Origin of the sequence: Peribacillus butanolivorans (assembly GCF_001273755.1) — a bacterium.
Lineage (GTDB): Bacteria > Bacillota > Bacilli > Bacillales > DSM-1321 > Peribacillus > Peribacillus butanolivorans.
In genome coordinates, this window is the sequence record NZ_LGYA01000001.1 from 3,179,177 (window position 1) to 3,236,847 (window position 57,671).

The following is a 57,671-nucleotide window of genomic DNA, read 5'->3' on the forward strand; positions in this document are numbered from 1 at the left end:
CGTTCCGTTCGAATTTTTACAACCCCTCAAAAAAACTGTAGACAAACTCGATTTTCATCGAGTTTGTCTACAGTCTGAAATCTTGGCAGATTTGCCAAGGTTTTTTTATTTGAAGATTTTATTTAATTTTATAAACTTCCTTATACTTACTTTCAAGATAATCTATTAAATACTGCACGTTTAAGCCTTCCCCTGTTGTTTCTTTCAAAATCTCAAGCGGCTTTTTAGTTTTTCCGTATTGATGTATCTTTTCATTAAGCCATGATCTAATTGGAGCAATATCACCGGATGCCAACAAATCATCAAAGTCCGGCAAATCTTTAAGCATAGCCTGCTTGATTTGGGCCGCATACATATACCCTAATGCATAGGATGGGAAGTAACCAAAGCTGCCGTCTGACCAATGTACATCTTGTAGAACGCCCATGGCATCATCTTCAGGTACAATCCCTAAGTATTCCTTGTATTTTTTATTCCAAACCTCCGGTAAATCCTTCACTTCAAGTTCTCCATTAAAAAGTGCTTTCTCCAGTTCATAACGAATCATAATATGTAAAGGATATGTCAGTTCATCAGCTTCAATACGGATGAAGGACGGTTTTGATTCGTTAATGCCACGGTAAAAGTCATCAAGTTTCACATCAGCAAATTGATCTGGTGCATACTCTTTTAAAAGAGGGTATTTATTTTTCCAGAAACTATAGTTCCGTCCAATAAAATTTTCAAAAAACAATGATTGAGATTCGTGGATTCCCATTGACGTCCCATCATCTAGCAGTGTCCCCGTTAACTCTTCAGCGATATTCTGTTCATAAATAGCGTGTCCACATTCATGAATCGTACCAAAAATTGCACCCCTAAAATCATATTCATCATAGCGGGTCGTCACCCTTACATCACCTCTGTTGATTCCAGTCGCAAATGGGTGGACAGTTTCATCAAGCCTACCAGCCTTGAAATCGTATCCAAGCTGTTTTAAAACTCGAAGATTGAGTTGATGCTGTTGTTCTTTCGGGAATTCTTTATAAAGGAAAGCTGTTTCAGGTTGATGTTTACTCTCGGCTATTTGTTTTACAAGAGGAACTATACTTTCCCGCAGTTGATTAAATACCTTATCAAGAATGTCCACGGTCATACCTGGTTCATACATATCTAAAAGGGTATTATATTTCTGACCCTCATATCCCCAATATTCAACGAATTTACGGGTATATGCGACAATCTGTTCCAGATAAGGTTGAAATATCGAAAAATCGGCCTTTTCTCTTGCCTCTTCCCATGCACTTTCAGACCGGGATTGTAAAATAACGAATTTTTTAAATTCGTCTGCTGGGATTTTCTTATTCCTTTCAAACTCTTTTTTACATTCTTGAACCATTTTATTCGTCGTTTCACTAAGAGAAGCTTCCTCTGTTGTAAGGTCGTCGATGAAGCATTCCATCTCTTTACTTGTAATCATATTGAAAACTTCAGAGGAAAGTACCCCAATAACTTCAGAACGCTGCTCTACTCCCTTTTTTGGTGCACCTGTACGTAAATCCCAATTAATTAATGCGAGGGCTTCATTATAGGCTGAAATTTTCTTTACATATTCTTGAAATTCTTTTTCTATCAGATTAATACCCTTTTTCATATTCAATGCCCCTTCCATCTACACTTTACCATATTATACAAAAAGTTTTCATATCAGAACTACCAGCAGCTTAAAAATAAAATAAGAGCCAAGGTCGGCTTTGCCCCTTGACTCTCAAAAAAGAATAATTATAGCGTTACTGGAAGAACAGAAATAATTTTATCTTTCACCTGTTCCGAAAGATCCTTCTCAATCAAAATCTGTACGGACCCCGAGTCATTGCTGGTACGGATTAAACGTCCGATTCCCTGACGCAAGCGAAGAAGCATATATGGAAGATCCACTTCTTCAAAAGCATTAGTAACTGAGTTGCGTTTGGCCTCGAATACAGGATCATGTGGCGGGAATGGAAGCGAGTGTATCACTACATTTTGTAATGAAGCCCCCGGAACATCGAGTCCTTCCCATAAATGATAGGAGAACAGAACAGACTGCTCATCTTCTTGAAACTTTTTAACAAGATCGCTAATCTCCGCTTCACCTTCAAAATAAAAGGGATATGCTGTTTTCTGGCTGTTTTCCTTGAACCATAGCAATTCTTCTTTTGATTGGAATAATACTAGAGTTCTACCTTCATTTTCCTCAATCGTCTTCATTGTATAATTAAGTTTAGCCAATTTGTCTCCATTTTCAAAGACTGGCATATTCATTTTCATGACTTCATCATAATCAAAAGGCGATTCAACAGAGAAGCTATCATACTTATCTATCCCTAAGCTATCTGCAATGTATTGGAACGATTTATTATCAGATAATGTTGCCGAAGAAAAAATGTAAGGGATTTTTTTAGAAAAAACTTGTTCAGACAAAATATCTTGTACAAGCCTTGGCATAATGACCAATGTTTTTGTCATTTCATTTTCTTCAAACCATGATACCGCCTGTTCATCCTTCACAAATAGAGAAAGTGAGTATCCTAGCTGTTCTAAGTATTCTTCTGTCACCTTTAAATCATAGTCATTAATCGTGTACATTTCCGCTTCAAAAACAAGGTTTTCTTCTAACTCTTCAACCTTTTTATGAAGCTTTTGTGCAAAGTTTGTAATTTCTTTGGACATCGGAATTTCATACCGATTAGAACCACTAACATGAATGGCCTTTTCATCAAGCAAATCGAAAAACTCTTCATTAATGTCAATTAAGTCTTCAATGATGTAAAGCGTTTCTTCACGCACCTGGTTGGCTGTTAGCAATTCTAAAACCGAAGCAAGAGTTTGTTCACCAACTTTATACGTTAGTGCCTTTTGAGCAGAAAACTCCAATAAATGGCCTTCATCAAAGACTACACAGCTATGTTCTGGCAATAACGGTAACTGTCCTTCACGCTTACGTTTTTCTTTTGTCCAAACATGCTCCATAAAGAAGTCATGTGAACAAATGATCAAATCACTTGATTTTCGGTAGTGGTCTCGTGAAAGGGTTTGTCCACAACGATGGCGTTTATCACACGTAAAACAGTTTTGAAGCTGATCCCAGCCTACTTTTGACCAGTCTTCATCATTCAAATATGGATATTGTTTACGGTCCCCGTAAGCAGTATAAGCATTCATGGATGAATTATCATGGACAAACTTGGGAAGTTCATCATAGAGCTGATCTATTCCCTCTGAATCTTCATGATTCACTGCATACTCCAATTTCTTAAGGCATACATATTGATCATGATATTTGGCAAGACGAACATCCACTTCAATACCTAATGCGTTCTTAATTTTTTGAATGTCGCCTTCTTCTTTGACAAGCTGTTCAATCAATGTTTCGTCTGCACAAGAAATAATTGCCGGTTTATTAGTATATCGGGCATAACAAATGGCATATAGTAAATAGACCAATGTCTTACCAGTCCCTACACCAGCTTCCGCAAAACTTACATTCTTTTCTTTAAAGGCTTTTTCTAATTGAAAAGCCATGAAGATTTGTTCGTCACGCAGCTCAAATCCTTTTTCGGGAAGAATATCGTAAAAAACATCACCGATCCATTCTGAAAGCTTATCGTAAAAAGAATCTTCCTTTGTAACCGAAAAAGGCAGTGTTTTAAGCATCATGGTCTCCCCTTTTATCTATCATCAGTATATAAAATTTCGTATAATAACTTATCTAGGCAAAAGTATATTATCCTTTATTCTACATTGATAGTCAAGTTATTTACCTTTCTACAAGAAATGAATTTTCCCGTATATACTGCATCTTCTATGTATGTAAGCAAGCGCTCCCAACTCGTAAAATAAAAGACAGGCTCTTCATGAGAGCCTGTCTGTAAGTACTATTTAGTTGAATTAAGCTTTGTTTACGTTTGATGCTTGTGGTCCACGTTGACCTTGTTCTACATCAAATGTAACATCTTGGCCTTCTTCAAGTGTTTTGAAACCTTCGCCTTGGATAGCTGAGAAATGTACGAATACATCGTCTCCACCTTCACGTTCGATGAATCCAAAACCTTTTTCTGCGTTAAACCATTTTACTTTACCTTGTTCCATTTTTGTTGCCTCCTAGTGTGTTCGCCACACATTATATTACTATCCTTGCTCATTGAATATTAAGGTATTCCTTAAATCTGAACAAAAATAATTCATTATTAGAATAACAGAAAAGGAAATGATAAGCAAGACTGGAACCTATTATGAATAAAACGTCCTGACTATTCTAAATTTTCCATTATATTATACCTATTTAATCATTTCTCGGTTGTTTTGGCGGCCGTTTTCCCCAATACTGATAAAGGTCCGCTCGGATGAATCCATTGAACAACTTCCTTTTTTTAGTTGCAGGCTTACCATAAAACTGTTCAAAGTCAGGGTTCGAGGTAATCATGTACACTGACCAAGTATCAAGCTTCTTGAAGGCCTGCCCCATTTCTTTATACATCTGTTCAACAGCTTTTTTCTCCCCTAGACGTTCACCATAGGGTGGGTTCCCCACAATAACACCATATTCTTTCCTGGTCGAGATATCTCTCACTTGCATTTGTTTGAACTCAACAAGATCTCCAAGTCCTGCTTCAAAACTATTGGCTTTTGAAATTTCAACCATGCGATGATCAATATCACAACCTGTTATGTCTAAATACTGATCATAATTCGCTAAATCTTCAGCTTCAATTCTCGCTTCATCCCAAACCTTACTGTCCATCCAAGCCCAGCTTTCAGAAACAAATTCCCGGTTAAAACCAGGAGCGATGTTCTGCCCAATCAATGCAGCTTCAATAGGAATAGTTCCAGATCCACAAAATGGGTCAATGAAAGGTTTATCCGGTTTCCAATTAGTCAGCATGATCAATGCAGCCGCCAAAGTTTCTTTAAGGGGCGCTTCCCCCTGCCCTGTGCGATATCCGCGCTTATGAAGTCCTGCACCTGATGTGTCCATGGTAAGTGTCACTACATCTTTTAAGATAGAAACTTCAATTTTAAACAAAGGACCTGTTTCTTCAAACCAAGATACTTGTTTATATTTACTTTTCAATCTATCAACAATCGCCTTTTTAACGATAGCCTGACAATCAGGGACACTGTAAAGCTGCGATTTAACTGATTTACCACTTACAGGGAACTCAACGTCTGCAGATAAGTAATCTTCCCAGTTCAAGGCTTTTGTTTTTTCAAACAGCTCATCAAAAGAATAAGCTTTAAATTCAGCGACTTTAATTTTCACACGGTCTGCACTGCGCAGCCACAAATTAGAGCGAGCAATGGCTGATTGGTCCCCTTTGTACATAATTTTCCCGTTTTCCACTTGACAATCGTAGCCAAGATCCCGAACTTCCTTGGCAACAATTGATTCCAATCCCATTGCTGATGTTGCAATAATATCGAATTGTTTCATTTCTTCATGCACCTACTTTCCATTAATCAAAATCGGTTCCCGCATTTCCAAATTTTTTTAATTCAGTAACAGGTAGCGGTTTTGACAAGTAAAACTCTTGAATGATATCACACTTTTGCTTTTTCAAAAAGTCTACATGCTTTTTATGTTCAACGACTTCAGCAATGATTTCCAGATTAAGTGTCTTCGACATCGTGATGGTATCTTTTACAATGAGCAAGTCACCTTTATAATTGATCAACTTTTCAGTAAAACTTTGATAAATTTTCATTGTATCAATCGGAAACCATTTAATATAACTTAAGGAAGAATAACCAGTACCAAGATCATTGATAGACAAAGTGATCCCCTGTTTTTTAAGAATAACCAATTATTCAACAGAACCCTTTTGCATTTGCCATAATTCTGCTCTCCATCAGTTTCAATCCTTGCGCAATTGGGAAATGTTCTTATTTTCAATAAGGACAATACCTTTTTCTAACATTATTCCTGTTAAAATACAAACTAGAAATGTTGATGCAAACCTTGTAATTAGGATACCCAGAAATATGGAATTACTTAACATACTCACAAGTTCATTTTATAACCAACTGGCTGATTTAGGTTAACAAGGCCTGTCTCTTTTGGAAAAGAAATGAACTCTCCAAGCTGATATGTATTCCAACCCAATTACATCTCCTGTTTCCAAGTGAACTTGCGGAAGATAATGTACCTGCAACTCATTTCTTTCAATTGCAGTCAAGATCCAAGTTTAACACAGAACGGTATTGATTATACCTTTTGAAAGTTATTATTATTATACTCATGATTTAGAGTTAACATTGCCGTACCCATCAATATGTCTTACTGACCACTTTTGAAACTGATCTTTTTTTCGATCGGTAATGTCCAAAAATAGAGCAACGTCATACACATCCCGATTCGACTCTTCGGAAATGTGGGAACCTTAACCATAAGGTAAAGAACTCTCCCTTTATGGAAAATCACTGGTGAATCACTATACATATCATATTGCTGTATAAAAGTATTAGTAAATTAAAAAAACTCTAGAGTACTGACCTGTTCATTTATGTCACTCACATAATCTTCGAATACCTTCACAAAGTCAATTTAACTTCTATGATAAGGTATTTTGCACCTCTAGTGTTAAGATATTGAGGGAAATTTTAAAATGGACAATTTTTCCACAAACAAAAACTCTCCTTTTAAAAAGGAGAGTTGTGCTTTAAGTGTTATATGGTAACGTTCTGTAAGCCATGTTTTGTTCCTCAGTACTGCAAGCGACTCACGTCTCGTACTTCGGCGGTAATCATCTATCTACAGAAGCATAGCTTCTGTCCTTCTCCTCGTTCAATTCCAAGGAAGAAAGCGCCCCTACCATTAATTTGGGTTTCTCGCTCGTGGGGTTTACCTCGTTCCACCCTTTACATTTCTGTAAAGGCTCCGTCACTGTGGCACTTTTATAGGTATTCATGCCATATCCAAAAGGACTTAGGCATTTTCCCAGCCGTCAGCAATCCAAGACTGCTGCCCAAGCTTATTTTTTCGCCAGGCACGAACACTACGGACATCTCAGTCCGTGCGAGCATGGACTTTCCTCTACTGCAAAAAAATGCAGCAGCAATTACCCAAACGTTAACATAACATTATTGATTATAATACATTATTCAAGAAAACACAATACAAATTATTCTACCTTTTAAAAACATTAATCAAAAAGCTTGTTTCCAAATACGTGCTTTTCCAAGTTGGATAACCGTTTAAGGATATCAAAGTTAGTGGTACCCGGAGTGGCACCAGGTGCAGGTTGGCTCGGACGTTTTGTACTCTCTTCGGCCTGTTTTTTTAATTTAAGATTTTCTTGTTTAAGATCATCAATTTCCTGATGAAACACTTCATAATCTTTAATGATTAGATCCAGAAATTGATCCACATCCTCAGGTTTATAACCCTTTATGGCTGTTTTAAAATCTTTTTCAAGAATATCTTTAGCCGTTAATTTTATCTTATCGGATAGCATAAGACTTCACCTCAATACTTTCGCCAATACAATCGACTTTTTATTATTTTTTCAAATCTACTTGGGTTTGTCAACGAAACACTTTTTTTATACGTCATACTTTTTTTAGTGCCCGATATGTACTCCCATAAATCTGTATCTAATTTTCATCATAATATGAATATGCTTTTGAAACAACTTTTAGTCCATAATTATTTTTACTGTGCTAATCTTCGGACCAACTGTCTTCTTCTGCAGCCAGTTGCAGATCATCAAAGCTTATCTGTAAAATAGGGTATAGTTGAGTTTCCGCTTTTTTCATTGCTTCGTAATAAGGATATTGGGCGGATCCTTCTTTTTCGGGATCAAAAATGATTAGCATGGCATCACTTTTATGGACCATATAACGATTTTTAGTTTTCAGCTGTTGTGGTCCTTCATACGGTTTTTTGAAGATGGATTCTATAAAATCAGCGCGTGCTAAAATGGAACGGTAATAGTCTTGATTCGTCTCGTTCCATGACTCTTCCTGTTTCAGGAAGGGAGTAAGTACCCCTAATTTAAGCTGGGTATATTCTTCCTGTATCTCGAATACTACTTCTGCACTCCATAGTTCCGTTCCTAACTGGCCTGAAATAATTACCCATTCTAACCCCTCTTCCACCAATGGTAAAAGACGTTGCTTAATTGCTTTTTTTATATATTTTACTGCTTCATGATCATTTTTAAATATTCCCAATTCAAAAGCTTTGTAGCCAGTTATATACAAAACCTTCATTACTTGGCTAATCTCCCTTTTCACATGATTATGTAAGAAGATAAGGGCTTAAAATAAGCCCTTAAATTTCAATATCCGAAATGCCCAGGTGGGCAGCAATGATGGTGATGGTGTTGCGGCCTTCCACAAATAAAGTTTTGAGTGTAACACTCATTCACTACAGATTGAGTATGTGGAAAGTAATGTTTATACGTGTTTACATGTTTATTAACGGTTGTAGTATGTGATGGGTGAACGACAGGTATCACTGTGTTCGAAACGTTTGTATTAACATATTGCTGCGTTGGAGATACCTGTGCTGGGGCTACTTGAGATGGAAGTGCTTGTGTTGGACCATATTGCGCTGGAGATACCGCAGTCGGATAACCGCCAGCCATCGGACCATATTGCGCTGGAGATACCGCAGTCGGATAACCGCCAGCCATCGGACTAGTATAAGCTCCCATTACATGGGAAGGTTTTTTTCCAGTTGAAGCACCCATTACATTTGATGCTCCCATAACATTCGATGCACCCATTACATTGGATGTTCCCATAACATTGGATTTGTGTCCTCCACAATTACGAAAATTCATTTATATTACGTCCCCTTTCGTCATGATAATTTTGGTCTTACCATTATAGACTATGAAAAAAAGGGGCTACGTGTACTGATGAAAAGACCTATTTATACGTAATAAGTATAAAACTCTATGCGACAACCTAAAGTACACATCGTTATATATGATAGCCCTACAAAAGTGCTTGCAGAGTGAATTTCTTATAATAAGGAGTAGAAACTTTCTTTTAATGATGTAAATAAAACAATCGTTAAACAAAGGACAACAAAAAATAGAAATAAAGTCGTTTTATACATTTCTCCGCTCCGCTTTCACCTTGAATTTAAATGATGTAAGGCATGAAATGAATGTTTCAGAATTTCACCCTCAACCATTACCATTTTACACATAATGACTGAATGCTACAATATTTGTAACCATTTTTTTTAATTTCATAATCACCTATTTATTGACTATGTAGATTCCAATTTAAGACTATCTATATTATACAAGTCTACCCTTAGAACCTTTTTTCCTCTCGAGTCTTTGAATCCTTTTTTCCAGATCCAAGATTTTTTTTCCTAGATGGCTGCCATTCTCTGTCCTCATCATCTCTTGATGCGCATTTCTACTACAATTTATTGCTGAAGCGATGTCCTTAAATTGATGTTCGAATAATTTTGCACATTCAATCTGAGCCTGTATCCTTAAATGAAAATCCCCTTTTAAAGCAACTTCCTTCCAAATCTCCAACGCTTCATTGAATTGCTTTTGCTTCTTTTTCTGAAAGGCTAAAGCATGGCCAGCTATAATCCGATCTTCCTCACTTCCTACTTCCAATATTCTTTGATAGGTCTCAACCGATTCCTCTTTTTTTCCTAGATAATCGAGCCAGCGTGCAATTTCCATCGACTCTTCCGTATATCCATCTATTTGAAGAATTTTCCGGGACAAGTGAATATACAGAGTGATTAGTGATAAAATATCCACTTCATTATGCTTCATGATTCCAAACAAAATTTCCGGGTTCTTTCTTTCAACGAAATCAAAGTAAATCATCGGCGCCAAATATCCAGGAATATCATCCTCTCTATGTACACCTAAAATGTCTGTTTCGACAACGGATAATTTTACACGTTCTAATTTGTTTTTCCAAAGGCGTCTTGAAGCATGATACAAATCAAAATGTCCGAATTCAGGCAGTTTTGGAACATGTTCCTTTATCAAGGTATGTCTGGTTTTTAACTGCGGCCAATCAAATGATTTACCATTATATGTGACAAGGGTTTCATAATTGATGTTTTCCAGAAAGCTTTGGTAAAGCGGTATTTCACTACCAGGCTGTGGCAAGATATGCTGTTTTACGACCACTTCTTCACCTTCTAAATAGGCATAACCTAGTAAAAAAATTGTATTTCCGGCACCACCGCCAAGCCCTGTTGTTTCGGTATCGAAGAAAAAGAGTTCTTCGCTTTTTACACCTTTAGCGGAAAGGGGATGCGCTAATGAAGTTTGATTCCATTCTTTCACAATCTTTTTCAACTCAGAAAATGAATACAACCCATGCTTATGATTAAGGGGATAGCGGACTTCACGGATGAAACAATAGTCATCATCGAAATGAAAGGAAACGGTACCGTTCTCCAGCCACTTATCATAAAAAGGAATATCTGTATTTACTGTCGGGCTATCTTCCTCTATAGGAGAAGGATTGTTCACTGGTTCTAAGTTCATATGTGTTTTCATACGATTCAATTTATTTTTTAATGACAAAATACTGCACCTCTATTCACATACCCCTGCATTTGATGCATGGTTTTCCTTACAAAACAGATCCAATAACCGCTTAGCATCACTTTTGGCTGTCTTCGAAGCAGATTCCGTTCCGATACAGGAAGGACAGCCGTTTTCACAAGAACAATTTTCGATCATTGATTTTGTTTCCAACAAAATGACCGCAGCATTTTCAAACACTTTATCACTTAGTCCTATTCCACCTGGATAACTGTCATAAATAAAAATGGTGGGTTTTTCATTATGTGCTGCTTTAACTTGTGGATACACATGAATATCATGGGGATCGCACATTACATAAAGCGGAATCATGTAATTCAGCGCATGTGAGGCACCTATCATTCCTTGCTCGATTCGATTTTCATCCCATTCAAAAATATCAGGTTCCATGGAAAGCATGGCAGAACTCGTATGAAGTTCCAATTCTGGGAGGCTGATTGGCCCTGATCCAATATTTTCATGAGTCTCAAATTTAATTTTTTTGAATATTGTAGGCATCGCCCGGATAGAGACATCTCCAAAAGCTGCTGTAGTTGAAGAGAATGTTTGCTGTTTATCCACTTCCAAGACAGATAACTGAACAGCAAGGTTAGCATCCGTGTAATAGTCCACATTGACTTCACGTACATACGCTTTCTTTTCTTCCCAATCTAATTCTTCCACTTGGAATTGTATTCCTTGATGCAAATAAATTGCTTCATCGTGAAGAAGGGTCATCGCACTGAACGTATCCATTTCTCCGATGACCCTATTGTCTGGGGCATTCGTTTGATCGACGATGACGACATTTTCCTGTGCTGCAGAACGAAGACTGATATTGCTCGCCGGAAATGCGTCATTCATCCAATGCCATTTATCGCCATTTTGGTGTAAAACTCTTTCTTCTGTCAGAAATTCAAGAACGTCCATAATCTCCGCCTTGCCAAAGGCGTCTCCTTTTTTAAAAGGAAGCTCATATGCTGCACATTTGATATGATCAACCAAGATTACGAGATTATCTGGATTAATTCTTGCGGTTTCCGGATTTCTCGTAAAGAAATAGTCAGGATGCTTCACGATATACTGATCAAGAGCACTAGAGCTGCCGACCATGATGATTAAAGCTTCCCCATGCCTTCTACCTGCACGTCCTGCCTGCTGCCAGGCGCTCGATATTGATCCAGGGTAGCCAGTCATGATGCAAACCTGAAGCTGACCTATATCAACCCCTAACTCAAGAGCATTCGTAGAGATCACACCATAAATTGAACCATCCCGCAGCCCCTTTTCAATTTCTCTACGCTGTGTTGGCAAATAACCTCCGCGATAACCTCGGATCGATTTTGGGCCCAACTGTTTGGACACTAGTTCCTGTAAATAGGTAAGTAAAATCTCCACACGGACCCTGCTTCGAGCGAAAACAATTGTTTGAATCTTATTTTTCAAAAACTCATTTGCGAGTTTCCTGACTTCCAACACCGCACTTCTTCGAATATTAAGCGGTTTATTAATTACTGGCGGATTATAAAACACAAAATGTTTTTTTCCGCTCGGTGCTCCATTGTTATTGACAAGAACCATCTCTTTTTCCGTAAGTTCCTCAGCCAACTCTTTTGGATTATTGATTGTCGCAGATGTACAGATGAATACAGGATCACTTCCATAAAACTGGCAGATTCGTTTTAGTCTTCTAATGACGTTTGCCGTATGACTTCCAAAAACGCCTCGGTATATATGAAGTTCATCGATGATCACATACCTTAAATTCTCAAATAAAGAAACCCATTTCGTGTGATGCGGCAGGATTCCCGAATGGAGCATATCAGGGTTGGTAATCACAATATGCCCTGCCTGACGTATTTTTTGCCTTATATTGGATGGTGTGTCTCCATCGTACGTATAACTATTTATATCAGCTTCCATCTCATTAATCATTTCGTTCAATTCACTTTTTTGATCATAACTCAATGCTTTTGTCGGAAAAATATAAAGTGCTCTTGTTTTTTCATCTTCAAGTACTTTTTGAAGAACTGGCAAATTATAGCATAACGTTTTACCAGAAGCTGTCGGTGTGACAGCCACAAGGCTTTTACCACTCACAGCAGTCTCAAAAGCAGTCGCCTGATGGGTATACAACCCATTTATCCCTCGTTTATTAAGAGCCTGCTTGATTTTATCATCTATTTGATCTGGGAAAGAGACGATTTTTGCCTCTTTCTCGTCAATAACTTGCCAGTGAACAATATTATCTTTAAATTCCTCATTTGTTTTTAAACCAGTGATAACTTCTTGTAAATTTTTTCGCAGTTTCATATAACCCACCTCATACTCCTATTCTACCGAATGAACGTTCTGTACAAAAGGGAAACTATTTCCTTTTACAAAAAAAAAGCAGGAAACGGTAAAGTCCCGTGTTCCTACTTGTTATTTCTTCACTTATTTTCCTTCGACAAAACGTATAATTTCTTCGGCAAGTTTGCCTGGAGCTTCCAACATCCCCATATGCCCGCTTCCTTTGAGGATAACTTCTTTAATATGATCCCCTTTTACAGTAAAGGTTTTATTAGCAGGAATAACCTTATCTTGTTCACCTGCAACCAAAAGGACCGGTAGCTTTGTATCTTTCAGTACATGATTTCGGTCTCTCCTTTTCCTCATAGCATGCAAAGAACCGATTGCTCCACTTTCACTTGTTTTATAACCTATTTCTTTTGCATTTTCAATGTTAGGATCATCAGATTTAGCAAAAAGCTTCGGTACAAGTCCATCAATAAAGGCAGGGATCCCGTCAATTTCAATTTTTTCAACAGATTTTAACCGCCCTTCCTTCCCAGCCTCATCGTCAGGCAATGCGGTGGAATGAATGAGGGAGAAACCACTCAATTTTTCAGCAAACTGCTCAGCAAATGACAATGTGATATAACCTCCGAGCGAATGACCGAACATGTAAACCTGATTGATTTGCTGTTCATCTAAAAATGCAGCAATATTCACTGCCATATCTTCAATCGTGAAAGATGCCCCTAGTGACTCACTTGCACCATGACCTGGTAAATCAATGGCAATAACTCGATATTTATCTTTTAAACCACTAATGATGTCCCGCCAATACCCATGACTTCCGCAAAATCCATGGATAAATAGCAACGTGTTTTTACCTTCCCCGCTATCTATGTAAGAAAGCTTGTTACTTTTATTCATCTCTATCCCTCTTTTCTAAAAATAATCATTTAGTAACGTTATTCCCTTCCTCCCTATATCTAAACCTTTCTTTGATTCACACATATTAAGTCTCTACATAGCCTATATGCAAAGGAATTTTTAGAAAGGAGCACCGTGATGACCTCTTCTGAAAAAAATAATAACCACAAGGGCAGAAATGAGCCTTTTACCCATTTTATTCAAAAGATGGATCGATTGTTTTCCGAGAGACCCAAAGGCATGCTGCAATCACTTGATGATTTCTTTGGTTCAGCAAAAGAACGAAGCTTTCCGGTCGACCTTCATGAGACGAATTCCGAATATATCCTCACTGCTAGCTTGCCCGGAATTGCACGCAGCCAAATTTCCATTGATTTGTTGACCCAGGCGGTAACCATCTCGGCAAATCATGTAGATAGCCTTGCTACGCAACATAAACCTCAAGGATTGTTTCAGAAAGATCTGTCAGCAAGCCGATTATCTAGAACCATTTCCTTTCCAAAACCAATTAATGAGAGAAAAGTAACAGCAAGACATCGCGATGGCATTCTCACTCTACATTTACCCAAGGTTAAGGGAAATCGAATTGAAATCAATGATTAATCTTTTTAAGCAATTAAAAAGCAGACTTAATTAAGTGGCTGGGTCACTTGTAAGTCTGCTTTTACTTTATTCAACATCTAAACTTTGAAGAAGCCCCCTACTCCTTTGACCATTGAAGAAACTTGAGAGACTGTATTCATCATTTGTCCAGCTGTGTTCATCATTTTCGTTATATCCATGGATCCATCTTGTGTTTTGAATTGATTCATAACCGACTTGATACCCGATGGCTGCTGTTTTTGCATGAATTGCTGCTTTGGATATGGATTGTGAGCCTGCTGCTGATTATGTGGGGGACGTTTAGCCGGCTGGAGCGGGTTATCAAACGGACTAAAAGCTTGAGGCTGATGTTGCTGCTGATAGGGCTGCAGTTGCATTGGCTGCATCGACTGCATTGGCTGCATTGGCTGCATCGACTGCATTGGCGGCTGCATTGGCTGCATTACACTGTTGCCTGGAAACGCTCCCACAGGCATCACCTGTTGCTGCATTTGTTGAAACGGATGATAGGCCGCCTGTTGATATGGGTCATGATTTGTCGGCATATAGCCCCCTTTTTCCTGGGGTGGATAAGGATACATATATGGTTCTTGATTACTGGGCTGAGGATACAGCATAGGCTGCTGGTATCCTCCCCAGTATTCTGATATTGATTGAGGATAATGTTCTTGACTAGGGGAGACTTGGTTATAACCGGATCTCATCATTTTCAATGAGCCCTCCTCATTATTCATGGCATGGTTCCAATAATATATGAAAAAAGAGGAAATATAGTGTAGGTGTTTTTATGATAATATCCGATCGATTTCTGATTTTACATTATTAAGAATAAACACTACCGATTGGACATGACTTTTAAATCGCTTGTAACTGGTTTTTGGAAAAAATGCCTGAACGGCTACATCAGAAAGGTTATGTGCTGTTTGTTCAATTTGCTCGGGGAAAAGATGTTTAAACTCCGTTTCTTTCATCCACTCCTTCATTCCGCTTTCCCAATCCATACAAACGGTTCTGACTTGATCTGCAAACGGCTTAACCTCAGAAAAGAAATCCTTTTCTTTTCCTTCCCTACGTACATTTTCATATATATCATCTGCTTTAACCGCATAATTCAATAATTGTTCAGTTAATCTTTGAAGATTTTCTTTTTGCACAATAAATTCCTCCGCACATTTGTTTCCAATAGTATAATCTAGTTCCTTATAAAATGAAATCCTGTTGGCTTAAAACTGCACTTCAGCTAAAATCTTGTGCGTCCTTTTGGATTTATCTAGTGTAATGGAATAAGAATGGTTTTCTTTTTCAGTATTAATCCAATAATCTTCTGCTTTCTCAATGGCCTCCTGGGCTTCATTTACTAATGTATACTGCTCTGCCCATAGTTTACACCTTACTGTATTAACAGTTTCTCCATATGAATTTTCCAAACAGTCCAGACTGGTACTGATCTCAGCTATCATCCTTAGTATTTCCTCTGTTGCGACACTATTATTGACCATGCTGACCCCTCCCATTCATTACCTGTACTATTCTTTTTTTTATTAGAAAGCCCTTCAACGTTGACAAAACTAGAAGGGAATCGGCAAAGAAAGTGCTATTCACTTAATTTATTGGGACCTTCGACAACAATGGCAGAATGAAGAATGGAGTTTTAAACAAAAATACAGACAGGAGGTGAATTTTATGCAGTCGAATGAAAGCAGACAGAAAGAAAACGAAAAACGACAAAAGCCGCCCACCAACAAGGCAGGAACGGGAAATCCGAAACTTAGTGGAGAAAACCGGCCCTCTACCTAAGGCTGTAACACTTGCATCACCATTAACAGGGAAGGCTTAATCAATGCCTTCCCTGTTTGTCATTTTATTAAAAAACCAATTTTTGACCATGACGGCTGTGTGTAGCTGTTTTTGTTTATGGTCATACCAGTCGGTCAACATAGGGTCTTCCTCCCATTCAGGTTTTATAAACCACTCCTTTTTAATTTTTTTATTTGAATCCCACTGTTCAATCTTTTCTGCCTTATGATGGATGATTGGATAAACTCCCCGCAGCATCGGTGTCTCGTGGTACCTAGGCCTTTTTCGATATTGTTCATAATCGAAGCGGGCTCCGGTTGGCTCAGTGCGGCAGGAAAATTCATGAAATTGTGGAAACAACTCCTTAGAAAATAAAAGATTAGCCAATTTTTTCCCCAAATTAATTCTTTCATCGATATTTCTAAAATGCGAAACGGACGAACCATACAATTTCCCATTGCAAGTAGGAAATAATACAGTACTAAAATGCATCCAGTCCTGCAGCAAAAATAATAATGAATGAAATACGAAAGATTGCTTTTTAATAACCGGTTTTTCAATGATATTTTGTTCATTTATTATTAGAGCAGTGACTAATTTTTCGCGATTTCTATGTTTCCAAAAAGATTTCCATTGTTTTGTCATAAATTTGGTAATAAAAAAATAATGACATAAGTGAAACAAAGGACGCCCATACTTCGTCGAATAATGATAGAGCAGTAATTGTGGATAAGCATCCTGGAAAATACGCCAATTCGCTTCTTCATATGTAAGGAATAATTGAAGTCTGTATTTAGAACTAAGTAAATGAGAAAACCAAATCCCTTCAAGATCACACATATTCCAGCCTGCATTTCGGGAAACCATACCTGCCAAAAAGGACCATTGGATTTCTGGATGAACATTAAAAAATTGTTCATATGCTTTAGTTCTTGATATATTATCTCTATTCCCTTTTGCAGTTTGAACTTTTATGGAGTAGAGTAATTGCATTTCCGTCTTTGGAATTCGCATACTAATGCTCCCAACCTTTCAAGAAGGATAAAATGTGACAATTTTGTTGTACTTAAATCCTATCGTTCTAAGAAACAATTCTTTTTATTCACATTTTAGATTCTTTTTTTGCTAATATAGATAAGTGAAAAAAAGGAGGGGTAAAAGTGGCATTTCATTATCCCAACGGACGAAGATTTGTACCGCAGGCAATGGAAGAAAAGAAAAGCCCACTTAATAAAATCAGTTATAGCAACCGGGGAAAAACATTAGAAGATGATTTGAACGAAACCAATCAGTATTATTTAGCACACGGTATTGCCGTCATTCATAAAAAACCAACACCTATTCAAATTGTCGATGTTCACTACCCGAAAAGAAGTGCCGCTGTTATTAAAGAAGCATACTTCAAACAAGCATCGACTACCGATTACAATGGTGTTTATAAAGGAAAGTACATTGATTTTGAGGCAAAGGAAACGAAAAACAGCAGTTCCTTCCCTCTTAAGAATTTTCATGACCATCAAATTGAACATATGAAACATATCGTTCAGCATGACGGAATTGCATTTGTAATCATCCGTTTTTCTGCTACGGATGATATATATTTAATGAGTTCTGAACAACTAGGTTTTTATTGGAAAAGAATGAAAGACGGCGGACGCAAATCTATTACTCTCCAAGAGGTCGAAAGTAGTTCAGAAAAGATTACTCTTGGCTTTCAACCGAGAATTGACTATATTAAAGTAGTAGATTTACTAATCGCAGAAAATTTTTAGTTTTTTTTAGAAAGGCAGGTTAGCTGTAATGGCTGAAAAATATAATACTAGAGAAGAACGCCGAAAGCAGGGGCAGACTCAGAAAAAGGCACCAAAAAATGGGCCGAAAAAGTCAGCAAGCATGCTCAAGCGCATTTTTCTTATACTCGTTACAATTGGAATTATCGGCTTAGTCACTGGAGGTGCTGCATTAGCTTACTTTATAAGTGATGCTCCCAAACTTGATGAAAAGCTTTTAAAAGATCCAGTTACTTCAAAAATCCTTGATGAAGATGGTAAATTACTGGCAGAGGTTGGCAGAGAGAACCGGGATTATGTCAATTATGAAGATATACCTGATCTTGTAAAAGAAGCCTTCCTGGCAACAGAAGATTCCCGCTTTTATAAACATCACGGGGTTGATTTTTTACGTCTGGGTAGCGCAGTCATCGCCAACGTCAAAAATGGATTTGGCTCAGAGGGTGCTAGTACTTTAACCCAACAAGTTATCAAACGTTCTTATTTAACGCCTGATAAAACTATTAAAAGGAAAGTCCAAGAAATGTGGCTATCCATACAGCTTGAAAGAAAGTATACAAAAGATGAAATTTTTGAAATGTATGTTAATAAAATTTTCTTTGCAAACCGTGCAAATGGGATTTTGACTGCATCTCAAACATATTATGGAAAAGATTTAAGTGAATTGAAATTAAACGAAGCGGCCATGCTTGTTGGATTACCGCAAAGTCCAAGCCGTTATGATCCATATAAATATCCTGAACGTGCAAAAGAACGTCGCGATATTGTACTTCATTTAATGAATAAACATGGTTATATATCCGAGAAGGAAATGAAAGATGCTCAAAATATCGATATTGCTGAAGGACTTCAAGAAGTTGATAAAAGTCAAATAGACACGACAGCTTATGATGCGTTTATCGACTTAGTAATTGAGGAAGTCGGGGATATGGGAGACTATAACGTCTTTACAGATGGATTAGAAATACAAACGACTATTGATAAAGACGCCCAAGAATATGTTTATAAAATGCTAAATAGTGATGAAGTCATCAATTACCCAAGTAAGGACCTTCAAGCCGGCCTTACCTTGCTTGATACACAATCGGGTGAAATTAAAGCAGTAGGCGGCGGTAGGAATACAACGGTTAAGCGCGGCTGGAATTATGCAACGGATGCCAAGCGTTCACCTGGTTCGACCATTAAGCCAATTCTGGATTATGGTCCTGCAGTAGAATATTTAAATTGGTCCACCTACCATCAAATCAAGGATGAGGAATATACCTACAGTGACGGAACACCGCTTAAAAATGCTTCAGGGCGCCATTATGGTACAGTTACAACTCGTGATGCACTGGCAAGGTCATTAAATATCCCTGCCTTAAAAACGCTTCAAGCAGTCGGCTTGGACCGGGCACGTGATTTTGCTGTAGACCTGGGCATTCCTTTTGATAAGGAAATCACCGAATCCGCTGCAATTGGCGGTGGCAAAGATGTTTCCACACTAGAACTTGCCGGAGCATACAGCACATTCGGTAACAGCGGAATCTATAACAAACCGCATACAGTGAAAAAAATTGTTTTACGTGATAAAACTACGATCAAAAACAAAATGGAAACGAAACCTGTAATGAAAGATTCAACTGCTTTTATCGTGACGGACATGCTGAAAAGTGTCATGAAAGAACCTTATGGAACAGGAAGGTTAGCCAATATACCTAATCTCCCGGTAGCCGGTAAAACGGGGTCAACCAATTTCACGCCTGAACAGCGTGCAAAGAACAACATCCCATCTTCCGGTGTAAAAGATAGCTGGATGGCGGGTTATACAACCAATTATACAGTCGCAGTATGGGCCGGTTATGACAACGCCCCAGGTGGAAAAATGGAATATCTGGGTGATTCATCTCAAAGAATTCCAAAAGCAATATTTAAGAATTTAATGGAATATATGGCGAACTCAAAGGAAACTAAAGACTTTGAACAACCTGACAGTGTTGTGAAGGTTGGAGTCATAAAAGGCTCAAATCCAGCTATTAAAGCCAATGAATATACGCCAAGTGATAAAATCACTTATGAATATTATGTTAAAGGACACCAGCCAACACAAGTGACGACAGAATATAAGAAAATGGACTCACCTGGCATTAACGGTTCTTACAATCAGGAAAGTAATGAAATCAATCTATCATGGTCATATCCTAAAGGTAATGGGAAAACCCAATTCGAGGTTAAGATGTCCGTTGATGGCGGAGCACAGAGCGTATTAAAAAAATCGAAGGATACTAGTTTAACGATCCCTAATCCAACCCCTGGAAGTAAATATACTTTCTCAGTGGTAGCTTTAGTGGATAACCAACAAAGTGATCCTGCTAGTACCTCTGTGGAAATTCCTGCAGAAGCGAAAGAACCTGAGAAAACAGACGAGGATATTGAAAAACCAGCCGAAGATGAAAATCTGGAACAAGAAACTCCAACCGAAGGCGAGGACAATCAAGGCAAAGAGAATCAAGGCGAGGACAACGGCAATGGCAACACCGATAATGGAAATGGAAATGGTAACGAAAATGGAAACGGCAATAACAATGGCAACAAAGATGATGGTAATGGCAACAAAGACGACGAAGACGTTGTTGATGAAGGAGATACTGAACCTGGAACAGTAGAGGAGAATAAACCAGAAAAACCAGTCGAGACTCCTGACCCCACTCCTGACCCAGATAAACCAGATAAAGAAAATAAAGACTAACAAATAAAAAACGTCTAAGCTTTAAGCTTAGACGTTTTTTATCGTTCTTATTTTTTAATTCTAGACTTTACATATTGTTTTTCAAACTCCCTAAACAATTCACTGAGCTGCCTATACGAATGAAAAAAAGCAGGTCTTGCAAGGATAAAAGAAAGCCTTTCAACCAAATTGACTGGAATATAAGTAAAGTCCTTTATCTGTCCCTGCCAAGCACTCATTACAACTGGCATTCCATGCATCCAATAGACTGCCGATAAAAATAAACCAATTCCCTGCTTCATGGGTTCCAAAGCCTGTCCCGCTTTCCTCTCTGAAAATATCAGACCGCATTCAGCTTCGATTTTCTTCCACTTTTCCAGTAGTTCCGGGACATGCCCATCTCCATCTTTCCAAGGTAAATAAGACTCTACTTTATTATAAAAAAGTAACTCATATGGGAAATTCTCGAGTTGAATCAAACAATTCCACTCATTATAGTCTTCTTTTTCCAAGATGGTTTCCTCATTAGAAAAAAACAAAGGATGTTTTAATTCAGCAGGCACTCTTAATGAAAGCAATTGCGTCATTTGACCTCTATCCTTTTCATTCTTTTTTTCCCTTCACGGCACAGCTCTAGAAGCGGGCAGGTTTCACATCTTGGTGACTGGGCCTTGCAATGATAGCGTCCAAAGAATATCAGCCGGTGGTGCGTAACAGACCATTCTTCCTTTGGTATCTTGACCATTAATGTTTTCTCAACTTCAAGCACACTGTCCTTCCAGCGACATAATCCCAGTCGCTTGGAAACACGCTCTACATGGGTATCAACCGCAATCGCTGGCACGTCATACGCGACCGATACGACTACATTGGCTGTCTTTCGGCCTACACCAGGTAATTTAGTAAGCTCATCACGATCACGTGGAACTTCCCTGTCGTATTCCTCAATCAGCATTCGTGACAACTTTTGGATATTCTTAGCCTTATTACGAAACAACCCGATTGAGCGAATGTCATTTTCCAACTCCTCTATCGGGACGCTTATGTAATCCTCAGGCGTTTTATATTTTTGAAATAGATCCTTAGTAACCTTATTAACTAATACATCCGTACATTGAGCTGACAGGGCAACAGCAATCACCAATTCAAATGGATTGGAATGATTCAGCTCACAATGGGCATCCGGAAACATCTCACCCATTGTATCCAAACAATAGCGAATTTGAGCTTTATTCAGCATGTTCGTTCTCCTTTAATTCACATTACTGCTCGAGCCAGTTATAAAAGGGCACATCTTTCATCGGTTGTGTTGGCTCTATTTTCCGGTCCCTTTTTTGATGCACTCTAAATTTTTGTCCTTGCTCCCTTGCTTGTTCCAGGGTTTTTATTCCATTCTTTTTCCACTCAAATAAAATCCGGTCAATGTAACGGAAATTCAATTTACCAGAAATGACAGCCTCCTTAAGAGCTGATTTAATAATTTCAGGTTGATGATCATCTTCCATCCACATTGCCAATGTCTCACATTCAAATGGAGATAATGGGCGCCCGAACTCCTGTTCAAAAATCGTATAAAGACTCTCCCCGGCTTTTTGTACCTCAGCGGATTCAGCCTGTTTCAAAGACTTTAAGAAGCAGTCCATCATTTTTTCATATAGCGGAGCCAGCGAATATTTTTCCTGGCCGATTTCTTGATTACTTTCAACCACCATTTCAACAAACCCTCTTTGAACCAAACGTTGGATTAAAAATAGACATTCCGATTCTTGTAATGTCATTCGTTCAGATAGTTGGGATGGTGCAGGAAAAGGATTATCTTTATCAATAAAACTTTGCAATTGAAGTAATAGGACCATTTCTTGTTCATTTAGTCCCATTTTCTTATAGTTAGTCAACAAAAAGGATGGAATCGTTATCGTTCCTTCCTTAAACCACGCATATAAATGTTCTTTATTCATGTTATGGACACCTCTAAATAAGTATAACATGAATAAGGGTTTACGAATAAGCTTATAATTTTAACAAAAAACGGTTATCTGCCAAATATGACAAGATAACCGTTTTATCATGGAATCAAGGATATAATCGATTTAATAGGCGTGGGAATGGAATAGTTTCACGGACGTGTTCAACTCCACTAATCCATGCTACTGTCCGTTCTAAGCCCAAACCGAAGCCTGAATGCGGTACCGATCCATATTTTCTTAACTCCATATACCATTTGTAAGCATCTTCACTCAAGCCATGCTCTTTAATTCTCTGTTCAAGCAGTTCTTGATCATGAATCCGCTCTGAACCACCGATAATTTCACCATATCCTTCTGGAGCAATCAAATCGGCACAAAGGACGACTTCTTCCCTGTTAGGATCTGGCTGCATATAAAAAGGTTTAATTTTAGTTGGATAATGAGTGATAAATACTGGCTTTTCATAACTCTCTGCTATTGCTGTTTCATGAGGCGCTCCAAAATCATCACCCCATTGGATATCTTCAAAGCCTTGTTCATGTAGGAATTTAATTGCCTCATCATATGTAATCCGTGGGAAAGGAGCCTTAATTTGTTCAAGCTTCGCTGTGTCACGGCCTAGTGTATTCAACTCAAGCTGACAGTTTTTCAATACAGACTGAATTATTGATGAGACAAATTGCTCCTGAACTTCCAGGTTTTCTTTGAATTCAATGAAAGCCATTTCCGGTTCAATCATCCAGAACTCGATTAAATGACGTCTTGTTTTGGATTTCTCTGCCCGGAACGTAGGACCAAAAGAAAATACTTTTCCTAATGCCATGGCTGCTGCTTCCATATAAAGCTGACCGCTTTGTGAAAGATATGCATCCTCTTCAAAATATTTCGTCGCGAATAATTCACTTGTTCCCTCTGGAGCACTTCCTGTTAAAATTGGAGGATCGACTTTAACAAATCCTTCTTCATTAAAAAATTCATAGGTAGCACGAATGATTTCATTCCTAATTTTCATAACAGCATGCTGACGTTTTGAACGCAGCCATAAATGACGGTTATCCATTAAGAATTCAGGACCATGTGCTTTTGGAGTAATCGGATAATCAACTGATTCATGAATGACTTCAATATCTTTTACCTGTAATTCAAATCCAAACGGAGAGCGCTCATCCTTCTGAATGACACCTGTGACGTACATAGATGTCTCTTGCGTAACCGTTTTCGCACGAGCGAAAACTTCTTCGCCCACATCTGCTTTCACGACCACACCTTGTATGAAGCCCGAGCCATCACGAATTTGAAGAAAAGCAATTTTCCCACTGGAACGTTTGCTAGCAAGCCAGCCGCCAATGGTCACTTCTTGATTGACAAATTTACTAGCTTCTTTTATTGTAATTTTCACGGAATTTCCCTCCAAAAATAGCTTATCTTACTAAGGAATTTACTCTACTTATTATACCTATAGCCCTCCATACAAGCAAATAAATCACATAAATCAGAGGTTCCAAAATTCTTTTATATTCTTTTTATTCATCCTTTTTTTGATAACTTATTGCCCTTGTACTTGTTAGATTACTTATATACTAACGTATTTGCTGATACAAAATGCAATAGTCATTTTCAAGCTTTTGTTTTTAAAATTTATAGACTAAACATACTATTTAATAGGGGTGACAATTGAACTGTCCCCATATATAAAATCCACCATTTAAATTTTGTTCTAGATATAATCCTTTACCCTTTCACGAGCTTCAAATCCCGCTTTCTATTTATTAATTCGCATCCTTATCTCTAGCTCTAGGTTTATAGTATTAACTTTTATAACACCTAACAGCAAAATTAGCCATTATTTTAATCACTACTTATCGTGATAAAGTCCTGGCAACTATCAACATGACTTTAAATACATATTCTTTTGTAATTCTTTAGTTAATTGAACTTCTCAAAGATAATCTTGAAGGAGCCGTTTAGGCATAACTTTTATTATCTTTTTAATCAATATCTGAATCTACTTCACACAATTTATCTAAATAATTGGTCATCCTAGTGAACCAAAGTACATCCTGTACCACTCAAATATTTATTAAACAAAAAAACCTGCTGACACCCACTTTTACGCGGAATGACTGCAGGTTTTAAAATATTTAAGCCATTTTTGACTTAACAAATGAATGGATTCTTTCAACCGCTGCTTCAAGCAGTTCCAATGAAGTCGCGTAAGATAGTCTGATGTTGTCCGGAGCACCAAAACCTGAACCTGGAATTACTGCTACCTGAGCTTCTTCTAACAATGCAGTAGTAAAATCATCCACATTGCTGTAGCCAGTTAATTCAACCGCACGTTTAACATTCGGGAACAAGTAAAATGCTCCTTGTGGTTTAATGCAGCTAACGCCTGGAATTTCCACTAATTTATCATAAATTGTATTCAATCGACCTTCAAATGCTTGGCGCATTTCTTCCACAGGATCCTGTGAACCTTCATAAGCGGCAATTGCTCCGTACTGAGCAGTTGTCGTAGGATTGGATGTGCTGTGGCTAGAAAGGTTTGTCATAGCTTTGATGATGGCCTCATCCCCTACTGCATAACCAATTCTCCAGCCTGTCATTGAATGTGATTTAGAAACACCATTAATGATGATTGTTTGCTTTTTCAATTCAGGAGAAATCTCCGCAATCGATGTATGTGTTGCATTTCCATAAACCAATTTCTCGTAAATTTCATCGGAAACGATTAAGATGTCATGTGCTATACATACTTCTCCGATAGCCGCTAACTCTTCCCTAGAATAAAGCATACCAGTTGGATTGCTTGGAGAGTTAATGATAACTGCTTTCGTTTTCTCAGTAATTACTTGTTCTAACTGTTCTTTTGTAATTTTATATTGATTTTCCTCAGTGCCTACAACATATACTGGTTTTCCACCTGCAAGTTTAATTTGTTCTGGATAACTTACCCAATATGGTATTGGAACAATAACTTCATCTTCTTCATCAAGAATCGCTTGAAACAATGTATAAAGGGCGTGCTTAGCACCTGAACCAACAATTATTTCAGAAGGCTTGTATTCTAAACCTTGATCCCGCTTTAATTTAGCAGCAATCGCCGCTTTTAACTTTGGAAGTCCTGCTGATGGCGTATATTTCGTTTGCCCTTCATTCATCGATTGAAAGGCTGCGTCAATAATATGCTGAGGAGTGTTATAGTCTGGTTCACCTGCCCCCAAACCAATTATATCAAGACCTTGAGCTTTAAGTTCTTTTGCTTTTGCTGTGATTGCCAATGTTGTTGATGGCGTTAATGACTGAACTCGGTTAGCTAATTTCATAATAAATTAATCCCCCATTCTAAATGCTTCGATAATACTTTAGCCATTCCCCTGTTTTAAAATCATAATAATCATAATTAAAGCGCTCAGATTCATCAAGATATGTTACTTCCCAAAGTGGAACGTTTTTTTCCATACCAAGTTTAACTGAAATAATTTTTTGAGGATTTAGCTTTTCTTTAACAATGCTTAAAATCTCTTTTTTTGACTTACCATCTTTATAGTTTTCCACTACAATTTCTTTCTTCTCGTCCTCAGGAAGCCAGACTATTTTTTTAGTCCCATTTTCTCCCTTACCAATGATGACAGAATACGAATCCTGCCCATTATAAAGGTAGAATTCTTCCATGGTTTCAAGGCCGCCCTCTTCCTTCGCCTTTTCAAAAGCCACATTACCAGCTTCTTTTTTAGGCTGCAACGCTTTAATATATGCCCCGCCGACAAATCCGATAAAACAAAGGACTAGGATAGAAGCAATAATCAACCATTTTTTCAAAGCCGCTTTTCCCTCTTTCTATGTACGATAAATTGTAAATATCGCTTTTTCTTGATTTTCTGAATCTAATGCAAGTCCGAACATTAAGTCGTCCTTTTTCAACGTCCGATTCAAAGAATCTACAATCTTATACAAATCAGGAGAATTTTGCAACCTGACTGTCGAGATTACTTCAATTTTACTTTCCATAAAAACGCCCCTCCATTTTAACTAAAAATTGTCAACAATCACTGGTATGAATAGGATTAGAAGGCTTTACTACCTTTCACATTATAACAGCTCGAAGGTTATTTTTCTTTATTATTTCATAAAAATTCAATTGGATTTATGAATAATCTAAAGATTCTTTAAATCCACTCTTCTATCATATCCACCATCTCATTAATTGAGCCTTGATGCCAGTCAACGGCCGGTATGGACTTTTGAAATTCAAGACCATATTTGGCGGTGATAATGCGGCGGTCCAGAACAACTAGGACTCCTCTGTCTTCAGGAGTACGTATCAGCCTCCCGAATCCTTGGCGGAACCTTAGCAAGGCTTCAGGTAAAGAATACGCAGAGAAGGCGTTTCTGCCTTGCTTTTCGAGAAGTTGGCATTTTGCAGCTGTGACCGGCTCATCCGGTGGTGAAAACGGCAGCCTGACAATGATTAGGCAGGATAAATCCTCTCCTGGAATATCAACACCTTCCCATAGGCTAGTTGTTCCAAATAGGACGGCTTTCTCGAAGTTTTGAAAATTTCTGAGTAACCTCATTCGGCTTCCACCAGAAATCCCCTGTGCAAACAAGGTATACTCATCTAGGACCCCTGAGTCTTTAATGGAAAAATAGGTTGCTCGCAGCATCTCATGCGAGGTGAACAAAACCATCATTCTCCCTTTAGCTGCCTGTGCAGCGGCAATAATATGGTTTGCCGCTGTTTCCGAGAACTCCTCCACTGATAAGCAATTAATATCCGGAATATCGTTCGGAACTACCACCTTCACAAGTTCCTTATAACGAAAAGGTGAAGGAAATCTTGCGGTCTGTATTGGTTCAGAATCTAAACCAAGCTGCGCTTTAAAGTACTGAAATGAATCCTTCACAACGAGGGTTGCCGATGTCATGATCACACTTTTCTGGCGTCCAAAATAGGAATCCCACAACCATTTACTTCCTGCAATTGGCTGAACAGTCAATGTCACGCCATGTTGTGGTGCTGTATTTGTATAATCAAGCCAATAAATATTTTCTTCTTGTGGATTGATAAAAAATTCATGTAAGGAATCCCTTGTATCCTGCAAATGTCCAAGAAGCACTTCTATATCATTTAAATAAAATAAAGCATTTTTCCCTAACGTGGCTTCATTATTTAATAAAAGACTCAACCTTTTCTCCAGTTCCACGATGATCGATCCTAGCAAGTCTACTAACCGTTCAGCAACCAGAATCGCTTTACTCCATCGATGGTCATCTATCTTAAATGAGAGGCGTTTCGGACTCACAGAATGAGATAGTTTTTGGGCTTGGTTGGAGATGTAATAAAAAAGTTGTTCAAATTCATAGGCAAAGTCATTAAGCTTTCGATCTAGGTCATGCGTGGACCTACCTTCCGTCAAGCGGTTGTTTGAGAGCAATTTTTCAAGTTTGTATAATAATTGCTTTTGATCTGTGGTCCCTAGTCTGTTCAGCACCGTCTTCACAGAAATATAATTAAGTCTTCGTCCAAGCTGTTTAGAAGCAGCCTGTTCCAAATGGTGAGCCTCATCAAGAATTAAATACCCTTTTTTTGGAATGAGGGCATCTTCTGTAAGAAGATCAGTCATTAAAAAGGAATGATTAGTAATGATGATATCTGCTTTGCCCGCTGTTCTTTTTGCTCTTTCAAAAAAGTCCAATTCAAGCCATGGTTGTTTTAAACCGACATATGTAAGCCCGTCACTTTGAAGTCTATTCCAAAAAAGTTGTCCACCACTTGTGAGATTTAATTCATCTTTATCTCCTGTTTCCGTTTCCGTTAGCCAAACTAATATTTGCATTTTTGTTAATGCTGTTTCGTAATTATCTTCCTTTTCACGTAATGCCCGTTCAAACTTTGCCAAACTCAAATAATTACTTCTCCCCTTTAGCAATACAGCTTGAAAAGAATAAGGAAGGATTTTTTTCAGCTTAGGAACTTCGTTTTGAAGAAGTTGATCTTGTAACTGAAGCGTATACGTCGAAACGACTACGGGCTTTTGATGTTTCCTCGCAAAATAAACAGCAGGAAGCAGATAGCCTAAGGATTTCCCAATCCCAGTCCCAGCTTCAATGATTGCGTCTTGACTGGATTCGAAGGAATGATGAATCATATTCATCATTTCCAGCTGTCCGTTTCTCGCTTCAAAAGCAGGAAAAGCATTTTGTAGCATGGCCATTTTCTTCTTATCATCTTGCGGAAATTCTGCTTCTCTGTCTTTATAATTAGTTTCTTCGTCGACTTTTTTAAATGCAAGGCCTCTAAATGTAATAAGTTCAGGTGAATGAACTTCAGCTTTTGTAAGTTTGCTTGCAATACAAGCATCTATCAATTCGGAAATTTCACTTTGTAAGGAAAAAGATAAGCGGTATAACTGTTTAAGCGTCATCACTGGCAGATTCATGAGCTTTTTTTTCAATTCCAATAATAATAAAGCGGTAGCATATGCATCGCTATCCGCTTGATGAGGCCGAGAATGATCTAGATTTTCTTCTTTGGCCAGCTGATGTAGCTTATATCCATCGGATGTCGGTTTCAAAATTTTCGCTAACTCTACCGTATCAAGTGTGGAACCATAAAAAGGCTCCAATCCACAGCGTACTAATTCTTCCTGTAAAAAAGATAAGTCAAATAAAACATTATGGGCAACAAAACAAGCCCCTTCTATAAGCCGGGCAATATTTTCTGCGACATCTTCAAAGTCAGGTGCATCCTTTACCGTCTCGTTGCTTATTCCGGTCAATTCTTCAATAAACAAGGAAATTTCTTGTCCAGGGTGGATGAACGTTGAGTATTCATCTACAATTTGATCATTTTCGATGACTACGCCGGCAAATTGAATAATCCGGTCTCCTTTTTTCGGAGAATTTCCTGTTGTTTCCAAATCGACCACTACATATCGTTGTGTCATGAATTGTACACCTCAAACTTCACTTTCTCCACTTCCTGATGGAATTCTCTTATCTTTTTTATACCATAATAATCGTAATAAAGGAAACACGCAGTTTATCGAATAAAAGTTTAATTAATTGAATCCACTTCAATCCCTACCCCTATCCTGGTAATACAATTCTAAGCAAATGAAAAGGGCCGGCTCAACATATGCATGATACATGCGCATAAGAGCCGGCCTTCCGCTTACATGATAGTAGCTGCAGGTTCGTTTGAAATCAGTTCAACAATTTGGTTATTTTCATTCATAATCGCAACTTTAGGCTGATGATCACTCAGCTTATCTTCAGCGACCATCACATAAGATATGATAATCACAATATCATCAGGCTGAACTAGTCTTGCTGCTGCTCCGTTCAAACAAACAACACCGCTGCCCCGTTCACCTGCAATCACATACGTTTCAAGGCGTGCACCATTATTATTATTGACGATGGCTACTTTTTCATTCGGCAGAATGCCTACCGCGTCAATTATGTCTTCATCAATTGTAATACTGCCAACATAATTCAAATTGGCTTCAGTAACCCTTGCGCGATGGATTTTTCCATTCATCATTGTTCGAAACATGTAAACTCCCCCTAAGCTGTAGGTTTATTCTACTGTCAATGTAATATTATCAATTAGCCTTGCATGCTTAAACTTCACGGCCATTGCTATAATGATATTTCCTGATAATGTTTCAATCGGCTTGAGCTCTGGATATTGATAAACCTCAATATAATCTATTTTCCCATTTGTATGGGCTTCTACATGTTCCCTTACTAGCGCCATAATTGTATCAGGATTTCTTTCCCCTGTATTAATCGCTTCTATCGCTTTCAATAAACTTTGGTATAATTCTTTTGCTTCTATGCGTTCATCATCTAGCAGATATACATTTCGAGAGCTCTTTGCTAATCCATCTTCTTCACGAACGGTATCGACAGCTACGAGTTTAATTGGAAAATTAAAGTCTTGAATCAAACCATCTATTACTGCGACTTGCTGTGCATCCTTCTTACCAAAGTAAGCTCTATCTGGAAGAATGATATTAAAGAATTTCGTTAGGACCGTCGCTACACCATCGAAATGGCCTGGTCTTTGTCTACCACATAAACATTCCGTCCTGCTTTGGACGACAACCTTGACTGATGGCTCTTCACCGTACATTTCATTGACAGTTGGGTAGAAAAGATAATCCACGCCTGCATTGGCTGCGACATTTTCATCACGTTCCAAATCACGAGGGTATGTTTCAAAGTCCTCATTTGGTCCGAACTGCAACGGATTGACAAAAATACTTAAAACAACGATATCATTTTCTTTACGAGCGTTTTCTAAAAGGGTGGCATGTCCCTCATGTAAGAAGCCCATTGTCGCTACATAGCCGACACTTTTGTGATTGCTTTTTTCCTTAATGATTATTTGTTGTAATTCAGCTGCAGAAGTAAAAGTTTTCATTTTTTTCCCCCGTAAAGCGCTGAAAGCTGCTCTTCCTTCATCGTAAATGTATGCTCTTTCGTTGGAAAATCTTTAGTTTTCACTTCATTCACATAACTTGTAATCGAATTGCTTATTAGTTCGTTCGCATTTCCGTACACTTTAACAAATTTTGCAACACGATCAACACCATAACTGATGACATCGTGATAAACAAGGACTTGACCATCTGTTTCAGCACCTGCCCCAATTCCAATGGTTGGAATTGCTAGGTTTTGTGTGACGAGTTCTCCTACTTGATATGGTACACACTCAAATACTATCGCTATGGCTCCTGCCGCTTCACATTTTTTCGCATCTTCAACGAGCTGTGAAGCTGCTTCCGCATCTTTTCCCTGTACTTTATACCCACCAAGCACACCGACTGATTGCGGAGTCAGGCCAAGATGAGCTATTACGGGAATACCAGCCTTTGTTAATGCGGAGATTTTTTCGACAACGTCATCTGCCCCTTCAACCTTCACAGCATCCGCATGGCCTTCCTGCATGATGCGGGCCGCATTTTTAAGTGTTTCATCTAAAGATAGGTGATAGCTCATGAAGGGCATATCTGTCACGACAAACGTATCGGGGGCCCCACGTTTTACTGCTTTTGTATGATGAATCATGTCATTAACCGTTACAGGGATGGTAGAGTCATAACCTAATACAACCATTCCTAAAGAATCGCCAACTAAAATCATGTCGACACCTGATTGTTCGGCTAACTTTGCTGACGGATAATCATATGCCGTAAGCATGACAATTTTCTCGTGATTTTGTTTCATTTTCAAAAAATCTCCGGATAATTTCATTACGTTTCCTCCTTTTTGATGGAGGAGATGAAAACATCAGCGTTTTAAAAACTGGTGTCTATACATTCATACGCAAAAAAAAGACTGACTAAATAGAGTATCTGTTACGTTACAATAAGTGGCAAAAAACGCCTCATATTGTCAACAAAACAGCACTTGTCCTTTTAGTCAATCTCTTTGATAACATCAGAAGTTTCATCCCTCCGTCCTAGTCCAGTACGCTGGATCAAGGCAGATTTTCAAATAATTTGGTATTTATGGGGGTGCAGTTCACATGAGATACTGCCCACTTGCATTATATCAAGCCAAAATCAAAAATTCTATTTATTTTTCACAGATTTGACAAAAATCTACTGAATTTCAATGTCTGCTGAATAAATCGAATGTACGGTTCCCTTTTTGTCTTCAAGGAGCAGAACACCAGCATCTGTTATTCCCAATGCTTTTCCGACAATTGTATCATTAACCGTACTCGCTTTAATAACCTGTCCCAGGCTGATGGCATAACTCTCCCATAGACCCTTTATTGGCATAAAGCCTTCTTGTAAATATAGATCATACAAATTTTCTAAACGAACCAACACACGTTGTATAACCTTTGACCTTGAAACCGTTTCTCCGCTTTCTATGAAAAGAGAAGACGCTTTCTCCTGCAGATCTTCTGGGAAATCTTCAATTTGTTGATTGATATTCATACCAATTCCGATAATGACAGAATGAATTCTGTCCGATTCTGCCTGCATTTCTGTCAGAATGCCAGTTACTTTCTTTCGATTTATCAAAATATCGTTCGGCCATTTGATTTGAGGTTGTAAATCCGTTATATCCTCTATTGCCTGAACCACGGCAACCGCGGCCAGTAAAGTCAACTGAGGAGCCTCATGAAGTGGAATCTTTGGCCTTAAGATTAGACTCATCCAGATGCCACTGAATTTTGGAGAATGCCAAGATCTCATGAGTCTTCCTTTTCCAGATACTTGTTCCTCGGCAACAACAAGAGTCCCCTCCTGAACTCCTTCATTTGCAAGTTGATGGGCAATTTTTTGAGTTGATTCTACAGATTCCTGATAGTGAATCATTTTCCCGAGTTTTTTTGTTTCCAAGCCAAGCTGTATTTCACTTTCTGACACTTTTTCCGGTGTTGAAATAATCCGGTAGCCTTTTTTGCGGACAGCTTCAACATTATACCCTTCACTGCGCAGGTCTTCTATATGCTTCCAGACAGCCGTGCGCGAACAGCCTATATATTCAGCAATTTCTTGACCGGATATAAATGCACCATTCGCCTTTGAAAGGGCTTCCATCAGCTTTGTTCTTAAATCAGATTGCATTTCTCCAGCCACCTCTTAATTTCATCTTTTTCATTTCTTAATTCTGCATTCAAAACAGCTTTCAAAATCAATTCCAAGTATTCTTTCACCCATGGACCCGGTCTTTCTTGATGCCATTTCAGTAAGTCCGTACCCGTTACCGCAAGATCAGACATTTGTTTAATTATTAATTCATTAAATCGTTGATGAATAACCTTATCCGCATACTTAACATTTCGTCCTGCTAAGACAGCTCGGACTGTAGCAGCTTGGACGGCTTCAATCTGACCTGCCTGGAATATTTCGAGAGCAAAATTTTCAAACGGCGGTTCTTTCTTTGCTAACTGAATAATACGTTGGACACTTCTAATTGTTTTCAGCGGCAGTTTCCACTCTCTTAACGCCGCTTCAATATCCTTGGCATTCGTATAAATCATGATAACAGACCATAATTCTGCCGCTTTTAAGTGATGAAGCGGCAGATTTAATAACTTCTCCAAATTTTCTTTTTGATTGGAAAATCGTGGCAAGTATTGGTATAACCCGCTCTCTAGTAAGAGCGAGAGGGCCCTTGTCTTGTAGGCTCCAGCTAAAAGTTTTTCAAATTCAATGAGAATTCTTTCGATTGCAATTTCGCTAATGATTGGTCCATTCTCTTGAAGTGAATCAAAAGTTTGCTGATCCAGTTCGAAATCAAGCTGGCTGACAAACCTTAATGCACGCATCATTCTCAAAGCATCCTCATGAAATCTTTCATGAGGATTGCCAACCGTGATAATTCTTCTTTGTAACAAATCACGCTTACCGTTAAATGGATCAATCATATTCCCAGACTTATCCATAGCAATCGCATTCATCGTAAAGTCTCTTCTCTGTAAGTCTTCGGTCAAAGAACGGACAAATTGCACGGAATCAGGTCTGCGAAAGTCCGTATACCCGCTTTCCGTTCTAAATGTCGTAATTTCGTACGTACCAGACTCCGCAATTACAAGCACCGTTCCATGTTCGATTCCGATATCTGCTGTTTTAGGAAAGATTCCTTTAATTTCCTGAGGTGTAGCAGAACTAGCGATATCCACATCATTGATGGGCCTGCCAAGTATATAATCTCTTACTGAACCACCCACAAAATAGGCTTCGAATCCTGCTTTTTCAATCAATTCAAGAATGGGCACTGATTTTAAGAATAACTGATCCATCAGCATCCCCTCCTTATTCAATAGAATTAGTTTCGAGCGCTTGAACATAGATTGCTTCATACTCTGACATAATGGTATCTGAGTGAAATTCAGTATTGGCCCTTTCTAGAGCAGCCTCAGAAAAACGTTTATGTAAAATAGGGTTTCTTAAAAGTCCGACAGCCTTTTCAGCTACCATTTCGACGTCGCCCAATTCACAAATATAGCCGGTCTTTCCGTCAACAATAACCTCGGGAATCCCTCCTACATTCGTTCCTATACATGGAACACCACATGCCATTGCCTCAAGAAGTACAAGTCCAAAACTTTCTTTTTCGGATAGCAGTAAAATTAAATCACTAATTGAATATAATTCGGCAAGGTTGTCCTGCTTACCCAGAAACAAGACCTTTTCTTCGATTCCGAGATCTTTAGCCAACTTTAATACCGTTGTTACTTCCGGGCCGTCTCCTACGAGAAGAAGCTTAGCAGGTATTTTCTTTTGAGCTAAAAAGAACGCTTGGATAACATCTTTAACCCGCTTGACTGAACGAAAATTTGATACATGAATGATGACTTTTTCTTCATCTTGAATACCGTACTCGTCCCGTAAATATTCTGAATTGGTTTTATGATAATCCCTTTCATCAATAAAATTATAAACGGTTTTGATTTCCTTTTCCGGAGAGATTAACTCATGTGTTTGTTGCACGAGCGAATTAGATACACCTGTAACAACATCTGATTGTTCAATTCCAAATTTTATTAAATTGGATAGTGAAGGGTCATGGCCTAGCACAGTAATGTCTGTACCATGAAGAGTCGTGACGATTTTAACTTTATTTCCTGACATCTGCTTTGCAAGAATCGCACAAACCGCATGTGGAATGGCATAATGAACATGGAGAATATCAAGTTTTTCCCTCTTCACTACTTCCGCTATCTTACTCGCAAGCGCAAGGTCATAAGGTGGATATTGAAAAACAGAGTAAGAGTTGACTTCCACTTGGTGATAATAAATATTATGGTACATCTTATTTAGGCGGAAAGGGAGGCTTGAAGAAATGAAATGTATTTCATGTCCTTTTTCTGCAAGCATTTTGCCCAATTCAGTTGCAACGACACCCGAACCTCCTACTGTAGGGTAGCAGGTAATTCCAATTTTTAATTTCATAAGATTATTTTTCCCCTAACAAATCGGCTTCGATCAGAAACGGTTTTTTTGACATAAATCCTTCCGCATAAGCGACACCCACTTCTTTGCCGAACATCTTTTCCCTTGCTTCTACTGTCTCGATATATCCGTTCACAAGCGGTGTCTCCACCGTTGTATTACTTTTTTCGAATTGACTTCCATATGCTCTAAGACTGTCCAATTTTCCCGATATAGTAGATGTAATGTCAACGACAAAGTCAGGTTTGTGAAAACCATTTATCATAAAATAGTACATATTTTGGACACGATGAGCTTCAAGACCATCTTCAACCAAATACTTTCTAACCCCAGCCGAAAAAACTGCTTCTTCAACTAATTTTGCACAATTCCCATGATCAGGATGACGGTCTTCCAAAAAAGGGGCAAATACAAGTGTGGGTTTATATTTGCGAATAACCGTTATAATTTGATTTATGTATTCTTCTTTCATATATAAACCACGGTCGGGTAAATCTAGGGATATTCTCTCCACCCCTAGAATTTCTGCTGCCTTAGCTGCTTCCTTTTGCCGTAATAGAACGGTACCGTTGGACGACATTTCCGCTTTTGTCAAGTCACAAATGACGATGTCCTTACCCTGTTGCGCATATTTAGCAATCGTACCACCCATACCAATTTCAACATCATCCGCATGTGCACCGAAAGCGAGGATATCTATATTACTTTTGTTTGTCATTTATCTCACCTTGTTTTTTTCGTAGTTTAAGCCAGTCCATATATCCATGTTTCAAACCCTGAATAAGTACTTCTGCCGTTCCCATATTTGTGGCCAATGGAATTTCATATACATCGGAGAGCCTTATTAGTGCTGATACATCCGGTTCATGTGGCTGCGATGTTAATGGATCTCGGAAAAACAGGACCATATCCATTTCACCACGGGCAATCATTGCCCCGATTTCCTGGTCTCCGCCTAGAGGTCCCGAATGGAAACGATGGACAGGCAATGATACTTCTTCCATGATTCGTTTCCCCGTTGTACCAGTAGCAAATAATTCATGTTGTTGAAATACAGCTTTATAGGCTGTTACAAATTGAATGATATCTTCTTTTTTCTTATCATGGGCAATTAAGGCAATTTTCATCGTATTCCTCCTAATACCTACTCGATAATATTTTCTAGTCCATATACAAGTACATCCAATTTCATGACTGAATCAACAGCAAGTTTAACTCCTGTCATAAAGGACGCGCGATTGAATGAATCATGGCGAACCGTCAATAACTCTCCATCACTCCCGAAAAGTACCTGTTGATGAGCAACAAGCCCCGGTAGACGAACACTATGGATATGCATGCCATCTATATTTGCTCCTCGAGCACCTTGAATGGTTTCTTTCTCATTCGGATGACCCTGTTGTTTTGTCTCACGTACTGCAGCTATCATATCTGCCGTTTTAGCAGCTGTACCTGAAGGGGCATCCAATTTTTGATCATGATGCATTTCAATGATTTCTACATTCGGGAAGTACTTTGCAGCCATTTGTGAGAACTTCATCATCAAAATAGCCCCAATTGCAAAGTTTGGAGCGATGATGCATCCAATACCTTTTTCCCTAGTTAACGAATCCAGCTTTGCTAAATCTTCTTTTGTAAATCCTGTTGTTCCTACAACAGGACGGATACCATGATTCAGTGCCGTTTCTGTATGATACATGCCTACTTCAGGTGTAGTTAAATCAATCAATACATCTGCATTTACAGCCGAGAAGCATTCGTTAATATCGGAAAAAACAGGTGCTTCAATTCCTTGAAAACCATCAATATTTGAGAGGCTTTCCTCGTTATATTTACGGTCTATAACAGCTGCTAATTCAAACCCTTCTGTTCTATGTACTAACTTCACCGCTTCATTACCCATTCTGCCACGAGGTCCAGCTACAATCACTCTTACTTTACTCATCTTTTACTTCCCCCTCTACATTCTCTTCTTTTTTTGTCCATCTGTCTTTATCACGTGTTGCAAACTTATGCATGACCGTATCGTGCGAGCTTTGAAGGTCAATACCAAGTGAATTAGCAAAACAAATTAGCACAAATAGCATGTCACCCAATTCCTCTTCAACCGTATTCTCATTTTCAGTTGATTTCTTAGGTTTTTCACCATGGTAATGATTGACTTCTCTAGCCAGTTCACCAAGCTCCTCTGACAAGCGTGCTAGCATAGCCAAAGGGCTGAAATATCCTTCTTTGAATTGTCCTATGTATTGGTCGACTTCTGCTTGCATTTGTTGGATCGTCTTTTGCTTTTCCATTTAGTCACCCATTCTTGATTTTCGTTAATAAACATTATACCTTCTTTATGTTAGCTAAAAGTGAATCATATGACAACAGATACGTTCGGTAACAACAATTGCCCATAGTTGGTTAATTAGTTATAATAAGTAAATTAACCGCATTCAAACGTTTTGGAGGTAAAAGTCATGCTTTTCGGCTTAAAATTGAAAAACACTATATTTATCCTTTTTGGAGCTGGAATCTTCGCATTTGGCCTCGTACATTTTAACATGCAAAATAACTTGGCAGAAGGCGGTTTCACTGGTCTCACCTTGATTATATATCAACTTATTGGGATAAATCCTTCTTATTCTAATTTGGTTTTAAATATCCCCTTATTCTTAATAGGGTGGAAATATTTAGGACGGACTTCTTTTTTTTATACAATCATTGGAACAGTTGGTTTATCCGTTTGGCTATGGGTATTCGAAAGATATCAAATCGAAATAAATCTCGGGAATGATTTGATGCTGGTGGCATTGTTTGCCGGGGTCTTTGTTGGTGTTGGGCTAGGTATCATCTTCCGTTATGGCGGGACAACTGGCGGCGTTGATATTATTGCCCGATTTGCCCATCGTTATTTAGGAATGGGCATGGGCCGGACCATGTTTATTTTTGATGCCGTTGTTATTGGCCTATCCATTCTCACCTACTTGGATTACAGGGAAGCGATGTATACCCTAGTGGCGGTATTCATCGGTGCGCGGGTTATCGACTTTATGCAGGAAGGAGCCTATGCGGCTAGAGGAGCAATGATTATCAGCGAGAAAAATGAGGAAATTGCTGATAAAATCATGAAAGATATGGAGCGGGGAGTAACAGTCTTAAGAGGGTATGGATCATATACAAGAACTGATCGAGAAGTTCTATATTGTGTTGTAGGTAAAAATGAGCTCGTTCGCTTGAAAAATGCCATCACTTCAGTGGACCCTCATGCTTTTGTATCTGTAAGTGAAGTGCATGACGTATTAGGTGAAGGCTTTACCCTTGATGAGAATAAGAATCCAATCGAACGGTAGTATCCACTGTGAAACCATTACAAATACATATTTTACATGATTCCCCGAATAGTGAAGTTATATAAGTAGTGTTAACTAAACCCGGTATACAACGAAAACGAATAAAAAGAACTCCATCTGTGATGGAGTTCTTTTTATTTAATCTTCTTCTCTCATACCTGTATACATAAGCAGAAGTCGAACTAGTTCAAGTACGGCTACAAGAGCGGCAGCAACATACGTCATCGCAGCTGCACTTAATACTTTTTTCGTTTCTCGTTCTTCATCATTACGGATAACTCCTACAGAAACGAGTTGATCCATTGCCCGAGAGGAAGCATTAAACTCCACCGGCAGCGTGATTACTTGAAATAATACTGCAGCTGCCATAAATACGATACCCGCTATTAATAAGCCTGGGATTCTGGCTAACACCCCGATTAAAATCAAAATCCAAGATATATTGGAACCAAAGTTAGCGACCGGTACTAACGCATGGCGAAAACGTAAGAACGCATAAGCTTCTTTATCTTGAATCGCATGTCCCACTTCATGGGCTGCAACTGCTACACCGGCAACAGAATGCCCATGATAGTTATCCGTCGATAAACGGACCGTTTTATCTCTTGGGTCGTAATGATCTGAGAGCATTCCAGGTGTTTCTTCGACCCTGACATTATATAAACCATTTTGATCCAAAATGGCTCTCGCCGTTTCAGCACCATTCATACCCGAAGAAGCAGATACTTTTGAATATTTTTTATACGTACTTTTCACTTTCATTTGTGCATAAATCGGGATTAAAATGATAATCGCCAAATAAATGAAATACATGGTATCCTCCTAAAACTATTATTACTCTCAATTCTATGGAATGAATGCTACCATGTCAAATATAGAGTTCTCTTCACTTACCTTCAATCGTTATGTTCTTTTCTAGGTTTTTCTCGATCTCCATTATATTTTCTCCAGCCGACGTAAGAAAGAGTCATTATTATAATACTGCCAGTAGTTATGATAACCCACCAAAGGGAAGGATCTGCATCGTCTTCTCCCATATCATTAAAAATAGACGTTAATTCATTTTGCAATGCATCCAGCTCTTTTTGGCTATCACTATCTCTAATTACTTCAGGACGGTATTGATTAATGTATTGAATCCTAGTATCCAGTTGCTGAATCTTTTCTTTAGAAAGGTCGACTTTCAAGCTTGGATATATCATTTCGTATTGTGAAAGGAATAAGTTCAATTGATTATTAAATGTTATTGTGTCTTGATGGATCGCGGCATCCTTTGTTTGCCTGAAGGAATTCATCATTTGATCCTCCATCTCGGTCCAAAGAGGCTGATGCGTTGACTTCACAGCATCCACAACAAGCCTAAATTTTGTAACTGAATTAACCTTCTCAGAATCTCCCTTATTCAAATCCTTTATTGTCATCAATGCTTCATTATGAGCTACAGTAATAATTCGAAGTTCGTCCATGTCAAGAATTTGTTCTTTCGCTGTCTCTTTTATAAACTGGTCAGAAAAAAACGTAAGCATCTTTTCCGAATCTCCGTATCGCTTCAACTTTGTCATTTCCAACGCTCTATCGGAAATGTTATCTAATTGCTCCAAACTTGAAGAGGATTCTGCATAGACAGGGAAATGTAAGACGACAAATAAAACAGCAATGGTTAATATGAATTTTTTCAACATGCTACTCGTCCCTCCTCATATCTCTACTAAAACGATATGAAACAAAAAACATGAGTAGACCTTGTTCATCATAAAAAGTTAACCCCGCACTCAAAAAATGAATGCGGGGCTAACTATTAGTTGATCATTGAAAGAGTAAATCGCTTTTTTCTAAAACCAAAGTACCATCCAACAAAGATAGAAAGAATGCTTAGCCAAAAGGTAAAATAGCCTATTGAATTCATATAGACCAATAAATCACGATAAATAGGCATCATTTCAAAAACGTAATCAATAATATCATTATGTATGGTCCAAATCCCTGCTAAAATCAAATGCCAAGGTTTTATTCGATAAAATGGTGAATATAAAATCCCTTGAATCGCCATACCCAAATGAGAAGCCATTAACATATAACCTTCCCAAGGCAATGTACCTGTTGTCATTAATGTCAGTATATTCATCACAACTGCCCATAAACCATATTTGAATAGGGTTATAATCGCCAATGCCTCCATAAGGCCAAAGTTTCTTTTCAAAAGAAACCCCAGTAATACAAATACAAAAAATAGGCTAGCAGTCGGGCTGTCTGGTACAAAAGCTAAAAAAATAGTCGGTGTGTTTGCTAATTGACTACCATACCAATAATATCCAAATATAGTTCCGAATATATTAACCATTAATAGCAAAAAGAGCATTTGCCGATTTGCAAGCCAGCTGTAGATAATATTCATTCTTTTTACCTCTCTTACTATTCTCAATACACCCATTTTACAGTTCCTGATCTTTAAATCCAAGTTTTCATTTCAATTTTTTATCAGATTTTTTTCAATTTTCCAATAAAAAAGCCGACAACCGTAGTCGTCAGCTTTTCCATTCGGCAGCATATGAAAGAAAATGCTGTCGATAAATACTTTATTTTGCTGTTAAACCCGAAACAAATTCAGCTAATGTTGCCAATTCTTCATCAGAACCTTTGAACATACCAGCTGGCATAGCACCTTGTCCTTTGCGAGCGATTTTAGAGATTTCTTCTGGCTTTAAACCAGTGTCAATCAAGCTCGGTGCTCCTGCTCCACCTGTTAACTCAGCTCCGTGACAACTAATACAACCACTAGCATCCATAAGTTTATAACCTTCGCTGTCTTTATCAATGTCTGCACCTTCTACTATTGCACCTTGTTTCTTAGAAGCTTCCCAGTCGTGATGGGCTGCAGACTCCCATGTCAGATAAAAAACACCAGCCATTGCTAATAACATAAAACCTACAGCAAATGGACGTTTTGCTGGACTACGCTCTGGACCACGGTCTAAAAATGGTGCCAAGAGCAATGCCCCGAATGCTAGTCCAGGTATAACGAGAGCCCCGATTGCATTATACGGACCCGATGCATAAGTATACTTAAGTAATTGGTAAAGGAATAGGAAATACCAGTCAGGTAGCGGAATATACGCTGTATCTGTCGGATCTGCTATTCTTTCTAATGGAGACGGATGTGCAATTGTTAGGCACAAATAGCCAACAAGAAATACAGCTCCGACCATCCATTCTTTTAAAAGGAAATTAGGCCAAAATGCTTCAGTTTTCCCAGGATATTCTGAATAATCTTTCGGAATATTCGGTTTACGGTTCGCGGAGATACGCGAGTCACCTACGAATTTCATACCTTTCCCACGATGCATTGAACAATCCCCTCCTTTATGAAAAGGTTTTTATGATTCTCAGTTCATAATTCTTTTATAGTGGACCTGAAATACCTTGTTTCCGGATCATCAAGAAATGAGCCGCTAGTAAAGCAAATAATGCTGCAGGCAGGAAGAATACATGAATTGCGAAGAATCGTGTTAATGTCTGTGCTCCAACTATTGTTGGATCTCCTGCTATCAATGTCTTAAGTGCTGGTCCCATTAGCGGTACCGAATCAACAATTGTCAAAGTAACCTTTGTTGCAAATAGCGCTTTCATATCCCATGGCAGTAAATAACCTGTTAATCCTAATGCCAGCATAATAAAGAAAATTAATACGCCGACCATCCAGTTCAATTCACGCGGTTTTTTGTAAGCTCCCTGGAAGAAGACACGAAGAGTATGTAAAAACATCATAACAATAACTAGACTTGCTCCCCAGTGATGCATACCACGGACAATTTGACCGAAGGCAACTTCATTTTGTAGATAATAAACAGATTCCCAAGCGTTTTTAATGTCCGGTACATAGTACATCGTCAAGAACATACCCGACAATATTTGGATGACCGTGATAAAGAAAGTTAACCCACCAAAACAATATACGAATGCAGAAAAATGATGCGCGGGGTTAACATGTTCAGGAACCTCATGGTCAGCAATATCCCGCCATAATGGCGTAATATCTAAACGCTCGTCCACCCAGTCATATAACTTTGTTAGCAATGTTTACGCCCCCCCATGCGGTTTTAATTGACCCAAATAAAGAATTCCATCTTTCTCTTTCGTGTCATAGACATCCAAAGGTGAAACCGGTGGTGTCCCTTTCACGTTCACACCATCTTTCGTGTACCTGCCATAATGACAAGGACAGAAAAATTGATTCGGATTAGACTTATCCGTATTCCATGCTACCGTACAGCCTAAATGTTTACAAATTGGAGATAAAGCAACGATATTACCGTCTTCCATTTTATAAACCCAAGCTGTATTTGTTTCTTCAGACTCATACCACCCGTCGACCTGCTTAAAACTAAAGTCAACACGGGTTGGTTCGGTAGTCAGTTCACTTACCTTTTGTTTAGTTGCAATGTAATCCCCGCCTTTATCTGCTGATAATACTGGATCAATTGCAAACCTAACCATAGGCATCAACATACCGGCCGCCATAAATCCACCAACGCCAGTAAGTGTGTAATTAAGGAATTGACGTCGTGAAACATTATGCTTGCTCATGCGTTTTCCCCCCCTCTATTACTATACTGAGAGCCCAAAGGACCAATAAATAGCAACACTATAAAACTAGGACATTTCCATGATATCTCAATAATTTACCAAGGTCAATATTTGTAAAACCCAAAAGGTGGCAACTATGTGTCAAATAATGCGAAAAATCCTACTTTTTTTCATTTTTCCAATTATAAGTGAAAATATCAAGGATCTGGAGAACTTGCTGGTTAATCATTTCCCTGGCTTGGTTATTTTCTAGGGTTTCAAGAGGGATGGCTGGAATCCATACTAAATTATGTTCTAATTCCCGCTCTTCCTTTTTCCATTCAATATCTGATGTAAGAAAAAAAATATGTTTAAAATTATTTTCTTTCACTTTGTTGGTCCAACGCTTTAATAAATCAATCTTATCCTCCTCATCACTCAAATAATGAAAAGTTGGCATTAAAAGAATTCTTCCTTTCATCTGCTTTTCAATTTCCGAGCTTAAAATGGTAAGAAATTCATTCATTGAACCAGTTTGCTTAATTTGACTTCCAAATGTTATGGGAATCAATGGAATTAAAACCGTATCCACATACTCTTTTGACTGGATATACATATCCAGATCTTTTGCTGTCCACTTCATATTTTTTCTTCACTCCCGATTTATTAAATCAACTCCTTATCATTTTACCATTTTTTTATTACATCTTTACCATATATCTATAGTCTTTACAAAAATGTGGATTTTATCAGCGTTTTATAAAAAATAAAAACCTTTCCTGATTACGGAAAGGTCGTTTTAGTTCATCCAAGTACTTTTAATTGATTTAGTTGTTCGGTTAAGTTCTTAAATGCCTGTTCGTCATGTTTATCGAGCGCTTCATCAATTTCCTTAAGTAGACGATCCCTTTGGAAATACAGCATACTTTTTTCCAAAAATTGCTCAGCCAGCAGCTGATCTTTTTCATTTGCAGCCGTGGATTTCGGCATGAAAGGGTTATTCTCAAGCACTGCTGCGTACTGATATGAAGAATAAGCGGATTTAAAATTGAGTTGAATATAAATATCTTCATCCCGGTTTAAGCGGATATCATGAAAAGATTTCTCTGCATCGGTCGTCATAATATTGGACTTATAGAACCTAAAAGGAACCTCTTCTACACAATGTGTCGACATAATTAATCCGCGTGGACAATATTGTGCATTTTCTACAAAATGAACCTTTTTCATTAATTGATCATGACTCATTAAATAATTTAATATCCAAACACATTCTCTTCTTTTCAGTTGATAATGATTTAAAAACCACCGAATAAAATCCTTTTTCTCATTCACAGAAACAGGGGCAGCCACCATGAATTCCCTCCTCTGTCTTGATATTTTTTTATTTTCTCTTATCTACAATTCCTCTGGACTTTCACCAAGCCGTTCCAAAATCATCACATACTCATCGTTTGCTGGGTTTAGCTCAAGCAGCTTATTAAATACTTCTCTAGATGTGGTTCTGTCTCCTTCTTCAATTAAAAAGAAACCATAGTTTTCAAGAAAGTCTGGATTGTTCTTGAATGAATTATATGCTTTATGATAGCAGGTTAATGACTCTTTAAATTGTTCGGTGTGTTGATAACATACGGCAGCTATCCATTCAAACTGCGGATCATCCTCACCGTATCTTCTAACCTCGCCAATACACTCTAAGATATCTTCATATCTTTCGTGATGCATATACAGTTTCAAAAGAGTAAGTGCAGCTTCCAAATAGCCGGGATCAATGGCAAGAGCCTCTTTGAATAAATTTTCTGCTTCACTATCGAGTCCGCTTTTTAAGGCTATTTTACCACCGAAGAAATAAAGCTCCTTATTGAATTCATCAGCCTTGATACCTTCTTTGACCGTTTTCAAAGCATTTTCCAAATCTTCAAGATGTTCATAACTCTTAGCCAAGTATAAATATAGGGAATGATATTCATGATCCAATTCCTTCAATTCGATAAACTTACGCACGGCGGTTTCATAAAGACCTGCTTGAAAAGCTGTAAATGCATACTCAAATAACGTATTTATTTCGAGCCCGTCATTTAGAGCCTTTTCAAAGTACGGAAGGGCCTCCTCAAACTTCCCAGAGCTGCTTAATGCTTCAGCTAGTCGTTGATTGACATTAACTCCAGCAATTTCTTGTTCCTGTTCCAAAACCTTTATGTAATTTGCAATGGCTTCCTGGTCTCTTCCTTGATGATAGAACAGTTCACCTAGTGCAAAATCAATGATGATCTCATCTGGTAGTATTCCCTTTGCCTGCAACAATTTTCGCTCACTGACCTCATCCATCCCCTGTAATTGATAAAGGTCTGCTTCCAAAAGCAATGCACTGGGATATACTTCATCATCTACACTTACTTTTTCAAGCATTAACATCGCTTCATCTTCTTGATCCATATCAATCAAAATTTCAGCTAATGAAACAATCAATTCTCCTTCATCAGGATATAGTTCTAGTAGATGCTCAAAAAGATCTTTTGCCTCCTCTACAAAACCAAGCTGGAGCATTTCTTCAGCCAGCATCAAAATGTCCTCGGCTGACTCTGATGATTTAATTCGATTTATATGTTTAAGAGCTTCTGTTAATTCCCCTTTTTTTAAATGCTGAATAACTTGATCTACTGTGTTCATTGCTGTTTCCTTCCTTTTTGCATAATAAACTTAGTCTCTAGACAAACACTCTCACGTGATAGTGTTATATTCTCTTCCATAAAGTACAAAATGTTGCATCTAATCGTGAGGTGCATAGTAAAAACAGTATTCATTAGTTTACCATACTGCAGCCCTGTATTCCATTGATGAAATTCTCCCCCCATTCTTATTAAAAAAAGGTTAATAGTTAATTCTCCATACAAAGGTAAATCTCCTTTTTGGTGATAATCGCCTTTTTAATAATTTTAAGGAGTTATTATTAGAAAAGAGGCCGTTATGATAGCGCTTTCAACAATTCCGAGAGATTAATCTAAGAAAAAAAAAATATAAAAAAGTCTGCAGACTCTAATAAGGTCTGCAAACTTCTTTAAATCTTTACTGTATTAAATGAGTCAAATGCTCAAAAAATTGTGGATATGAGACATCAATTGCATCCGGATCCTCAAGTTCCACTTTCCCATCAGTGATCAATGCTGCTACAGCCAGCATCATCCCAATACGGTGGTCTCCATGGCTTGTAACCGTGCCACCATTTAGTGCTTTTCGTCCCTTGATAATTAAGCCGTCTACAGTCGGCGTTATATCCGCTCCAAGGATGGAAAGCTCGTTGGCTACCGTATCAATTCGATTGGTCTCTTTCACTTTAAGCTCTGCTGCGTCCTTGATCGTCGTTATTCCTTCCGCCTGGGTGGCCAAAAGTGCAATAACTGGTATCTCATCGATTAGGCGAGGAATTAAATCACCGCTGATCGTTGTTCCTTTTAAACGAGAGCTTCTGACAGTAATATCGCCTGCCGGTTCACCTTCGCTCGATTTCTTCTCGACCGTTATATCTGCCCCCATCGCTTTCATAACTTCGATGATACCTGTTCTTGTCGAATTAAGGCCCACATTCTTCAGAACAATTTCACTATTTTCTGTAATTGCAGCAGCCACCATAAAGAACGCTGCAGAAGAAATATCTCCAGGCACATGAATATTGGTTCCTTTGAACACTTGGTTGCCTTTTACTTTTATCGTTTGACCGTCTTTTTCGATTTCCCCGCCAAACTGCTTGATCATTCGTTCCGTATGATCACGAGTCTCTTCCGGTTCGACAATGATTGTCTCCCCTTCTGCCTGCAAGCCTGCAAGGAGAATAGCTGATTTGACTTGTGCGCTTGCCACAGGCAATTTATAGCGAAACCCTTGTAATTTACCACCCCTTATGAAAAGCGGCGTGTATTCGGCTCCTTTCCGGCCATCAATGTGTGCTCCCATCTGACTGAGAGGATTGACTACTCGGGTCATCGGGCGTTTAGCTATTGATTCGTCACCTACTAACACAGCCGAAAAATCCTGGCCAGCCAAAATGCCCATCATTAATCTGATCGTAGTACCAGAATTTCCGACATCAAGTACTTCACGTGGCTCCGTCAAACCATTAAAACCTTTGCCTTCAATACGGACCTGCTGCCCATCTTGTTCAATGTTTACTCCAAGCTGTTTAAAACAGGAAATAGTACTTAAACAATCTGCTCCAGGCAGAAAATTAGTAACTGTCGTTTCACCCTCGGCAAGGGCTCCGAACATAATCGAACGATGGGAGATAGACTTATCTCCTGGTACAGCAATTGCACCACGTAATGATTGAATGTTCGTTTTTAAACTTTTTGTATTCATACAATCATCCTTCGACTATTATTTTATTATGCCAGAATTGTTTCATATTCTGTATGTCTTGAAATACATTCCGATGCTTTAATACGGTCTACATCCGTTTGGAAGCTGATAACTAGAACACCGTATATTTCTTCCCTAGTTTCAATAATTCTTATGTTTGTTAAACTGATTCCTTCTTGAGCTAAATATCCGGTAATTTCAGAAATTACACCAGCATAATCCGGTACATCGATATATAAATCATAAAAAGCAGGGATTGCGCCTTTCGCATGGGTTGGCAAATCATCTCTAAAAGTCTTTGCATCCTTAAAGAAACGCAGAATCTCTTCACTATCTTCATTTTCTACAAGCTCTTTGACATTCTCCATTTCCTTCAGCCAATCATTCATTAATACCAGTAACACATCACGATTATGTAACAAAATGTCACGCCACATTTCCGGACTGCTTGAGGCAATTCTCGTAATGTCTCGGAATCCCCCAGCTGCAAGTCTAGAGATCAGCTCATTTTCCTTACTATATGTCTCTGCCTGTTTAACCAACCCGGAAGCGACGATATGTGGAAAATGGCTGATTACTCCTGTCAGTCTATCGTGGGTACTAGGTGTTACTACCAAAAAGTTCGCTCTTGTGCCAATTAACCATTCTTTTAACTGCTCTATTTTACCTTCTTCTACAGTTTCATCTGGAGTAAGTAAATAAAACGCATTCTCAAATAAATGTAGTTTGGCAGCCCCTGCACCGCTTTTATGAGACCCAGCCATAGGGTGACCACCGATGAAGGCCACACCTTTATCTATCAATGGTCTTGCCGCTTTTACGACTTTATCCTTTGTACTTCCCGCATCAGAAATGAGGACATCTCTTTTCAAATCCAAATCAGCTAATTTCGCTAAAATCTGGACGGTTTCATTTACGGGAACTGCCAGCAGAATTAAGTCAGCGTCACACGCTCCCGCTTCAAGAGAAGATACTGAATCATCAATGATTCCCAGCAGCCTTGATAGTTGAATATTCTTTTCGCTTAGATCAATTCCAACAATCACAGCTTCAGGATGTGCATGGCGTACAGCCATTGCCAAAGATCCACCAATTAGGCCTAGACCTATTACAAAAACCTTTCCCTTCACACTTTTCCCCCCCGCTTCTTTTTGCTCCTCTATGCTTGCTGAAACGATTAAAGAAGGGAATTAGAAGGCGTAGCATCTTCATTTAAGAAAGATTTGATAGCGTTAATCATTCCTTCATTTTCTTCTGTTGAACCAATCGTTACACGCAGACTGTTCGGGAAACCGAACGATTTTCCAGACCTTGCAATGTATCCACGCTCTAGCAAATATTGAAATACTACATCCGCATCCTGTTTGAAATGTATGAAAATAAAATTACCTTGTGATGGGTAATAAGCTAGATTTTCCTTACTACAAAACTCATAATATTGATTGAGTCCTTTTTGGTTCTCAGTATTACACTTTTCAATGAAGGCTTGATCTTCCAGAGCAACAATAGCAATCTTTTGTGCGAAAGTATTGACATTGAATGGTTCTCGGGATGGGTCGAGCTTCTGAATAATATCATCATCTGCCAATCCGTACCCGACCCTAAAACTGGCAAGACCATAAATTTTTGAAAATGTTCGAAGTATAATTAAATTCTTAAATTTATTGATCCATTGATTTGTTTTCGGGTAATCCTCAGCCACTGCATATTCACAATAGGCTTCATCCAATACGACAAGAACATCATTCGGTACCTTTTCAATGAATGTTAATAAATCCTGTTCCGGAATGTATTTTCCTGTTGGATTATTAGGTGTACAAACCCAGACAACAGCAGTGTTCTCATCTATCGCTTTTAGCATACCTTCTAAATCATGTGCTCCGTCAATATGAGGAACTTCTCTGATTTCCGCGCCTTCAAGTGTAGCATTATGGCGATACTGCGAAAACGTGCCTGTTGCCATGACGGTGTTTTTACCAGCTCCCAATAGGCTTCTAGAAATGATTTGAATGTTCTCATCAGACCCATTTCCAAAAATAAGCTGTGTTTCTTTTACACCTGTATGCTTTGCAACAGCTTCTCTAAGCAATGTTGCATATCCATCCGGATAGATAGCAAAAGAATGGGTTGAGTTCTTAACGCTTTCTCTGACCTTTTCAGAACAACCAAAAGGATTTTCATTTGAAGCTAATTTCGTGATTTTTTCAAGACCGTACATTTTTTTTACTTCATCGGTTGATTTCCCAGGTTGATAAGACTTCAACGAAAGGACCGCATCATTCCACTTCATGTCATTCACCTCTATATTTTTATCACTTTAAAGTAAGAAAGTGTGAGAATAGTATATCATATTCTTTTTCCTAAAATCTTATCTTATATTTTATTTGTCAAATCCGGCCGCAATACGACAGCTCCTGCTTGATAAACATGTTGTATCTCTTTTTGAGATTTTGTTGTATTTACATGAATCATTACCCGTATACAAGATGGAAGGGAGTTGCTTACTGGTATTTCTTGCATGCACGTTACTGGCACATATGTCCAACCCTCAAATTTACGTAGGGCTTTGGCTGGAAAGACAGAGCGTATCTCATCCGTTGCAGAAAAAAATACAGAGGCAACCATATCAGGATCAATCTCGTTGACCCGAATGATTTCTGCCATCAACTGCTCAACAGCAGCAATCACTTCCATTTCTGTGTCCTTCTCTACTGTTGTTGCGCCCCTTATTCCTCTTATCACACACAGTTCCCCCATTTCCTGTATTTTATTTCATTTCAATCATTTCCTCTATCAGCACAGAGTCGGCTATATCCATTAATAATGGAGACCCCAATTGTTTAAGCAAGACAAAGGTAGCACCTTCATTGATTGATTTTTTGTCTGTTTTCATTAAATTAAGTAAAGTTTCTTTTTCAAGTTGTAAAGGAATGGTTGTTTGATAACCTAAAGAAGATACCCAATTAATAAACTCGTCAAGTTTAAAATCAAGACCCTGTTCTCTACTGCTTAATTTAAGAGCATATACCATCCCGATTAAAATGGATTCACCATGCGTAAAGTTTCCATATCCCATAGAGCCTTCCACAGCATGTCCAAGTGTATGACCGAAATTTAAAAAGGCACGAATCCCCATTTCTTTTTCATCTTCTTCGACAATGGACGCTTTTATGCCAATACCTTTTGTAATCATCGTTAAAAATTGCTCATCTGTTATATTATTCAAATCAACAATATTCGACTTTAACCACCGATAAAACTCTTTATCTGCTATCAAGGAATGTTTAATGACTTCAGCAAAACCCGACCGTAATTCTTGAAGTGGGAGAGTCTGCAAAAATTCAAGATCATATATGACTGCTTCTGGCTGATGAAAGGCCCCAATCATATTTTTTCCAAGAGGGTGATTGATGGCAACTTTGCCGCCCACAGCACTATCATGGGCGAGCAGAGTCGTCGGAACCTGGATAAATGGAATCCCTCTCATAAAAGTAGCCGCAACAAATCCAGCCAGATCACCGACTGCACCACCACCAAGGGCGATAATCAATGACTTGCGATTAAGTTGTTGAGATAAGCAATAGCTTTGGCATTCATAAAACACTTCAAACGTTTTAGCATGCTCTCCTTCCGGTACAACATAGTGCAGGACCGGTTTTCCCGTCTTAATCAGAGCTTTTTTCACAGTTTGTAAATGAAGTTCAGCTACTTTCTCATCGGTTATAATCAAAATCTTATTTAGTTGATTTAATTCATGTGTTATAAAATCGGGCAGCTCGTTAATCGCCTGTTTACCGATTAAAACTGGATATTGCTTGGAAGCCGTTTTTATTTGCATGGATTCCATAGTTTAAAACTCCTTTACTTCTTCCCGATAAGAGTTCATGTATTCTGCCAATTGCTCATAACGATCTGAAGGGAATTGATCAACAATCGCTGCTGCAAGTTCCCAAGCCACTACAGCCTCGGCAACAACAGCAGCAGCAGGAACTGCACAGCTATCGGAACGTTCGACACTTGCTTCAAATACTTCCTTAGTATCAATATCAACACTTTTCAACGGCTTATATAAAGTAGGAATTGGCTTCATAACGCCACGAACAATAATCGGCATTCCAGTTGTCATACCGCCTTCAAAACCGCCAAGGCGATTGGTTTTACGGTAATAACCATTTTCTTTGTCCCAAGCAATTTCATCATGAACATCACTGCCAAAACGATGGGCCGCTTCAAACCCAAGACCTATTTCTACCCCTTTAAACGCATTAATACTCATAATCGCTGCTGCAAGCTTTGCATCTAGTTTACGGTCATAATGAACATAACTTCCTACGCCCACTGGCATTCCTTCTACAATGACTTCAACGATGCCGCCAATCGAATCCCCTTTTTGTTTCGCTTCATCAATTGCATCTTTCATCTGCTGCTCTACGTTTTTATCAAAACATCTGACTGAAGATTCTTCCGTAACTTGCTGTAATTGCTGAATTGTTTCATATTGTGGTGGCTCAGCCTTTATTCCACCAATTTCCAATACGTGTGAAGCCACTTCAATCCCCAATAACGACAATAACTTTTTAGCGACAGCACCGGCAGCAACCCTTACAGTCGTTTCACGGGCTGAAGAACGTTCCAATACGTTTCTTAAATCACGATGCCCATATTTAATACCGCCGTTCAAATCTGCATGACCAGGACGAGGACGAGTAATTTTACGTTTGATCTCTTCAGCTTCTTCCTCTGAAAGTCCTTCACTTCCCATAATTTTAGTCCAATGTTTCCAGTCGTCATTCTCAACAACTAAAGCAACCGGTGACCCTAGTGTGTAGCCATGTCTGATTCCCGAAGATATAAAAGCCTGATCTTTCTCAATCTGCATTCTTCGTCCACGACCATGCCCTTTTTGCCGGCGTCCTAACTCTTCATTAATATCCTCATTCGTAATCGGCATCCCTGCCGGTAATCCCTCAATAATAGTAGTCAGCTGCGGACCATGTGATTCTCCCGCTGTTAAATATCTCATCTTCCAGCCCCCTTTTAGCACTTTAAAGTGTATATGTATCAATATACCACAATTTTATGAAATGTGGGTATATGTAAAACGTAAAAACCTTTGTTGTTTGAATTTATTCACTTTTCATTTTATTTTACATGTTCTTCAACATTTTCGATATAGTTTAATCTCTCTTATCATAGACATACAGTCTCTGTTTTTTCATAGCAAGTAAAACGAAAAAGGACTGAATGCATTATCAGCCCTTGTATACTATTTACCTTTTTTTATAAAAAAATGTGTCCATCGTTTCAAACTCATATTTTCCGGGATTAAATATTTGCTCTGTACTTCCTACAAAAAACACTCCCCCACTTTTCAATGACGTACTGAATTTATCATATAAAAGACTTTTGGCATCTTCAGTGAAGTAAATTAAAACATTCCTGCATACGACTAAGTCAAATTCTTGATCAAATCGATCTGCAAGAAGATTATGTTTCTTAAATGTGACTCTTCGCTTAATTTCATCATCAACGCGATAAAAATCCTCTTCTTTTATAAAGTATTGCTTTTTTATATCAGCAGGTACTTCATTCAAGGAACGGTCAGGGTAAACTCCCAATTTCGCACGTGCTAATACATTCTCATCTAAATCCGTCGCTAGTATCTCTATCTGGCTTAAGGGAACAAGATTAGATAAAATCATTGCAATCGTGTACGGTTCTTCACCAGTTGAACAGGCTGCGCTCCATATTTTCAACCTTTTTTGGCCTTCTAATAAAGAGGGAAGAATTTTTTTCTCCAATACTTCCCATCTTTTCGCGTTTCGATAAAACTCTGAAACATTAATTGTCATTCTGTCTAAAAATTCATTTAAAACGTTGGGACTTGTTTGAATGTCTTTATAATATTCACGAAATGAGTGATAACCTCTTTTTTCATAAAGTGAAGTGAGGCGCCGTTTCATTTGTCCTTCCTTATATAATGACAAATCAATGCCTGTCAACATTTTGATTTTTCGAATAAACTCTTCATATTCTTGAGGCATACCTACGACTCCCTTTGTTTTAAGTAGTTCTTCTCTTTATATATCGGAGAGGGCTGAAAATTCTTAAAAAAACAGTTTTTACGACCAGTGACAGTTAAAATTGTCAAGGATTCAAAAAAAAAAAAAAAAGCGGGTACTATCGCATAAGGGCGACAGAACCCGCTTTTTTAAAATTTATTAACTAACTATTAATAAACCCACTCGTTAACAAGTTTAGAATATTCAACAAGTTCTTCTTCTTTGAAGAATAAACCGATTTCACGAACAGCACTTTCAGCTGAATCTGATCCGTGAATGATGTTTTTGCCTACAGTTACTGCAAAATCTCCACGAATTGTAGCTGCTGCTGCATCTTTAGGATTAGTAGCGCCCATCATTTGACGTGCAGTTGCGATTACATTTTCACCTTCCCAAACCATTGCGAAGACAGGACCTGAAGTGATGAAGTCCACTAATTCGCCAAAGAAAGGACGTTCTTTGTGCTCACCATAATGTTGCTCAGCTAGCTCTTGAGAGATAACCATTAATTTTGCTCCTGCTAGAAGGAAGCCTTTCTTTTCAAAGCGGGAAACGATTTCACCGATTAAATTACGTTGAACGCCGTCAGGCTTTACCATTAAAAATGTTCTTTCCATAATTGTCACTCCTAATATGTATCATTGTTATTTGCCTATATAAGGCAATCCTTTTAGAATATTACCATTGTTTGATGAGTTTCGCAACTCCAAGTCCTAAAACTTTCTTTTTCCGATATTTTTCGCTATATCAGATAATGTTTTCCTTGCTTTAATAGCAGGAAGACCTTTCAACTCGGAAAAAGCTTTTTCTAAATACATGTCACTGATTCTAGCAGCTTGCTCAATGGCGCCTGAAGATTTGATAGCATTGATTATATGGGTCATTTCGTCTTTAGACGTATCTTCCCGAACTGTTTCGATAAGCCTTTTCAACTTTGGATCTTCCATCGCAATCAATACTGGTAAAGTAATGTTTCCTTGAATCAAATCGCTTCCAGCCGGTTTCCCAAGTTCCTCTTCCGAAGCCGTAAAATCCAAGATATCATCAGTAATTTGATATGACATCCCGACATAATAACCAAATTTAAATAGCTTTTGATGAATTTTCTCATCTACACCCGCTGAAATAGCTCCCAACTGGCAGCTAGAAGCAATGAGTAATGCTGTCTTTCGTTTGATTCTTCGGAAATAAATCCGCCAATTTTGATTAAAATTGTATTTATCTTTAATTTGCTCGATTTCTCCAAGGCATAGTTCAACCATAGTATCCGCGAGAATTTGATGCGCAAGCGGCGACTCAATTACTGCCATCATTTCTAGTGCCCGTGCAAAAATGAAGTCGCCTGTATACATGGCGACACGATTATCCCATTTTGATTTTATAGTTGCAGATCCCCTGCGTAAGTCCGCATCATCAACAACATCATCGTGTACGAGAGAAGCAGTATGGATTAATTCCAATGTTGCTGCAACATGCTTTACGACATGAATATCATAATCGCCAAACTTCGCACCCAAAAGGACGAATACCGGACGAATTCGTTTTCCGCCGGATTGCAGTAAATGCAGTGAAGCTTCCCTTAAAACAGTGGAGTCTGCTTCAATTGCGGCTTCTAGTTCTTTTTCTATTAATTGCAAATCTGTATTCAAAAAGGAATACATCATTTTAAATTTCATACATTTCACCCAGCTTTGTCCATTGCTATTATGCTTTATTTGAAGGCTTGTACCCGAAATGTGTTGCTGCAACACCACCGAAATGGGCCTTGTAACTGACATTTTCCATTCCTGCCTGTTTGAACATACTTTCAAGCTTTTTCATGCCCGGGAAATCGCGCGCAGATTCCTGCAGCCATGAATATTCGTTATAGCTTTTAGCGAATAGTTTGCCAAACACGGGCATTATGAAACGGAAATAAAAATAATAGCCCTGTTTAAATCCAAGCATTGTTGGCTGTGAGGTATCGAGGCAAACAACCATTCCACCCGGCTTGACAACACGGTTTAACTCTTTGAGCACTTGCATGTAATCAGGAACATTCCGCAGCCCGAAACCGATTGTGACATAATCAAAGCTATTATCCTCAAAAGGAAGTTCCATTGCATTCCCATGCATAAGAGAAACTTGATCTAACTTGAGTTCATTCACCTTTTGTTCGCCGATTTTCAGCATATTTTTACTAAAATCCAGACCAACAACCTTTCCTTCAGGTCCTACTTCATTAGCAAGGGCAATGGTCCAGTCCGCTGTTCCACAGCATACATCAAGTGCATGGGCGCCTTTTGGGACTTTCATTATAGCCATTGTAGCCTTCCGCCATTTAAGATGCTGCTTAAAGCTGATGAGGGAATTCATCTTGTCATAATTACCGTAAATCTTTTCAAAAACATGATGAACTTTTTGCTCTTTAGACTGCTCCATGACTCACCCTTCTTTCACGTAAGAAATTGCTTCACTCTCTGTTTGTTTCAAGATTACGTTTACTCTTTGAAGTAAATCGTCATTCTTAGTTACTAGCTTCTGCATCGAAAGCTTTACGGATTGCCTGGCATCCCTCAGACACTTATCAAATTGAGTCCGTATCTGTGCTTCCTTTTCTGAAGTTAGAACATCATTACTATTCGAATCATCAAAAGATATGTCTCTTAAGACATCAAAAACTACCGATTGACCTGACTTAAGATAGTTTCTCATCTCAGCATGCAGCCGATTCAAAAGAAGCAGGTCTTCTGAAATGTCAATCCAGGCAGGCTGATTATAATAATCAGCCAATTTATAAATCAGCGAAGCCTCGATCGCTTTAATTGTCGTTATAAGCGTTGGAACATCCTTAATGGACCGTTGTTGATAAAGAATGATCTTATGATCATTTATTGTTTTTATGGCGCTTGATAGTATACGAATCATCTCAACATTACCAACACCGGCAAGCCCTTGATAGTATAAGCCACTATAATAATCACCAGCAAGTACTTGTAATTGCCGATTTTTCAATTCCTCAGGCAACTCTATTCCTTCGCCCGAATTTGACACTATTTCATGGGTATCAAGAGCTATTTGCACTAGCATAGTTGAAATAATGTATTGATTCCGTTCTTCGCTTAAAACGTCCAAATCGTTAAACAATCCCCAAAGCAATAACAGTTTATCGTCGTCTAAGCTTGGCTTTTGAATATATTTCAATAAATATGGATGTTGAGCTTTGGTTTCTATTAATTGTTTTAATTGCCTTAAGTCGTTCGTTATGTTTAACAATTGAGATCACCCTTGCATCCCCGAAAGATAATTTTTTTTCATACATATTGGTTTCTGTCTGTGTAAAATACACATTATTATACCATAAAAACAATCAGATGAAATGGACAACGTTTATAAAATGAAACTTCCATAAATAAGGAAACCATCGTCTTATGTTCATTCAAAAAATGGATGCGGGAAATTTACAGCTTGTTAAAACGCGATATCAGGTGATTGATTTAAAACATAACCAATTAGGGACAAGATTTTACTTGTCAGAAGGATTCTTTTTCGAATCACTTTCAACCTCACCGAATGGAGTATAAATCTTTGCATGTCCTCTGATTTTAATCGCAGAAGTGTGCTCTGTGAATTGTGCGATCATCACTTCCCCTGAATCGAGTTTTTCAGAGTGATGAAACTTAGTATCCGTTCCTCTAGTTAAACCGATGACATTTACACTATCCTCAATAGCTTTAATTACCACAAAATCATTCAAGATCTTTTTTTCATTCATTTTCTAACCCCCTATATCCTTAGTCTTTAATGAATGCCAGTACTTCAGCTCTTGTACGATGATCCT

At 38.4% G+C, this 57,671-nt stretch carries 59 protein-coding genes and 1 other RNA gene (1 of these 60 cut by a window edge); 4 read left to right on the forward strand and 56 right to left on the reverse strand.

The features are described from left to right. Positions 1 to 118 precede the first annotated feature (118 nt). The 12 genes from AKG34_RS14545 to AKG34_RS14600 all read right to left on the reverse strand — a co-directional run bounded on the left by AKG34_RS14545 (position 119) and on the right by AKG34_RS14600 (position 13,742). Positions 119 to 1,633: a carboxypeptidase M32 gene (locus AKG34_RS14545; protein WP_053346730.1), complete on the reverse strand. Its 1,515-nt coding sequence runs from the start codon at positions 1,631 to 1,633 to the stop codon at positions 119 to 121. Between the two features lie 128 nt (positions 1,634 to 1,761). Further along, the gene (locus tag AKG34_RS14550; RefSeq protein WP_053346731.1) at positions 1,762 to 3,678 is read right to left on the reverse strand and encodes an ATP-dependent DNA helicase; all 1,917 of its coding nucleotides are present in this window, start codon (positions 3,676 to 3,678) and stop codon (positions 1,762 to 1,764) included. Positions 3,679 to 3,909: 231 nt separating this feature from the next. Then, entirely contained in the window at positions 3,910 to 4,110 is a 201-nt protein-coding gene (locus tag AKG34_RS14555; protein ID WP_034307871.1) for a cold-shock protein, read from the reverse strand. A 193-nt stretch (positions 4,111 to 4,303) separates the two neighbouring features. Further along, positions 4,304 to 5,452 carry a THUMP domain-containing class I SAM-dependent RNA methyltransferase gene (locus tag AKG34_RS14560; protein WP_053346732.1) on the reverse strand — a complete coding sequence of 383 codons (1,149 nt, stop codon included), beginning with the start codon at positions 5,450 to 5,452 and terminating at the stop codon, positions 4,304 to 4,306. A gap of 22 nt (positions 5,453 to 5,474) precedes the next feature. Then, a complete protein-coding gene (locus AKG34_RS14565) occupies positions 5,475 to 5,822 on the reverse strand; it encodes an EAL domain-containing protein (RefSeq protein WP_083450803.1) in 348 nt (115 codons plus the stop codon). 875 nt (positions 5,823 to 6,697) lie between these two features. Continuing rightward, an RNA gene (gene rnpB, locus AKG34_RS27065) (RNase P RNA component class B) lies at positions 6,698 to 7,088 on the reverse strand. A 72-nt stretch (positions 7,089 to 7,160) separates the two neighbouring features. Beyond that, entirely contained in the window at positions 7,161 to 7,472 is a 312-nt protein-coding gene (gene gpsB, locus AKG34_RS14575) for a cell division regulator GpsB (protein ID WP_053346734.1), read from the reverse strand. Between the two features lie 205 nt (positions 7,473 to 7,677). Continuing rightward, positions 7,678 to 8,229, reverse strand: coding sequence for an SLOG family protein (locus tag AKG34_RS14580; RefSeq protein ID WP_053346735.1), 552 nt, complete (start codon positions 8,227 to 8,229; stop codon positions 7,678 to 7,680). A gap of 68 nt (positions 8,230 to 8,297) precedes the next feature. Continuing rightward, on the reverse strand, positions 8,298 to 8,804 hold the full coding sequence (locus AKG34_RS29005; protein WP_236694957.1) for a CotD family spore coat protein: 507 nt from the start codon (positions 8,802 to 8,804) through the stop codon (positions 8,298 to 8,300). Positions 8,805 to 9,272: 468 nt separating this feature from the next. Further along, a complete protein-coding gene (locus AKG34_RS14590) occupies positions 9,273 to 10,541 on the reverse strand; it encodes a ribonuclease H-like domain-containing protein (protein WP_053346736.1) in 1,269 nt (422 codons plus the stop codon). Between the two features lie 12 nt (positions 10,542 to 10,553). Further along, a complete protein-coding gene (locus AKG34_RS14595; RefSeq protein ID WP_053346737.1) occupies positions 10,554 to 12,854 on the reverse strand; it encodes a DEAD/DEAH box helicase in 2,301 nt (766 codons plus the stop codon). A 123-nt stretch (positions 12,855 to 12,977) separates the two neighbouring features. Then, positions 12,978 to 13,742, reverse strand: a complete 765-nt coding sequence (locus AKG34_RS14600) for an alpha/beta fold hydrolase (protein ID WP_053346738.1) — start codon at positions 13,740 to 13,742, stop codon at positions 12,978 to 12,980. Positions 13,743 to 13,880: 138 nt separating this feature from the next. Between AKG34_RS14600 and AKG34_RS14605 the strand changes: the two genes are divergently transcribed. Next, entirely contained in the window at positions 13,881 to 14,345 is a 465-nt protein-coding gene (locus AKG34_RS14605) for an Hsp20/alpha crystallin family protein (protein WP_053346739.1), read from the forward strand. A gap of 77 nt (positions 14,346 to 14,422) precedes the next feature. Here the strand turns inward: AKG34_RS14605 and AKG34_RS14610 are convergent, their stop codons facing one another. From AKG34_RS14610 to AKG34_RS14625, 4 genes are all read right to left on the reverse strand, one after another. Further along, the gene (locus AKG34_RS14610) at positions 14,423 to 15,052 is read right to left on the reverse strand and encodes a YppG family protein (protein WP_053346740.1); all 630 of its coding nucleotides are present in this window, start codon (positions 15,050 to 15,052) and stop codon (positions 14,423 to 14,425) included. 78 nt (positions 15,053 to 15,130) lie between these two features. Continuing rightward, complete coding sequence (locus tag AKG34_RS14615) at positions 15,131 to 15,499, reverse strand: YppE family protein (protein ID WP_053346741.1); 369 nt, start codon at positions 15,497 to 15,499, stop codon at positions 15,131 to 15,133. A 69-nt stretch (positions 15,500 to 15,568) separates the two neighbouring features. Next, positions 15,569 to 15,844, reverse strand: coding sequence for a hypothetical protein (locus tag AKG34_RS14620; RefSeq protein WP_053346742.1), 276 nt, complete (start codon positions 15,842 to 15,844; stop codon positions 15,569 to 15,571). A 334-nt stretch (positions 15,845 to 16,178) separates the two neighbouring features. Then, entirely contained in the window at positions 16,179 to 17,156 is a 978-nt protein-coding gene (locus AKG34_RS14625; RefSeq protein WP_053346743.1) for a DUF2515 family protein, read from the reverse strand. Positions 17,157 to 17,302: 146 nt separating this feature from the next. On the opposite strand from AKG34_RS14625, the gene recU reads away from it, so the two are divergent. Both recU and AKG34_RS14635 read left to right on the forward strand, forming a co-directional pair. Next, positions 17,303 to 17,914 (forward strand): Holliday junction resolvase RecU, encoded by a 612-nt coding sequence (recU, locus tag AKG34_RS14630; RefSeq protein ID WP_083450805.1) that lies wholly within the window; start codon positions 17,303 to 17,305, stop codon positions 17,912 to 17,914. Between the two features lie 28 nt (positions 17,915 to 17,942). After that, positions 17,943 to 20,660, forward strand: coding sequence for a PBP1A family penicillin-binding protein (locus AKG34_RS14635; RefSeq protein ID WP_083450806.1), 2,718 nt, complete (start codon positions 17,943 to 17,945; stop codon positions 20,658 to 20,660). Between the two features lie 47 nt (positions 20,661 to 20,707). Here the strand turns inward: AKG34_RS14635 and AKG34_RS14640 are convergent, their stop codons facing one another. The 18 genes from AKG34_RS14640 to AKG34_RS14720 form a co-directional block, all read right to left on the reverse strand. After that, the gene (locus AKG34_RS14640; RefSeq protein WP_053346744.1) at positions 20,708 to 21,226 is read right to left on the reverse strand and encodes a YpoC family protein; all 519 of its coding nucleotides are present in this window, start codon (positions 21,224 to 21,226) and stop codon (positions 20,708 to 20,710) included. Further along, positions 21,223 to 21,879, reverse strand: a complete 657-nt coding sequence (gene nth / locus AKG34_RS14645; RefSeq protein ID WP_053346745.1) for an endonuclease III — start codon at positions 21,877 to 21,879, stop codon at positions 21,223 to 21,225. Before nth ends, AKG34_RS14640 begins: the two co-directional genes overlap by 4 nt. Positions 21,880 to 21,901: 22 nt before the next feature. Then, complete coding sequence (locus tag AKG34_RS14650; RefSeq protein WP_053346746.1) at positions 21,902 to 22,597, reverse strand: DnaD domain-containing protein; 696 nt, start codon at positions 22,595 to 22,597, stop codon at positions 21,902 to 21,904. A 115-nt stretch (positions 22,598 to 22,712) separates the two neighbouring features. Beyond that, positions 22,713 to 24,005, reverse strand: a complete 1,293-nt coding sequence (gene asnS / locus AKG34_RS14655) for an asparagine--tRNA ligase (protein WP_053346747.1) — start codon at positions 24,003 to 24,005, stop codon at positions 22,713 to 22,715. A 742-nt stretch (positions 24,006 to 24,747) separates the two neighbouring features. Then, on the reverse strand, positions 24,748 to 25,932 hold the full coding sequence (locus tag AKG34_RS14660) for a pyridoxal phosphate-dependent aminotransferase (protein WP_053346748.1): 1,185 nt from the start codon (positions 25,930 to 25,932) through the stop codon (positions 24,748 to 24,750). Positions 25,933 to 25,951: 19 nt separating this feature from the next. Further along, positions 25,952 to 26,428: a cell wall elongation regulator TseB-like domain-containing protein gene (locus AKG34_RS14665; RefSeq protein ID WP_053346749.1), complete on the reverse strand. Its 477-nt coding sequence runs from the start codon at positions 26,426 to 26,428 to the stop codon at positions 25,952 to 25,954. Between the two features lie 18 nt (positions 26,429 to 26,446). After that, the gene (locus AKG34_RS27070; RefSeq protein ID WP_082527552.1) at positions 26,447 to 26,617 is read right to left on the reverse strand and encodes a YpmA family protein; all 171 of its coding nucleotides are present in this window, start codon (positions 26,615 to 26,617) and stop codon (positions 26,447 to 26,449) included. Positions 26,618 to 26,775: 158 nt separating this feature from the next. After that, a complete protein-coding gene (gene dinG, locus AKG34_RS14670; RefSeq protein WP_053346750.1) occupies positions 26,776 to 29,556 on the reverse strand; it encodes an ATP-dependent DNA helicase DinG in 2,781 nt (926 codons plus the stop codon). A 227-nt stretch (positions 29,557 to 29,783) separates the two neighbouring features. Then, positions 29,784 to 30,167 carry an aspartate 1-decarboxylase gene (gene panD / locus AKG34_RS14675; protein WP_053346751.1) on the reverse strand — a complete coding sequence of 128 codons (384 nt, stop codon included), beginning with the start codon at positions 30,165 to 30,167 and terminating at the stop codon, positions 29,784 to 29,786. A 24-nt stretch (positions 30,168 to 30,191) separates the two neighbouring features. Then, positions 30,192 to 31,040 (reverse strand): pantoate--beta-alanine ligase, encoded by an 849-nt coding sequence (panC, locus tag AKG34_RS14680; protein ID WP_053346752.1) that lies wholly within the window; start codon positions 31,038 to 31,040, stop codon positions 30,192 to 30,194. Continuing rightward, positions 31,037 to 31,873: a 3-methyl-2-oxobutanoate hydroxymethyltransferase gene (gene panB / locus AKG34_RS14685; RefSeq protein WP_053346753.1), complete on the reverse strand. Its 837-nt coding sequence runs from the start codon at positions 31,871 to 31,873 to the stop codon at positions 31,037 to 31,039. Before panB ends, panC begins: the two co-directional genes overlap by 4 nt. A gap of 350 nt (positions 31,874 to 32,223) precedes the next feature. Then, positions 32,224 to 33,204, reverse strand: a complete 981-nt coding sequence (locus tag AKG34_RS14690) for a biotin--[acetyl-CoA-carboxylase] ligase (RefSeq protein ID WP_053346754.1) — start codon at positions 33,202 to 33,204, stop codon at positions 32,224 to 32,226. Then, positions 33,189 to 34,382 carry a CCA tRNA nucleotidyltransferase gene (locus AKG34_RS14695; RefSeq protein WP_053346755.1) on the reverse strand — a complete coding sequence of 398 codons (1,194 nt, stop codon included), beginning with the start codon at positions 34,380 to 34,382 and terminating at the stop codon, positions 33,189 to 33,191. Before AKG34_RS14695 ends, AKG34_RS14690 begins: the two co-directional genes overlap by 16 nt. A gap of 13 nt (positions 34,383 to 34,395) precedes the next feature. Continuing rightward, positions 34,396 to 35,535 carry an N-acetyl-alpha-D-glucosaminyl L-malate synthase BshA gene (gene bshA, locus AKG34_RS14700; protein WP_053346756.1) on the reverse strand — a complete coding sequence of 380 codons (1,140 nt, stop codon included), beginning with the start codon at positions 35,533 to 35,535 and terminating at the stop codon, positions 34,396 to 34,398. A 4-nt stretch (positions 35,536 to 35,539) separates the two neighbouring features. Further along, the gene (gene bshB1 / locus AKG34_RS14705) at positions 35,540 to 36,253 is read right to left on the reverse strand and encodes a bacillithiol biosynthesis deacetylase BshB1 (RefSeq protein ID WP_053346757.1); all 714 of its coding nucleotides are present in this window, start codon (positions 36,251 to 36,253) and stop codon (positions 35,540 to 35,542) included. After that, positions 36,237 to 36,662 carry a methylglyoxal synthase gene (locus AKG34_RS14710; protein ID WP_053346758.1) on the reverse strand — a complete coding sequence of 142 codons (426 nt, stop codon included), beginning with the start codon at positions 36,660 to 36,662 and terminating at the stop codon, positions 36,237 to 36,239. Before AKG34_RS14710 ends, bshB1 begins: the two co-directional genes overlap by 17 nt. A 17-nt stretch (positions 36,663 to 36,679) precedes the next feature. Then, on the reverse strand, positions 36,680 to 37,480 hold the full coding sequence (gene dapB / locus AKG34_RS14715; protein ID WP_053346759.1) for a 4-hydroxy-tetrahydrodipicolinate reductase: 801 nt from the start codon (positions 37,478 to 37,480) through the stop codon (positions 36,680 to 36,682). Continuing rightward, positions 37,473 to 37,832: a nucleotide pyrophosphohydrolase gene (locus AKG34_RS14720; RefSeq protein WP_053346760.1), complete on the reverse strand. Its 360-nt coding sequence runs from the start codon at positions 37,830 to 37,832 to the stop codon at positions 37,473 to 37,475. Before AKG34_RS14720 ends, dapB begins: the two co-directional genes overlap by 8 nt. Before the next feature lie 168 nt (positions 37,833 to 38,000). Here AKG34_RS14720 and AKG34_RS14725 point away from each other — a divergent pair, with 168 nt between their 5' ends. After that, the gene (locus AKG34_RS14725; RefSeq protein ID WP_053346761.1) at positions 38,001 to 38,873 is read left to right on the forward strand and encodes a YitT family protein; all 873 of its coding nucleotides are present in this window, start codon (positions 38,001 to 38,003) and stop codon (positions 38,871 to 38,873) included. Positions 38,874 to 39,011: 138 nt separating this feature from the next. On the opposite strand, the gene AKG34_RS14730 is transcribed toward AKG34_RS14725, so the two are convergent. The 22 genes from AKG34_RS14730 to folE form a co-directional block, all read right to left on the reverse strand. Then, on the reverse strand, positions 39,012 to 39,686 hold the full coding sequence (locus AKG34_RS14730) for a zinc metallopeptidase (protein WP_053346762.1): 675 nt from the start codon (positions 39,684 to 39,686) through the stop codon (positions 39,012 to 39,014). Between the two features lie 83 nt (positions 39,687 to 39,769). Continuing rightward, complete coding sequence (gene ypjB / locus AKG34_RS14735) at positions 39,770 to 40,555, reverse strand: sporulation protein YpjB (RefSeq protein ID WP_053346763.1); 786 nt, start codon at positions 40,553 to 40,555, stop codon at positions 39,770 to 39,772. Positions 40,556 to 40,671: 116 nt separating this feature from the next. After that, a complete protein-coding gene (gene lhaT, locus AKG34_RS14740; RefSeq protein ID WP_053346764.1) occupies positions 40,672 to 41,268 on the reverse strand; it encodes a lipoprotein heptaprenylglyceryl N-acetyltransferase LhaT in 597 nt (198 codons plus the stop codon). A 181-nt stretch (positions 41,269 to 41,449) separates the two neighbouring features. Next, positions 41,450 to 42,217 carry a menaquinol-cytochrome c reductase cytochrome b/c subunit gene (locus tag AKG34_RS14745; RefSeq protein WP_053346765.1) on the reverse strand — a complete coding sequence of 256 codons (768 nt, stop codon included), beginning with the start codon at positions 42,215 to 42,217 and terminating at the stop codon, positions 41,450 to 41,452. A gap of 55 nt (positions 42,218 to 42,272) precedes the next feature. Then, the gene (qcrB, locus tag AKG34_RS14750; protein ID WP_053346766.1) at positions 42,273 to 42,947 is read right to left on the reverse strand and encodes a menaquinol-cytochrome c reductase cytochrome b subunit; all 675 of its coding nucleotides are present in this window, start codon (positions 42,945 to 42,947) and stop codon (positions 42,273 to 42,275) included. A 3-nt stretch (positions 42,948 to 42,950) separates the two neighbouring features. Continuing rightward, positions 42,951 to 43,457: a QcrA and Rieske domain-containing protein gene (locus AKG34_RS14755; RefSeq protein ID WP_053346767.1), complete on the reverse strand. Its 507-nt coding sequence runs from the start codon at positions 43,455 to 43,457 to the stop codon at positions 42,951 to 42,953. Between the two features lie 160 nt (positions 43,458 to 43,617). After that, entirely contained in the window at positions 43,618 to 44,079 is a 462-nt protein-coding gene (locus AKG34_RS14760) for a YpiF family protein (RefSeq protein ID WP_053346768.1), read from the reverse strand. Between the two features lie 161 nt (positions 44,080 to 44,240). Next, positions 44,241 to 44,792, reverse strand: a complete 552-nt coding sequence (locus tag AKG34_RS14765; protein WP_053346769.1) for a ReoY family proteolytic degradation factor — start codon at positions 44,790 to 44,792, stop codon at positions 44,241 to 44,243. A 42-nt stretch (positions 44,793 to 44,834) separates the two neighbouring features. Further along, complete coding sequence (locus tag AKG34_RS14770) at positions 44,835 to 46,106, reverse strand: tetratricopeptide repeat protein (RefSeq protein WP_053346770.1); 1,272 nt, start codon at positions 46,104 to 46,106, stop codon at positions 44,835 to 44,837. Between the two features lie 396 nt (positions 46,107 to 46,502). Beyond that, entirely contained in the window at positions 46,503 to 47,789 is a 1,287-nt protein-coding gene (aroA, locus tag AKG34_RS14780; protein WP_053346772.1) for a 3-phosphoshikimate 1-carboxyvinyltransferase, read from the reverse strand. Positions 47,790 to 47,815: 26 nt separating this feature from the next. After that, positions 47,816 to 48,919 (reverse strand): prephenate dehydrogenase, encoded by a 1,104-nt coding sequence (locus AKG34_RS14785; protein ID WP_053346773.1) that lies wholly within the window; start codon positions 48,917 to 48,919, stop codon positions 47,816 to 47,818. 47 nt (positions 48,920 to 48,966) lie between these two features. Continuing rightward, entirely contained in the window at positions 48,967 to 50,079 is a 1,113-nt protein-coding gene (gene hisC, locus AKG34_RS14790) for a histidinol-phosphate transaminase (RefSeq protein ID WP_053346774.1), read from the reverse strand. Between the two features lie 83 nt (positions 50,080 to 50,162). Next, positions 50,163 to 50,531 (reverse strand): chorismate mutase, encoded by a 369-nt coding sequence (gene aroH, locus AKG34_RS14795; RefSeq protein ID WP_223305474.1) that lies wholly within the window; start codon positions 50,529 to 50,531, stop codon positions 50,163 to 50,165. Between the two features lie 25 nt (positions 50,532 to 50,556). Then, positions 50,557 to 51,636 (reverse strand): 3-dehydroquinate synthase, encoded by a 1,080-nt coding sequence (gene aroB / locus AKG34_RS14800; RefSeq protein ID WP_053346776.1) that lies wholly within the window; start codon positions 51,634 to 51,636, stop codon positions 50,557 to 50,559. 3 nt (positions 51,637 to 51,639) lie between these two features. Further along, complete coding sequence (gene aroC, locus AKG34_RS14805) at positions 51,640 to 52,812, reverse strand: chorismate synthase (RefSeq protein WP_053346777.1); 1,173 nt, start codon at positions 52,810 to 52,812, stop codon at positions 51,640 to 51,642. Between the two features lie 247 nt (positions 52,813 to 53,059). Further along, complete coding sequence (locus AKG34_RS14810; RefSeq protein ID WP_053346778.1) at positions 53,060 to 53,833, reverse strand: CheR family methyltransferase; 774 nt, start codon at positions 53,831 to 53,833, stop codon at positions 53,060 to 53,062. 188 nt (positions 53,834 to 54,021) lie between these two features. After that, the gene (gene ndk, locus AKG34_RS14815) at positions 54,022 to 54,468 is read right to left on the reverse strand and encodes a nucleoside-diphosphate kinase (protein ID WP_034308008.1); all 447 of its coding nucleotides are present in this window, start codon (positions 54,466 to 54,468) and stop codon (positions 54,022 to 54,024) included. Between the two features lie 96 nt (positions 54,469 to 54,564). Next, a complete protein-coding gene (gene hepT, locus AKG34_RS14820; RefSeq protein WP_053346779.1) occupies positions 54,565 to 55,527 on the reverse strand; it encodes a heptaprenyl diphosphate synthase component II in 963 nt (320 codons plus the stop codon). A 28-nt stretch (positions 55,528 to 55,555) separates the two neighbouring features. Beyond that, positions 55,556 to 56,272: a demethylmenaquinone methyltransferase gene (locus tag AKG34_RS14825; protein ID WP_053346780.1), complete on the reverse strand. Its 717-nt coding sequence runs from the start codon at positions 56,270 to 56,272 to the stop codon at positions 55,556 to 55,558. A gap of 3 nt (positions 56,273 to 56,275) precedes the next feature. Beyond that, on the reverse strand, positions 56,276 to 57,106 hold the full coding sequence (locus AKG34_RS14830; protein WP_053346781.1) for a heptaprenyl diphosphate synthase component 1: 831 nt from the start codon (positions 57,104 to 57,106) through the stop codon (positions 56,276 to 56,278). 250 nt (positions 57,107 to 57,356) lie between these two features. Beyond that, positions 57,357 to 57,605: a trp RNA-binding attenuation protein MtrB gene (gene mtrB, locus AKG34_RS14835; RefSeq protein ID WP_053346782.1), complete on the reverse strand. Its 249-nt coding sequence runs from the start codon at positions 57,603 to 57,605 to the stop codon at positions 57,357 to 57,359. A gap of 19 nt (positions 57,606 to 57,624) precedes the next feature. After that, positions 57,625 to 57,671, reverse strand: partial view of a GTP cyclohydrolase I FolE gene (gene folE / locus AKG34_RS14840; protein ID WP_053346783.1) — the end only. Its footprint extends 520 nt past the window's final position; only the last 47 of its 567 coding nucleotides appear in the window; its start codon lies beyond the right edge, outside the window; it ends in the stop codon at positions 57,625 to 57,627.

What these genes read in the sequence shown, in the direction of transcription:
- panD (WP_053346751.1), bottom strand. Translation starts at nt 30,167, where the DNA reads ATGTTTCGAACAATGATGAATGGAAAAATCCATCGCGCAAGGGTTACT.
- AKG34_RS14720 (WP_053346760.1), bottom strand. Translation starts at nt 37,832, where the DNA reads ATGGAAAAGCAAAAGACGATCCAACAAATGCAAGCAGAAGTCGACCAA.
- mtrB (WP_053346782.1), bottom strand. Translation starts at nt 57,605, where the DNA reads ATGAATGAAAAAAAGATCTTGAATGATTTTGTGGTAATTAAAGCTATT.
- AKG34_RS14625 (WP_053346743.1), bottom strand. Translation starts at nt 17,156, where the DNA reads ATGCGAATTCCAAAGACGGAAATGCAATTACTCTACTCCATAAAAGTT.
- AKG34_RS14690 (WP_053346754.1), bottom strand. Translation starts at nt 33,204, where the DNA reads ATGCAATCTGATTTAAGAACAAAGCTGATGGAAGCCCTTTCAAAGGCG.
- dapB (WP_053346759.1), bottom strand. Translation starts at nt 37,480, where the DNA reads ATGAGTAAAGTAAGAGTGATTGTAGCTGGACCTCGTGGCAGAATGGGT.
- dinG (WP_053346750.1), bottom strand. Translation starts at nt 29,556, where the DNA reads ATGACACAACGATATGTAGTGGTCGATTTGGAAACAACAGGAAATTCT.
- AKG34_RS14755 (WP_053346767.1), bottom strand. Translation starts at nt 43,457, where the DNA reads ATGAGCAAGCATAATGTTTCACGACGTCAATTCCTTAATTACACACTT.
- aroA (WP_053346772.1), bottom strand. Translation starts at nt 47,789, where the DNA reads ATGAATACAAAAAGTTTAAAAACGAACATTCAATCATTACGTGGTGCA.
- AKG34_RS29005 (WP_236694957.1), bottom strand. Translation starts at nt 8,804, where the DNA reads ATGAATTTTCGTAATTGTGGAGGACACAAATCCAATGTTATGGGAACA.
- panB (WP_053346753.1), bottom strand. Translation starts at nt 31,873, where the DNA reads ATGAAATTATCCGGAGATTTTTTGAAAATGAAACAAAATCACGAGAAA.
- ypjB (WP_053346763.1), bottom strand. Translation starts at nt 40,555, where the DNA reads ATGTTGAAAAAATTCATATTAACCATTGCTGTTTTATTTGTCGTCTTA.
- AKG34_RS14560 (WP_053346732.1), bottom strand. Translation starts at nt 5,452, where the DNA reads ATGAAACAATTCGATATTATTGCAACATCAGCAATGGGATTGGAATCA.
- AKG34_RS14550 (WP_053346731.1), bottom strand. Translation starts at nt 3,678, where the DNA reads ATGATGCTTAAAACACTGCCTTTTTCGGTTACAAAGGAAGATTCTTTT.
- AKG34_RS14545 (WP_053346730.1), bottom strand. Translation starts at nt 1,633, where the DNA reads ATGAAAAAGGGTATTAATCTGATAGAAAAAGAATTTCAAGAATATGTA.
- lhaT (WP_053346764.1), bottom strand. Translation starts at nt 41,268, where the DNA reads ATGAATATTATCTACAGCTGGCTTGCAAATCGGCAAATGCTCTTTTTG.
- AKG34_RS14695 (WP_053346755.1), bottom strand. Translation starts at nt 34,382, where the DNA reads ATGGATCAGTTATTCTTAAAATCAGTGCCCATTCTTGAATTGATTGAA.
- AKG34_RS14760 (WP_053346768.1), bottom strand. Translation starts at nt 44,079, where the DNA reads ATGAAGTGGACAGCAAAAGATCTGGATATGTATATCCAGTCAAAAGAG.
- AKG34_RS14610 (WP_053346740.1), bottom strand. Translation starts at nt 15,052, where the DNA reads ATGATGAGATCCGGTTATAACCAAGTCTCCCCTAGTCAAGAACATTAT.
- aroC (WP_053346777.1), bottom strand. Translation starts at nt 52,812, where the DNA reads ATGAGATATTTAACAGCGGGAGAATCACATGGTCCGCAGCTGACTACT.
- AKG34_RS14745 (WP_053346765.1), bottom strand. Translation starts at nt 42,217, where the DNA reads ATGCATCGTGGGAAAGGTATGAAATTCGTAGGTGACTCGCGTATCTCC.
- bshA (WP_053346756.1), bottom strand. Translation starts at nt 35,535, where the DNA reads ATGAAATTAAAAATTGGAATTACCTGCTACCCTACAGTAGGAGGTTCG.
- AKG34_RS14770 (WP_053346770.1), bottom strand. Translation starts at nt 46,106, where the DNA reads ATGAACACAGTAGATCAAGTTATTCAGCATTTAAAAAAAGGGGAATTA.
- AKG34_RS14635 (WP_083450806.1), top strand. Translation starts at nt 17,943, where the DNA reads ATGGCTGAAAAATATAATACTAGAGAAGAACGCCGAAAGCAGGGGCAG.
- bshB1 (WP_053346757.1), bottom strand. Translation starts at nt 36,253, where the DNA reads ATGACAAACAAAAGTAATATAGATATCCTCGCTTTCGGTGCACATGCG.
- gpsB (WP_053346734.1), bottom strand. Translation starts at nt 7,472, where the DNA reads ATGCTATCCGATAAGATAAAATTAACGGCTAAAGATATTCTTGAAAAA.
- AKG34_RS14595 (WP_053346737.1), bottom strand. Translation starts at nt 12,854, where the DNA reads ATGAAACTGCGAAAAAATTTACAAGAAGTTATCACTGGTTTAAAAACA.
- AKG34_RS14650 (WP_053346746.1), bottom strand. Translation starts at nt 22,597, where the DNA reads ATGAATAAAGAACATTTATATGCGTGGTTTAAGGAAGGAACGATAACG.
- AKG34_RS14605 (WP_053346739.1), top strand. Translation starts at nt 13,881, where the DNA reads ATGACCTCTTCTGAAAAAAATAATAACCACAAGGGCAGAAATGAGCCT.
- AKG34_RS27070 (WP_082527552.1), bottom strand. Translation starts at nt 26,617, where the DNA reads ATGGAAAGTAAAATTGAAGTAATCTCGACAGTCAGGTTGCAAAATTCT.
- AKG34_RS14810 (WP_053346778.1), bottom strand. Translation starts at nt 53,833, where the DNA reads ATGCCTCAAGAATATGAAGAGTTTATTCGAAAAATCAAAATGTTGACA.
- AKG34_RS14555 (WP_034307871.1), bottom strand. Translation starts at nt 4,110, where the DNA reads ATGGAACAAGGTAAAGTAAAATGGTTTAACGCAGAAAAAGGTTTTGGA.
- hepT (WP_053346779.1), bottom strand. Translation starts at nt 55,527, where the DNA reads ATGAAATTTAAAATGATGTATTCCTTTTTGAATACAGATTTGCAATTA.
- ndk (WP_034308008.1), bottom strand. Translation starts at nt 54,468, where the DNA reads ATGGAAAGAACATTTTTAATGGTAAAGCCTGACGGCGTTCAACGTAAT.
- AKG34_RS14710 (WP_053346758.1), bottom strand. Translation starts at nt 36,662, where the DNA reads ATGAAAATTGCCTTAATTGCCCATGATAAGAAAAAAGAAGATATCATT.
- AKG34_RS14765 (WP_053346769.1), bottom strand. Translation starts at nt 44,792, where the DNA reads ATGGTGGCTGCCCCTGTTTCTGTGAATGAGAAAAAGGATTTTATTCGG.
- AKG34_RS14725 (WP_053346761.1), top strand. Translation starts at nt 38,001, where the DNA reads ATGCTTTTCGGCTTAAAATTGAAAAACACTATATTTATCCTTTTTGGA.
- hisC (WP_053346774.1), bottom strand. Translation starts at nt 50,079, where the DNA reads ATGAAGTGGAATGATGCGGTCCTTTCGTTGAAGTCTTATCAACCTGGG.
- AKG34_RS14580 (WP_053346735.1), bottom strand. Translation starts at nt 8,229, where the DNA reads ATGAAGGTTTTGTATATAACTGGCTACAAAGCTTTTGAATTGGGAATA.
- panC (WP_053346752.1), bottom strand. Translation starts at nt 31,040, where the DNA reads ATGAAAACTTTTACTTCTGCAGCTGAATTACAACAAATAATCATTAAG.
- AKG34_RS14620 (WP_053346742.1), bottom strand. Translation starts at nt 15,844, where the DNA reads ATGGTCAATAATAGTGTCGCAACAGAGGAAATACTAAGGATGATAGCT.
- aroB (WP_053346776.1), bottom strand. Translation starts at nt 51,636, where the DNA reads ATGGAATCCATGCAAATAAAAACGGCTTCCAAGCAATATCCAGTTTTA.
- nth (WP_053346745.1), bottom strand. Translation starts at nt 21,879, where the DNA reads ATGCTGAATAAAGCTCAAATTCGCTATTGTTTGGATACAATGGGTGAG.
- AKG34_RS14825 (WP_053346780.1), bottom strand. Translation starts at nt 56,272, where the DNA reads ATGGAGCAGTCTAAAGAGCAAAAAGTTCATCATGTTTTTGAAAAGATT.
- AKG34_RS14660 (WP_053346748.1), bottom strand. Translation starts at nt 25,932, where the DNA reads ATGAAATTAGCTAACCGAGTTCAGTCATTAACGCCATCAACAACATTG.
- AKG34_RS14640 (WP_053346744.1), bottom strand. Translation starts at nt 21,226, where the DNA reads ATGACGCAATTGCTTTCATTAAGAGTGCCTGCTGAATTAAAACATCCT.
- AKG34_RS14730 (WP_053346762.1), bottom strand. Translation starts at nt 39,686, where the DNA reads ATGTATTTCATTTATTTGGCGATTATCATTTTAATCCCGATTTATGCA.
- AKG34_RS14600 (WP_053346738.1), bottom strand. Translation starts at nt 13,742, where the DNA reads ATGAATAAAAGTAACAAGCTTTCTTACATAGATAGCGGGGAAGGTAAA.